Annotated in this window: 35 protein-coding genes (1 of these 35 cut by a window edge); 20 read left to right on the top strand and 15 right to left on the bottom strand. The window is 71.5% G+C overall.

What is annotated here, in order from left to right:
* A partial coding sequence (locus K7G59_RS17245) for a DEAD/DEAH box helicase (protein ID WP_374114242.1) occupies positions 1 to 2,068 on the bottom strand: 2,068 nt, incomplete at its 3' end.
* 405 nt (positions 2,069 to 2,473) lie between these two features.
* On the opposite strand from K7G59_RS17245, the gene K7G59_RS17240 reads away from it, so the two are divergent.
* Positions 2,474 to 3,214 carry a ferritin-like fold-containing protein gene (locus K7G59_RS17240; protein WP_225835092.1) on the top strand — a complete coding sequence of 247 codons (741 nt, stop codon included), beginning with the start codon at positions 2,474 to 2,476 and terminating at the stop codon, positions 3,212 to 3,214.
* Positions 3,215 to 3,234: 20 nt separating this feature from the next.
* Here the strand turns inward: K7G59_RS17240 and K7G59_RS17235 are convergent, their stop codons facing one another.
* The 4 genes from K7G59_RS17235 to K7G59_RS17220 all read right to left on the bottom strand — a co-directional run bounded on the left by K7G59_RS17235 (position 3,235) and on the right by K7G59_RS17220 (position 5,095).
* Positions 3,235 to 3,507: a hypothetical protein gene (locus K7G59_RS17235; RefSeq protein ID WP_225835091.1), complete on the bottom strand. Its 273-nt coding sequence runs from the start codon at positions 3,505 to 3,507 to the stop codon at positions 3,235 to 3,237.
* A 183-nt stretch (positions 3,508 to 3,690) separates the two neighbouring features.
* Positions 3,691 to 3,918 carry a DUF3107 domain-containing protein gene (locus K7G59_RS17230; RefSeq protein ID WP_225835090.1) on the bottom strand — a complete coding sequence of 76 codons (228 nt, stop codon included), beginning with the start codon at positions 3,916 to 3,918 and terminating at the stop codon, positions 3,691 to 3,693.
* A gap of 134 nt (positions 3,919 to 4,052) precedes the next feature.
* Positions 4,053 to 4,694: a TetR/AcrR family transcriptional regulator gene (locus tag K7G59_RS17225; RefSeq protein ID WP_225835085.1), complete on the bottom strand. Its 642-nt coding sequence runs from the start codon at positions 4,692 to 4,694 to the stop codon at positions 4,053 to 4,055.
* 176 nt (positions 4,695 to 4,870) lie between these two features.
* Positions 4,871 to 5,095 (bottom strand): hypothetical protein, encoded by a 225-nt coding sequence (locus K7G59_RS17220; RefSeq protein ID WP_225835083.1) that lies wholly within the window; start codon positions 5,093 to 5,095, stop codon positions 4,871 to 4,873.
* Between the two features lie 249 nt (positions 5,096 to 5,344).
* Between K7G59_RS17220 and K7G59_RS17215 the strand changes: the two genes are divergently transcribed.
* From K7G59_RS17215 to moeZ, 7 genes are all read left to right on the top strand, one after another.
* On the top strand, positions 5,345 to 6,391 hold the full coding sequence (locus K7G59_RS17215) for an alpha/beta fold hydrolase (protein ID WP_225835081.1): 1,047 nt from the start codon (positions 5,345 to 5,347) through the stop codon (positions 6,389 to 6,391).
* 8 nt (positions 6,392 to 6,399) lie between these two features.
* The gene (locus K7G59_RS17210) at positions 6,400 to 7,986 is read left to right on the top strand and encodes a DUF3152 domain-containing protein (protein WP_225835079.1); all 1,587 of its coding nucleotides are present in this window, start codon (positions 6,400 to 6,402) and stop codon (positions 7,984 to 7,986) included.
* Positions 7,987 to 8,216: 230 nt separating this feature from the next.
* Entirely contained in the window at positions 8,217 to 9,896 is a 1,680-nt protein-coding gene (locus K7G59_RS17205) for a DUF3492 domain-containing protein (RefSeq protein WP_225835077.1), read from the top strand.
* A complete protein-coding gene (locus K7G59_RS17200; RefSeq protein WP_225835075.1) occupies positions 9,893 to 11,461 on the top strand; it encodes a hypothetical protein in 1,569 nt (522 codons plus the stop codon). Before K7G59_RS17205 ends, K7G59_RS17200 begins: the two co-directional genes overlap by 4 nt.
* A 237-nt stretch (positions 11,462 to 11,698) precedes the next feature.
* Positions 11,699 to 12,658: an NAD(P)-dependent oxidoreductase gene (locus K7G59_RS17195; protein ID WP_225835074.1), complete on the top strand. Its 960-nt coding sequence runs from the start codon at positions 11,699 to 11,701 to the stop codon at positions 12,656 to 12,658.
* Positions 12,646 to 13,398: a spherulation-specific family 4 protein gene (locus K7G59_RS17190; RefSeq protein WP_225835072.1), complete on the top strand. Its 753-nt coding sequence runs from the start codon at positions 12,646 to 12,648 to the stop codon at positions 13,396 to 13,398. Before K7G59_RS17195 ends, K7G59_RS17190 begins: the two co-directional genes overlap by 13 nt.
* A gap of 71 nt (positions 13,399 to 13,469) precedes the next feature.
* On the top strand, positions 13,470 to 14,648 hold the full coding sequence (gene moeZ, locus K7G59_RS17185; protein ID WP_225835070.1) for an adenylyltransferase/sulfurtransferase MoeZ: 1,179 nt from the start codon (positions 13,470 to 13,472) through the stop codon (positions 14,646 to 14,648).
* 133 nt (positions 14,649 to 14,781) lie between these two features.
* Here moeZ and K7G59_RS17180 read toward each other — a convergent pair whose 3' ends face one another.
* The 4 genes from K7G59_RS17180 to K7G59_RS35065 form a co-directional block, all read right to left on the bottom strand.
* On the bottom strand, positions 14,782 to 15,384 hold the full coding sequence (locus K7G59_RS17180; RefSeq protein WP_225835068.1) for a recombinase family protein: 603 nt from the start codon (positions 15,382 to 15,384) through the stop codon (positions 14,782 to 14,784).
* A 155-nt stretch (positions 15,385 to 15,539) separates the two neighbouring features.
* Complete coding sequence (locus K7G59_RS17175) at positions 15,540 to 16,913, bottom strand: FAD-dependent oxidoreductase (protein WP_225835065.1); 1,374 nt, start codon at positions 16,911 to 16,913, stop codon at positions 15,540 to 15,542.
* Between the two features lie 40 nt (positions 16,914 to 16,953).
* Positions 16,954 to 19,935 (bottom strand): Tn3 family transposase, encoded by a 2,982-nt coding sequence (locus tag K7G59_RS17170; RefSeq protein ID WP_225835063.1) that lies wholly within the window; start codon positions 19,933 to 19,935, stop codon positions 16,954 to 16,956.
* Between the two features lie 555 nt (positions 19,936 to 20,490).
* A complete protein-coding gene (locus K7G59_RS35065) occupies positions 20,491 to 20,979 on the bottom strand; it encodes a PH domain-containing protein (protein ID WP_225835061.1) in 489 nt (162 codons plus the stop codon).
* Between the two features lie 190 nt (positions 20,980 to 21,169).
* On the opposite strand from K7G59_RS35065, the gene K7G59_RS17160 reads away from it, so the two are divergent.
* Together K7G59_RS17160 and K7G59_RS17155 are read left to right on the top strand one after the other, a co-directional pair.
* Positions 21,170 to 21,391, top strand: coding sequence for a tyrosine-type recombinase/integrase (locus tag K7G59_RS17160; RefSeq protein WP_374114241.1), 222 nt, complete (start codon positions 21,170 to 21,172; stop codon positions 21,389 to 21,391).
* Positions 21,392 to 21,596: 205 nt separating this feature from the next.
* Positions 21,597 to 21,968: a hypothetical protein gene (locus K7G59_RS17155; protein WP_225835058.1), complete on the top strand. Its 372-nt coding sequence runs from the start codon at positions 21,597 to 21,599 to the stop codon at positions 21,966 to 21,968.
* 22 nt (positions 21,969 to 21,990) lie between these two features.
* On the opposite strand, the gene K7G59_RS17150 is transcribed toward K7G59_RS17155, so the two are convergent.
* From K7G59_RS17150 to K7G59_RS17140, 3 genes are all read right to left on the bottom strand, one after another.
* The gene (locus K7G59_RS17150; protein WP_225835056.1) at positions 21,991 to 23,541 is read right to left on the bottom strand and encodes an alpha/beta hydrolase; all 1,551 of its coding nucleotides are present in this window, start codon (positions 23,539 to 23,541) and stop codon (positions 21,991 to 21,993) included.
* A gap of 179 nt (positions 23,542 to 23,720) precedes the next feature.
* Complete coding sequence (locus K7G59_RS17145) at positions 23,721 to 25,265, bottom strand: alpha/beta hydrolase (protein ID WP_225835053.1); 1,545 nt, start codon at positions 25,263 to 25,265, stop codon at positions 23,721 to 23,723.
* A gap of 100 nt (positions 25,266 to 25,365) precedes the next feature.
* A complete protein-coding gene (locus K7G59_RS17140) occupies positions 25,366 to 28,251 on the bottom strand; it encodes a lysylphosphatidylglycerol synthase domain-containing protein (RefSeq protein ID WP_225835051.1) in 2,886 nt (961 codons plus the stop codon).
* A 185-nt stretch (positions 28,252 to 28,436) separates the two neighbouring features.
* On the opposite strand from K7G59_RS17140, the gene K7G59_RS17135 reads away from it, so the two are divergent.
* The 5 genes from K7G59_RS17135 to nudC all read left to right on the top strand — a co-directional run bounded on the left by K7G59_RS17135 (position 28,437) and on the right by nudC (position 38,887).
* Positions 28,437 to 28,823 (top strand): MGMT family protein, encoded by a 387-nt coding sequence (locus K7G59_RS17135; RefSeq protein ID WP_308295053.1) that lies wholly within the window; start codon positions 28,437 to 28,439, stop codon positions 28,821 to 28,823.
* 257 nt (positions 28,824 to 29,080) lie between these two features.
* Positions 29,081 to 32,620: an ATP-dependent DNA helicase gene (locus K7G59_RS17130; protein WP_225835050.1), complete on the top strand. Its 3,540-nt coding sequence runs from the start codon at positions 29,081 to 29,083 to the stop codon at positions 32,618 to 32,620.
* Between the two features lie 115 nt (positions 32,621 to 32,735).
* Entirely contained in the window at positions 32,736 to 36,335 is a 3,600-nt protein-coding gene (locus K7G59_RS17125) for an ATP-dependent DNA helicase (RefSeq protein WP_225835049.1), read from the top strand.
* 47 nt (positions 36,336 to 36,382) lie between these two features.
* Positions 36,383 to 37,786: a dipeptidase gene (locus K7G59_RS17120; RefSeq protein ID WP_225835048.1), complete on the top strand. Its 1,404-nt coding sequence runs from the start codon at positions 36,383 to 36,385 to the stop codon at positions 37,784 to 37,786.
* A 156-nt stretch (positions 37,787 to 37,942) separates the two neighbouring features.
* Positions 37,943 to 38,887, top strand: coding sequence for an NAD(+) diphosphatase (gene nudC, locus K7G59_RS17115; RefSeq protein ID WP_225835046.1), 945 nt, complete (start codon positions 37,943 to 37,945; stop codon positions 38,885 to 38,887).
* Between the two features lie 146 nt (positions 38,888 to 39,033).
* On the opposite strand, the gene K7G59_RS17110 is transcribed toward nudC, so the two are convergent.
* Positions 39,034 to 39,276 (bottom strand): mycoredoxin, encoded by a 243-nt coding sequence (locus tag K7G59_RS17110; RefSeq protein WP_225835045.1) that lies wholly within the window; start codon positions 39,274 to 39,276, stop codon positions 39,034 to 39,036.
* Between the two features lie 251 nt (positions 39,277 to 39,527).
* Between K7G59_RS17110 and K7G59_RS17105 the strand changes: the two genes are divergently transcribed.
* From K7G59_RS17105 to K7G59_RS35060, 5 genes are all read left to right on the top strand, one after another.
* On the top strand, positions 39,528 to 41,807 hold the full coding sequence (locus tag K7G59_RS17105) for an ATP-dependent DNA helicase UvrD2 (protein WP_225835043.1): 2,280 nt from the start codon (positions 39,528 to 39,530) through the stop codon (positions 41,805 to 41,807).
* Positions 41,808 to 41,971: 164 nt separating this feature from the next.
* Positions 41,972 to 42,295, top strand: a complete 324-nt coding sequence (locus K7G59_RS17100; RefSeq protein WP_225835041.1) for a hypothetical protein — start codon at positions 41,972 to 41,974, stop codon at positions 42,293 to 42,295.
* 172 nt (positions 42,296 to 42,467) lie between these two features.
* Complete coding sequence (locus K7G59_RS17095) at positions 42,468 to 42,836, top strand: WhiB family transcriptional regulator (protein WP_023546912.1); 369 nt, start codon at positions 42,468 to 42,470, stop codon at positions 42,834 to 42,836.
* Positions 42,833 to 43,156 carry a hypothetical protein gene (locus K7G59_RS17090; protein ID WP_225835039.1) on the top strand — a complete coding sequence of 108 codons (324 nt, stop codon included), beginning with the start codon at positions 42,833 to 42,835 and terminating at the stop codon, positions 43,154 to 43,156. Before K7G59_RS17095 ends, K7G59_RS17090 begins: the two co-directional genes overlap by 4 nt.
* A gap of 136 nt (positions 43,157 to 43,292) precedes the next feature.
* Entirely contained in the window at positions 43,293 to 43,505 is a 213-nt protein-coding gene (locus K7G59_RS35060; protein ID WP_225835037.1) for a hypothetical protein, read from the top strand.
* Positions 43,506 to 43,638: 133 nt separating this feature from the next.
* On the opposite strand, the gene K7G59_RS17080 is transcribed toward K7G59_RS35060, so the two are convergent.
* Together K7G59_RS17080 and K7G59_RS17075 are read right to left on the bottom strand one after the other, a co-directional pair.
* Positions 43,639 to 45,036: an AarF/ABC1/UbiB kinase family protein gene (locus K7G59_RS17080; protein ID WP_225835035.1), complete on the bottom strand. Its 1,398-nt coding sequence runs from the start codon at positions 45,034 to 45,036 to the stop codon at positions 43,639 to 43,641.
* Positions 45,029 to 45,521: the 3' portion of a TOMM precursor leader peptide-binding protein gene (locus tag K7G59_RS17075; RefSeq protein ID WP_225835033.1), read on the bottom strand. 722 nt of this gene lie beyond the right edge of the window; only the last 493 of its 1,215 coding nucleotides appear in the window; the start codon falls outside the window, past its right edge; it ends in the stop codon at positions 45,029 to 45,031. The genes K7G59_RS17080 and K7G59_RS17075 overlap by 8 nt, the downstream gene beginning before the upstream one ends.

The raw sequence follows: 45,521 nt of genomic DNA, 5'->3' as shown, positions 1-45,521 counted from the left end.
CGGCTTCGGCGGCTGCCTCGGTCTTCGCGGCAGCCGTCTTGCGGGTGCGGCGGGGCTTGGCCGCCGGGGCGGCTTCCGCCGTGGCCTCGGACACCGGGCCCACGGCCGTCGTGCCCTCGGCGGTTGTCACCGCGGCCTCCGCGGCCTCCGCGGTCTCCGCGGCGCCCACGGCCGCCTTGCGGGTGCGCCGGCGCGGCTTGGCCTCCGTGGTCTCCACGGTGTCCACCGCGGCCTCCACCTCGATGGCCTCCGGCGCCGTGGTGGCCGTCTTGCGCGTGCGGCGGCGCGGCTTCGTCTCCGGTGCCGGGCCGGCCTCGGCGGCCGGCTCGGTCACCGGGCTCTCGGCGGGCGCAGCCTCGGTCGCCTGCGGTTCGGCCGACTTGCGCGTGCGGCGGCGGCGCGGCACTTCCGGCGTGTCCGCAGCGGCCGGCCCCTCCGCCGTGTCCACCGTGTCGACGGCGGCCTCGGGAGTCACCGGTGCCGTCGACGTGACCGTCGCCGCGGTGGCCGTCACCGGCTCGGCGGACGCTCCGCCGCGCGTACGGCGACGGCGGCGCGGGGTGCGCCTGGCGGCGGACTCCTCCGTGGCGGACTCGTCGGCCGGCACCGGTGCCGTCGCGGTCGTAGCCGGCGTGGCGGACGGGTCCACCGGGGCCCCGCCGCGCGTACGACGGCGGCGGCGCGGCGTACGGTTCGTCCGCTCGCGCTCGGCGGTCACGGCCTCCGGACGGTCACCGCGACCGCTCCGGCCTCCGCGACCGCGCGCACCGCGGCCACCGGTCTCGCCCAGGTCCTCCAGCTCCTCGGCCGCCAGCCCGGCACGGGTCCGCTCCGAGCGCGGCAGGATGCCCTTCGTGCCCTCGGGGATGTTCAGGTCGGCGAAGAGGTGCGGGGACGTCGAGTACGTCTCCACCGGGTCGTTGAAGTCCAGCTCCAGCGCCTTGTTGATCAGCTGCCAGCGCGGGATGTCGTCCCAGTCGATGAACGTGACCGCCGTACCCTTCGCCCCCGCGCGGCCGGTGCGGCCGATGCGGTGCAGGTACGTCTTCTCGTCCTCCGGGGACTGGTAGTTGATGACGTGCGTCACGCCCTCGACGTCGATTCCGCGAGCGGCGACGTCGGTGCAGACGAGGACGTCGACCTTGCCGTTGCGGAAGGCCCGCAGAGCCTGCTCACGGGCGCCCTGGCCGAGGTCGCCGTGGACCGCGCCGGAGGCGAACCCGCGGCGCTGCAGCTGCTCGGCGATGTCGGCGGCCGTCCGCTTCGTACGGCAGAAGATCATCGCGAGTCCGCGGCCCTCGGCCTGCAGGATGCGCGCGACCATCTCCGGCTTGTCCATGGAGTGCGCGCGGTAGACGAACTGCTTGATGTTCGCCTGCGTCACGCCCTCGTCGGCGGGATCGGTGGCGCGGATGTGCGTCGGCTGCGACATGTAGCGGCGGGCGAGGCCGATGACCGCGCCCGGCATGGTCGCCGAGAACAGCATGGTCTGGCGCTTCGCCGGCAGCATGTCCATGATCTTCTCGACGTCGGGCAGGAAGCCCAGGTCGAGCATCTCGTCGGCCTCGTCGAGGACCAGGCACTTGACGTGCTTCAGGCTCAGCTTCTTCTGGCCCGCGAGGTCGAGCAGGCGGCCCGGGGTGCCGACGATCACGTCGACGCCCTTCTTCAGGGTCTCGACCTGCGGCTCGTAGGCCCGGCCGCCGTAGATCGCGGTGACGCGTACGTTGCGCACCTTGCCCGCGGTCAGCAGGTCGTTGGTGACCTGCGTGCACAGCTCGCGCGTCGGTACGACGACGAGCGCCTGCGGGGCGTCGGTGAGTGCCTCGGGGGCGGCGCGGCCGGCCTCGACGTCGGCGGGGACGACGACCCGCTCGAGCAGCGGAAGACCGAAGCCCAGCGTCTTGCCGGTGCCGGTCTTGGCCTGGCCGATGACGTCGGTGCCCGACAGGGCGACGGGGAGCGTCATCTCCTGGATGGGGAAGGGGGTGATGATGCCGACGGCCTCCAGGGCCTCGGCGGTCTCGGGGAGAATCCCAAGCTCTCGGAACGTCGTAGTCAGGATCATGCCTCTTCTGTGTGCGCGGCCCGAGGCGAGCGCGGGGGTCATGTCTGACCGTGCCGGGGACGTCGGCTGCCGTACGGGCGAACCACTGGGGCAAGCCGTATGACACGGGACCTCTGCCGACGCTCGAGCGCTCGTGCCGCTGAGGGTGTCCCTCCGGTCGTCGTACGCACAGTGCCGTACGGGTGGGGAGGGCTGTCGGGTCGGAGCCGATCGGGCCACCGACCGGGCATCCTCATGCGTGCTGACCCTGTCGAGGCCGTCGTACATCGTCGACGCACTCAGCAGGGCGCATTACCACCATACCCCGGATTCGCGCACATGCGATGGCCGATTTGGTCACGTAGTCGTGGTCACAGTGGTCGGCAGAGGCTTCCGAGGTGCGGCAGGCGGGCTATTGTGCGCCTCATGACTAGCTCTGACAAGCCTGAGAACGCCTCCGCCGCCGGCCACACCGGGGTCGCCGCCCAGGACTGGGCGCAGGCCTCCGCCGACCCGCAGTACCGCGCCGCGGTCGTGGACCTGCTCGGCGCGCTCGCGTACGGGGAGCTGGCGGCGTTCGAGCGGCTCGCGGAGGACGCCAAGCTGGCACCGGGCCTGACGGACAAGGCGGAGCTGGCGAAGATGGCATCGGCGGAGTTCCACCACTTCGAGCGGTTGCGGGACCGGCTCACCGAGATCGGCGAGGAGCCGACCGCGGCGATGGAGCCGTTCGTCGCGGCCCTGGACGGCTTCCACCGGCAGACGGCACCCTCGGACTGGCTGGAGGGTCTGGTCAAGGCGTACGTCGGTGACTCGATCGCCAGCGACTTCTACCGGGAGGTCGCGGCCCGCCTGGACTCCGACACCCGCGAACTCGTGCTCGCCGTCCTGGACGACACCGGGCACGCCGGTTTCGCGGTGGAGAAGGTGCGCGCGGCCATCGACGCCGACCCGCGTGTGGGCGGAAGGCTGGCGCTGTGGGCGCGGCGGCTGATGGGCGAGGCGCTGTCGCAGTCCCAGCGGGTGGTCGCCGACCGGGATGCGCTGTCGACCATGCTCGTGGGCGGTGTCGCCGACGGGTTCGATCTCGCGGAGGTCGGCAGGATGTTCTCGCGGATCACGGAGGCGCACACGAAGCGGATGGCCGCGCTGGGCCTGGCCGCGTAGCGCTCTGCGGGTGCGAACCGCTACGCCGTCGCTGATCGTCGGCGGAGGCGGCTGCCTGACGGGCGCAGCAGCAGGGACAGGGACGCCACCGCCACGACGGCCGCGCCGAGGATGCTCAGCGGGAGGCTTCCCGGGCCCAGGACGCTGTGGGTGACGAAGGCGCCGAAGACGGCTCCGGCGACGCCCGTCGAGTACACCAGCGGGCGGGCCGGCAGCCGGTGCGAGAGGCGGTGTGCCGCCGCCCAGGCGAGCACCAGGCCGAGCACAGCGGATCCGAGCACTTCCAGGATCATCCGACGTCCTCCCAGGGGGGCGGCCTGCCCTTGACGTTCGTACCCCGTCATACCCGTGACCTGCGGATTCCAATCCTCCGCTGGGGGAGGACTTGCGCTGCCGCCCGTGTGCCGGCAGGCGCAAAGAGGGCCCGGCGGCATGTGCCACCGGGCCCTGGTCCCGACCTGGAGCGCTGCGTGGACCTACAGCGTCCCGAAGCCCACCTTGCGCACCGTCGGCTCGCCGATCTCCACGTACGCCAGGCGGTCCGCCGGGACCAGGACCTTGCGGCCCTTCTCATCCACGAGGCTCAGCAGCGCCGACTTGCCGGCCAGTGCCTCGGCCACCACGCGCTCGACCTCCTCGACGCTCTGACCGCTCTCCAGAACGATCTCGCGGGGCGCGTGCTGCACGCCGATCTTGACCTCCACGGCTATGTCCCTCCGACGGTCAGTGATGTGCGCGATCTTCCGCGCCGTACGCAGCACACATTAGCCCGGTGAGGGGACGTACACGCTGCGGGACGGAACGCCAGGAGCGAACACCGCGCGGGAACAAACGGGGGTCAGCGGGACTCGGTGCCGTGCAGCGGGAAGCCGGCGATGCCCCGCCACGCCAGCGAGGCCAGCAGATGTACCGCCTGTTCGCGCGGGACGCTCCGGTCGCTGTGCAGCCAGGAACGGGCCACCACCTGGGCGAGGCCGCCCAGTCCGGACGCCAGCAGCATCGACTCCGCGCGGGAGAGGCCGGTGTCCTCGGCGATGACCTCGGAGATGGCCTCGGCACAGTCGTTGGTGACCTTGTCGACGCGCTCGCGCACGGCGGGCTCGTTCGTCAGGTCGGACTCGAAGACCAGGCGGAAGGCGCCGCCGTCGTCCTCCACATACGCGAAGTAGGCGTCCATGGTCGCCCGCACGCGCTGCTTGTTGTCCGTCGTCGACGCCAGCGCGCCGCGCACGGCCTGGATCAGCGACTCGCAGTGCTGGTCCAGCAGAGCGAGGTAGAGGTCCAGCTTGCCGGGGAAGTGCTGGTACAGCACCGGCTTGCTGACGCCGGCCCGCTCGGCGATGTCGTCCATCGCCGCCGCGTGGTAGCCCTGCGCGACGAAAACCTCCTGAGCGGCGCCCAGCAGCTGATTCCGTCGGGCTCGGCGCGGCAGACGGGTACCCCGTGGGCGCGCCGCCTCAGTTTGCTCGATGGCTGTCACGCCGCCTCCCAAAGTCGTCCACATGCGGTGTCGCCGCGCCGCCATCGTACTTTTCGGTAATCGTGGTGTGCGCGGTGCGAGCGCAGAATTTCATGTACCGGACGGCGGCGAAAGCCACGGAGCGGGGCCGATGCGGCCTGACAGGGGCCGGTGCGGCCGGGACGGGGCGTTCGACGTCAGCGGTAGTCGTCCTCGTCGAGGGCCACCACGCGTGCCTGCTCGGCGAGATCGGCCTCGTTCGCGCGGTCCGGAACGATCTTCGTCAGCGGTTCGTCGCGGTCCGGCGCGATGTCGGCGTGCTGCTCGGCAGCGTCTCCCTCGGCGGCCTCGAAGTCGAGCTCCGCGCTCTCCTCGTCCTCCAGGTCCTCGATCGTGTCGGGCTCGATGGGGTCATAGGCCATGATCGGGCTCCCTTCCTACGAACGTCCCTGGAAGCAGCAGGGCGGGTCCACACGCGGGTGCCCTGTGTACGAGCCTAGGAGACACCTGATGCGGGCGCCATGCCATGAGCGCCCGTTCGCCACACGAGCCGTGCGGACGGGCGCGGGCGCTGCGGGCGGGTGCGGGCGGTGCGGGTACCGGTGGCGAGGAATGAACGCTGTGACGGCGAACACGTGAATCGCGAAGTGATCGTCTCGTAACATTGCGACATGTCTTCGACCGAGTCACCCTCCGTGCCGGCCGCCAGTGTGCTTCCGCGGGTTGCACCCGTCCGGGTCGGCGAGGGCGAGCGGATGAGGTCGGTCAGGCTGCCAGGGGTCACCCTGTCGCTCCGGTCCCGCCGGCCCGCGCGCGCGGGTCTGCCGCCCGCGCTGTACGTCCACGGGCTCGGCGGCTCCTCGCAGAACTGGTCGCAGCTGATGGTGCGGCTGGACGGCGTCGTCGACAGCGAGGCGGTCGACCTGCCCGGCTTCGGCGACTCCCCGCCCCCGGACGACGGCGACTACTCGGTCACCGGGCACGCGCGCGCGGTGATCCGCTACCTCGACGCCGCCGGCCGCGGCCCGGTGCACCTCTTCGGCAACTCGCTCGGCGGCGCGGTCGCCACGCGCGTGTCCGCCGTACGCCCCGATCTCGTCCGTACGCTCACCCTCGTCTCGCCCGCCCTGCCGGAGCTGCGCGTCCAGCGGACCGCGGTACCGACGGCCCTGCTGGGCGTCCCGGGAGTGGCCGCACTGTTCACCCGCCTCACCAAGGAGTGGACGGCCGAGCAGCGGGTGAGCGGTGTCATGGCGCTCTGCTACGGCGACCCCGCGCGGGTTTCGCCGGAGGCGTTTCGGTATGCCGTGGAGGAGCTGGAGCGACGGCAGCAACTGCCGTACTTCTGGGATGCGATGGCACGCTCCGCGCGCGGTGTGGTCAACGCCTACACCCTGGGCGGTCAGCATGGGCTGTGGCGCCAGGCCGAGCGTGTGCTCGCGCCGACGCTGCTGATCTACGGCGGCCGGGACCAACTGGTCGGCTATCGCATGGCGCAGAAGGCCGCCCGCTCCTTCCGTGACTCCCGCCTGCTGTCCCTGCCGGACGCCGGGCACGTGGCGATGATGGAGTACCCGGACGTGGTGGCCGGGGCGTTCCGGGAGCTTCTGACACAGGCCGGTTCGGCCGCGTCTGCGGATGCGGTGGTTCCGGTGGGTTCCGTCGACTCCGGTGAGGCCGCCGGGGGCGACGTCACGGCCACGAGTACGGGGAGCTGAGGGCCGAGGTGGGACGTCACAGCCGTAGGGGACCGGCGCCGAAGGACGGCCCCGCGGACATAGCCGCAAGGCGAGGGGGACGGGTTCCGGGCTCCGCGAAACGCCAGGACGATCGAGGCACGGAGGACGCGCAGGGTCCGCATGATGTGCAGGATGCCCGGGGCGGAGCCGTCGGCCCGGAAGCCGCGCGAACGACGCCGCCGGGCGCTCCGCCCCTGACGCCGCCCGGCCTGCCCGGGCAGCGGCGCGCTCCGGGGCAGGACGTGCCGCGTCTGCCTGACGGCACGCCCGCGCATGGTGTGCCGCGTCCCCCCGATGGGACCCCCGCGCACGGCACCCCCCGAGTCCGTGGTGGCCACCCCGAGCAGCGTGAAGCCGGGGGCGGCTGGGGTGAGTTCGCCGGGCCTGCCGGTGTGCGGCCCGGCACCGGCGGGCCCGCTGTCGTCGGACCTGCTGTCGTCGGACCTGCTGTCGTCGGACCTGCTGTCGTCGGACCCGGTGCCGGTGCGCCCGGTGCCGGTGTGCCCGCTGCCGGGCTGCCAAGACAGCGGCAGGCGGGGGGCGAAGGACACCGCCCTGTTCCCGGGCGTGCTCCAGGCCCGGGTCCTGGACGTGGAACCGGACCCCGGCAGGACTATCTCGACGCCTTCGACAAGGAACCCGACGTCCCCGCGCCCCGCGCGGGCGAGCCGCCGACCGCGACTTCGGAGTCGTACGCCACCGAGGCGGGCCCCGAGGCCGACCGGGGCGACGACGCGCCGCCCACCGGCGTGCCGGCGCAGCGGGGCGCCGGCAAGGGGCGGGCCTTCACGGGGATCGCAGCCGCCGCCGTCACCACCGTGCTGGCGGTCGTCGTCGCCGGGCACGTGACCGCGCGGCGCGAGGACGGCGCCGCACGGTCGAGTTCCGCCACCGACCAGGCGCGCGACGCCCACGACTCCGCCTCCCGCGGTGACGACCGTACGAGCCCCTCCGCCACGCCGAGCGCGGCGGCACTGACGTACGAGCAGAAGATGGACCGGAAGTACCCGCTGGGCGCCACGCTGAAGGGCCCGGGGAAGTTCGACACGGTGCCCGGCTTCGCCAGGGCGCCGGGCACGGGGCGGAAGTACACGTACCGCGTGGACGTCGAGCAGGGGCTGGGCCTGGACGGCGCGCTGTTCGCCGAGGCCGTGCAGAAGACCCTCAACGACGAACGGAGTTGGTCCCACGGCGGCGCCCGCACCTTCGAGCGCGTCTCCTCGGGCAAGCCCGACTTCGTGATCACCCTGGCCAGCCCCGGCACGACCGCCAAGTGGTGTGCGAAGTCCGGGCTGGACACCACGCAGGACAACGTCTCCTGCGACTCGGCCGCGACCGAACGCGTGATGATCAACGCCTACCGGTGGGCCCAGGGCAGCAAGACGTACGGGAACAAGATCCATGCGTACCGGCAGATGCTCATCAATCACGAGGTCGGGCACCGGCTCGGTCACGGTCACGTCAGCTGCCGACGGGACGGCGAGCTGGCGCCGGTCATGCAGCAGCAGACCAAGTTCCTCGACCACGACGGCATCCACTGCCTGCCCAACCCCTGGCCCTTCCCGGAGAGCTGACGGTCCGGCGTGAGGCTGCCGTGGCATGACGTCGGGCAGCCGGACAGTCACCTCCTGATCTCCTAGCGCGGCAAAACGCGTCCTGCACGCGAAAGTTACGACCGTTCACCCCTTTTGGTGGCGCGATGGACAACCGTCCGTCGCGCCACCGCCTTGTCCGCATACGTTCGTCCCGCTGCGAGCCGCCGGAGCGACGGCGGCTCCCCAAACAGGAGATCGGGGGTGCACACGTGCGCATCGGACTGCTTACGGAGGGTGGCTATCCGTATGTGAGCGGTGACGCCAGACTCTGGTGCGACCGGCTCGTGCGCGGGCTCGCACAGCACGAGTTCGACGTCTACGCGCTCAGCCGCAGCCGGCAGCAGGAGGCCGAGGGCTGGGTTCCGCTCCCACCCCAGGTCAGCCGGGTTCGTACGGCGCCGCTGTGGACGGCCGAGGACGACGGGGTCGCCTACGGACGGCGCGCGCGCCGGCGCTTCGCCGAGTGCTACGAGGAACTGGTCGCGGCGGTCTGTGCCGACTCCGACGGTCTGGCGGACCGTTTCGCCACTGCGCTGTACGGACTCGCCGAACTCGCCCGGGACGAGGGCGGACTGACCGGAGCGCTCCGGTCGGACACCGCCGTACGCGCCCTGGAACGCGCCTGCCGCGCCCCCGGCGCGCTGCGCACGGCGCACGAGGCGCGCGTACCCGACCTGCTCACCATCACCGCTCACCTCGAACGCGCCCTGCGCCCCCTCGCCCTCGACTGGTACGGCGACGACGGCCTCGGCGCCGCCGACCTCTGCCACGCCACCGCCGGCGGTCCCGCCGCCGTGCCCGGCCTGCTCGCCCGGCACTTCTGCGGCGTCCCGCTGCTGGTCACCGAGTACGGCGTACAACTGCGCTCGCACTACCTGACCCTCGGCCCGGACGACGCCGCCCCCGCCGTACGCGCCCTGCTCGCCGCCTTCCACGGCCGGCTCGCCACCGAGGTCTACCGACGCGCCGAGATCCTCACCCCCGGCAACGCGCACGCGCGCCGCTGGCAGGAACGGTGTGGCGCCGACCGGGCCAGGATCCGCACGGTGTACCCCGGCATGGAGTCCGCCCACTTCACGGAGGTCGGCGAGTCACCCGACCGAGGCGACCCGGACACACTGGTCTGGGTCGGCCGCGTGGAACCCGCCAAGGACCTGGTCTCGCTGCTGCATGCCTTCGCGGAGGTCCGCAGGGAGGAGCCCAGGGCCCGCCTTCGGGTCGTCGGCACCCCCGCGGGTCCCGAGGGCCCGGCCTACCTCGGCCACTGCCGGGCCCTGGCCGCGCAGCTCTTCCCGGACGAGGCCGAGGGCGTGCACGCGGTCGGCGACAACCCGGTCTCCTTCGAGGAGATCGGCGGTCCGGAGGCGCCGACGCTCGCCGACGCCTACGCGTCCGGCGCCGTGATCGTCCTGTCCAGCGTCGTCGAGGGCTTCCCGATCAGTCTTGTCGAGGCCATGTTCTGCGGCCGGGCCACGGTGTCGACGGACGTCGGTGCCGTGGTCGAGGCGATCGGCGGTACCGGCCTGGTGGTCCCGCCGCGCAATCCACGGGCGCTCGCCGAGGCGTGCGTGGCGCTGCTGCGCGACCCCGAGCGCCGTGTGCGCCTCGGTGCCGCAGCGCGTGCCCGGGCGCTCGAACTGTTCACCGTCGAGCAGAACATCGAGGCGTTCCACGGCCTCTACCTGGAGATCGTCTCGCACTGCCCGGTGCGCCGGGTCCTCCTGGACGAGGCCGGTGAACCCCTGCCGTTCGCCACCCCGGCCGAGTCCCATGTTCCTGGCCGCCTGCCCGGTCCCACGGCCCACGCCCTCACCTGCGGCATCCCCGCCTGGGCCGTCATGGCACCGGTCCGGGCGACACAGGTCGCGGCTGCGGAGGGAGCGCGATGAGCGGTAGAGCAGAGGGCGCGCGTGCGCAAGGGGAAGACGCGCGCCGGGGGGAGGAGCCGGGTGACCCGAGCGAGCTGAGCGAACGGGACCGGCCGGGGATGCCGAGCGGCGCCGACGCGTGGGACGAGCGGTCGGGGGAGTGGCTGGCAGAGGGCGGGGAGACGGAGAAATCCGGTGGTGAGGCGCCCTCGCCCGCTGCGGGCCGGATGGCCTCCGCGGCCTCCGCCGCTGCCGACTTCCCGGGCTCCGAGGCGGCAGAGACCGCGCCGGCTGCGGGACCTGCGGGCGGTCCTGCCGTGGGCCTCCTGGGCGCTACAAGCCCTCTGGCCTCCAAGGACGCCTCCGAGGAGCGGCAGCGGACGCCGGTGCCGCCCCCACCGCCCGTCCCGGGCACTGGCCCCACCCCTGCCGACGCGCGCGGCGCCGTGGCCGCCGTGGCCGACAAGGTCCGTCGCACGGCCTTGCGACGCGGTGCCGTCGACCCCGTCAAGGCGCTGCTGCACCGGCACCGTGAGCTGTGCGAGCGGGCCGTGGACCCCCTGGAGATCGCGGCCGGGCTGGAGGCACACGGCGTCACCGACCGCACCGCGGCCCGCTTCCGCCACCGGGACGTCTTCTCGCTCGCCGAGGAGCTCTACGCGCGCGTGCCCCGCGACAACGAACCGCGCCCGGCGCCCGACCCTCCCCAGGCGCCCCGCGTCCGCGCCGACTGGGTGCTGCTCACCCTGCTGCCCGGCGCCCTCGGCACAGCCACCGTGACCGGCGTGCGCCTCACCCAGGGGCAACCCCGCTTCCTGGTGGCCCTCGGCGGTGTCCTCGCCGTAGCCCTCGCGCTCCGCGTGGCACTGGGCCGCGGCCCTCTCGCCGCCCCGCCCGGCACCCCGGCGCGGCCCGCGGCACCCGGCACGCGCGCATGCACGCTCTGGCTGCTCGGCTACGCCCTCTTCGGCGACGGACTCCTCCAGGCCGTCATGACCGGCGGCCCGGACGCCCTGCCCACCGGCGCCCCGGACGGCCCCTGGCCGACGGCCACCGCGCCCGTCCTGGCCCTCACCCTGGCCTGCGCCCCGGCGGCATGGTGCGCCCACCTGCTCGCGGCGGGCGCCCGCCGAAGGCTCGCCGGCAGCCGGGGCCTGCACGACTTCACGGCCGCCGTGCAGCCTCTGCTGCTCGGCACGTTCACGCTGTTCCTGGGCGCTGTCACCGCGCTGCTCCTGCTGTGCAGCACCCTCCTGCACGAGCCCGCCGCCTACCCGCAGGCGCTCACCCTGGGCGCCCTGCTGCTGCTCGCCCGGCTGCTCGGCGTGCACCACCACCGGCGCGCCCCCGGTCTCGTCCTCGGCGTGACGGCGGCCGTCGAGGTGGCGGCACCCGCGCTGCTGCTGGGCGGCCGACTGCCCGGCTGCGCTTTCCTGGCGAGCCCCGTCCAGGCACTCGTGGACGCCTGTGGAACGGCCGGCGTGCCCGCCCTCGCCTGCGGCGCGGGGGCCCTTGCCCTGCTGGTCCACGCCACCCACGCCCTCACCCGGGCCTCGGCGCACGCGCCCGCGGGGGCACCCGAGTGAACCCTCCGCCACCGGTCCGGCACGCCGCCGGAGGCAACCGCACCACCCCTACGAAGGAGAACACCAGATGACCACCTCCCGCCCCGGAGCGTCCGGAGCCGCCGTAACCAACGGAACTCCCGTAACCGCCGGAACTGCCGCAACAGCCGGAACTGCCGCAGCGTCCGCAGCCGCCGTTGCCATCGGGGTCGCCGCTGCCTTCGCAGCCGCCGGTGCCCACATCCCAGGAGGCGCCCGATGAGGGTCCTGCTGATCGGAGCCAACGGATACCTCGGCCGTTTCGTCGCCGACCGGCTGCTCGCCGACCCGGCCGTCCAGCTCACCGCGCTCGGCCGGGGCGACGACGCCGACGTCCGCTTCGACCTCGCCACCGGCAGCCCCGGCGCGCTCACCCGCTTCCTCAACGCCGTCCACCCCGGTGTCGTCATCAACTGCGCCGGCGCCACCCGCGGCGGCGCGCGGGAGCTCACCCGGCACAACACCGTCGCCGTCGCCACCGTCTGCGAGGCGTTGCGCCGCAGCGGCTGCGGGGCACGTCTGGTGCAGATCGGGTGCGGCTCCGAGTACGGGCCCAGCCAGCCCGGCTCCTCCACGGCCGAGGACGCCGTCCCGCGCCCCGGCGGCCCGTACGGCGTCAGCAAGCTCGCCGCGACCGAACTGGTCCTGGGCTCCGGACTCGACGCCGTCGTGCTGCGCGTCTTCTCGCCCGCCGGACCCGGCACCCCGGCCGGCTCCCCGCTCGGCCGCCTCGCCGAGGCCATGCGCCGCGCCATGCAGTCCGGCGACGGGGAACTGAAGTTGGGCGGCCTCGGCGTGCAGCGCGACTTCGTGGACGTACGCGACGTCGCCCGCGCCGTGCACGCCGCCTCGCTCTCCGCGGCGCAGGGCGTCATCAACATCGGCTCCGGCCGTGCCGTTCGCCTCAAGGACGCCGCCGCCGTCCTTGCCCGCGTGGCCGGATACGGCGGCGCCCTGCACGAACTCGACGCCCCGCCCGGCCCTCTGCGCAGCTCCATCGTCCACCCCCGGGCCGACTCCGACCACGCGCCCCTGGCCGCGTTCCCGTACCCGGACGGCTGCGGCAGCTGGCAGCAGGCCGATGTGCGCACCGCCCGCGACCGGCTCGGCTGGAGGCCGCGCATCAACCTCGAAGAATCCCTGGCCGACATCTGGATGGAGGCGGCATGCCGCATCTGACCAGCACCGCGGCGGGCGCCACCGGCACCGGGGTCCGCACCGCCCTCGGCATCCCCGGCTTCGCCCACCCCCTGCTGGCCCCCGCCCAGTGGGCCGAACTCGCCCGGCCCGGCACCCCCTTGGACTGGGTGGTCCTCGACGTCGCCGCCGGGCCGGGCAGCCGGCCCGACCCGTACTGCCTCCAGGCGGCCGGGCGGCTGCGCGCCGCCGGTGTCCGCGTCCTCGGCCGCCTGGACGCGGCGCACGGCGCCCGAGCCCTCGGCGACCTGCTCTCCGACGCACGCCGCTATCTGGACTGGTACCGGGTCGAAGGCTTCCTGCTGCACCGCTGTCCCACCGAACGCACCGCGCTCGCCGAGGTCCGCCGTACGGTCAGCACCCTGCGGGCGATCAGTGACACCGCTCACATCGTGCTCGGCCACGGCCGCCAGCCGCACCACCCCGGGTACGCGGAGTGCGCCGACCAGCTCGTGACCTTTCACGGACCCTGGTCCGACTACCGTTTCTCGCAGGTCGCCGAGTGGACCGCCGACTATCCGCCCGACCGCTTCTGCCACTTCGTGCACGGCGTGCCCCGCGGTCACCTGGAGGAGGCGCTGCGCATGGCGCGCTGGCAGGGCGCGGCGACGATCTACTTCACCGACCGTACGGATCATGGTGGCCGGGCCGACCCCTGGGAGACCATGCCCGGTTACTGGGACGAAATCGTCTCGCGTGTCGGGACACGTGTCTCGGAATGAAAATCGTCATGGCAGTGTTACGGGAGAACAACCGTCATGACCGTCATGACTGACCGACCAACGGAGTCCCCGTGTCGCTGCCACCCCTGGTTGAGCCGGCTGCCGAGCTCACCGTAGATGAGGTTCGCAGGTACTCCCGCCACCTGATCATCCCCGATGTGGGGATGGACGGGCAGAAGCGGCTGAAGAACGCCAAGGTGCTCTGTGTGGGCGCCGGCGGCCTGGGCTCGCCGGCGCTGATGTACCTCGCCGCCGCGGGCGTCGGCACCCTCGGTGTCGTTGAGTTCGACGAGGTCGACGAGTCGAACCTGCAGCGCCAGATCATCCACAGCCAGTCCGACATCGGCCGCTCCAAGGCCGAGTCCGCGCGTGACAGCGTCAAGGGCATCAACCCGTACGTGAACGTGATCCTTCACGAGGAGCGGCTGGAAGCCGACAACGTGATGGACATCTTCAGCCAGTACGACCTGATCGTCGACGGCACCGACAACTTCGCGACCCGCTACCTGGTCAACGACGCCTGCGTGCTGCTGAACAAGCCGTACGTGTGGGGCTCGATCTACCGCTTCGACGGTCAGGCCTCCGTCTTCTGGTCCGAGCACGGTCCCTGCTACCGCTGCCTCTACCCGGAGCCCCCGCCGCCCGGCATGGTCCCGTCCTGCGCCGAGGGCGGCGTCCTGGGCGTGCTGTGCGCGTCCATCGGCTCCATCCAGGTCAACGAGGCCATCAAGCTCCTCGCGGGCATCGGCGAGCCGCTCGTCGGCCGCCTGATGATCTACGACGCCCTCGAGATGCAGTACCGTCAGGTCAAGGTCCGCAAGGACCCGAACTGCGCGGTCTGCGGCGAGAACCCGACCGTCACCGAACTCATCGACTACGAGGCCTTCTGCGGCGTCGTGTCCGAGGAGGCCCAGCAGGCCGCCGCCGGTTCGACGATCACTCCCAAGCAGCTGAAGGAGTGGATCGACGGCGGCGAGAACATCGAGATCATCGACGTCCGAGAGCCGAACGAGTACGAGATCGTCTCCATCCCCGGCGCCAGGCTGATCCCCAAGAACGAGTTCCTCATGGGCGCGGCCCTGGAGTCCCTCCCGCAGGACAAGAAGATCGTCTTGCACTGCAAGACGGGTGTCCGCAGTGCGGAAGTCCTCGCGGTCCTGAAGTCCGCGGGCTTCGCCGACGCCGTCCACGTGGGCGGCGGCGTCATCGGCTGGATCAACCAGATCGAACCGCACAAGCCGGTCTACTGATCACCGGTCTCGCTCACCAGCGAGGCTGAGGAAGCCCACGGCTCTGACCAGCTCAGACGCCGTGGGCTTCTGTCGTTGTCGGCCCAGGAGTCCTAGCTCAGACACCGGGGAGCAAGTAACCCGCCGGTAGCTTTCAGGGCTTCGCGGCCGTGGTCTTCTTGGGCTGGCGGGGCACGGTCTTCGTCTTGTCGAGGTGGCCATACACCGTCGACCGGGGCACGGCGAACATGTCGGCGATCTGCTGGACGGTCTTCTCCCGCTCGTCGTAGAGCTGTTGGGCGAGCGCGGCCTGGTCCGCGGTGAGCTTCGGCCGACGCCCGCCGACCCGGCCGCGAGCACGAGCAGCGGCGAGCCCGTCGTTGGTGTTCGCCACGATCAGCTCGCGCTGGAGCTCGGCGAGCACGGACAGCATCCCGAACATCGCCCGGCCCTCCATCGTGGCGGTGTTGATGCCTTGCTCGATGACGTGCAGCCCGATGCCGCGCTCGCGCAGGTCGGCGCCGAGGGTCACCAGGTGCAGCACGGACCGGGAGAGCCGGTCGAGCCGGGTGACCTTCAGCGTGTCGCCCTCGCGCAGCAGCTGGAGGACGAGATCGAGCTTCGGCCGGGACGCCTTCGCGCCGCTCGCGGTGTCGACGTGGATGTTGTCGCGGTCGACGCCGGCCCGTAGCAGGGCGTCGATCTGATGATCGGGGTTTTGATCGGCGGTCGAGACCCGCGCGTAGCCGATGAACATGTGTCGGAATCTATCGGGCGGACCGTTCACCGACGTTGATTCTCGGCACGAGTTGTCGACACTGCCCGCCTGCGGGCTCTTGATCGCCGGGGCGAGTGTCGACAGACGGTCATTTGCCGACACTCAGCGTCGAAGGTGAGGTACCAGGCAAGCGCTCAGCCTGGAATGAGTGCGTCCCACTGATCGCGAGTCGGGCCGTCGTGCGTGGGCGAGAAGTCTGGGTGGTCGGCCAGCCAGTCGATAACGGCTCGGTTCACTTCGTCGGTGGCGTAGGCATCGTCGGCCGGTTGCAGGAGATGGCGTACCTGGGCGCGGGCTCGCATGACGACGGGATCGTCAAAGGCGCAGGCGGCCAGCGCAGCAGCCCGTCGATCCGAGGGCGGTGAGCTCTCTCCGAGGCGTTGCTCGTTGGCGCGGTCGGCCGTCACCTGCGCGTCGAACAACGGGCGGAGGGCCTGTGCCGTCCAGGCGTGGTAGCCGATGGGGTCCGCGGCGATCTGGTCGACATGGGCGGCGAGGTGCTGGGCGGCGCGCAGGCCGAGGGCCACGCCATGGCCCGAGGTGGGGTTGGTGTGGATGAGGCTGTCTCCGGCGTTGACCAGGCCAGTGACGATAGGTCCGTCATCGTCGGCGAGGGCGGTCCAGCGGTTGTCCAGGCCGGCCATCGCCAGGACGGCTGTCTGTGGTTCGGGGGCCAGGTCGAGCCAGGCGGCGGTGGCGGGGAAGAGGCGGGCGACGGCCTCGAACACGGCAGGGTCGGTGAGGGCGCCTCGGGTCGGATCACTCGTGGAGAGCACCAGGTGCGCCGCGAAGATGTCGTTGTCGGAAGGGAAGACGCCGGCGAGGGCGAACGGTGCGGCCGAGCCGGTCTTTACCCGTCCGGGGTCATGCGGGCCGTCGGCGCGCAGGCGGTACCAGCGGCACAGATAAGCGATCCCGGTGCGGTGGCTGTCGATCACGGGCGGGCGGCAGCCGGCCGCGGTCAGCCAGGAGGGGACCGACGAGCGACGGCCGGCCGCGTCGACGACGAGGTCCGCCTGGTGCATTTCCGCGCCCACCTGTACGCCGGTGACCCGGGGAGGGCGGCCCTCCTCGAAGGTGAGGGCGCGCACCCGGCAGCCTTGCCGCACTTCGACGGTGGGTTCCCGCCGCACGGCCGCGGTCAGGGCGGCCTCCAACACGATGCGGCGGGTGCGCAGGGTTACCAAGTCCTCATCGCCAGCCCGGTGCGGCGGATGCTCGTCGAACCAGTCGAAGTCGTGGTATTCCCGGGCTCCGCGTGCCAGCAGGTCCCTGTAGACATCAGGGGTCTCGGTGCGCAACATGGTGCGGACGGGCGCGAGAAACGAGTGGGGATGGTTGGCCTGCGGGACTCGGGGCCTGTCCCAGTGGAAGAAGTCCCGGTCGAGGTCGTCTCCGGCCTGCCGTGCAGCCTGCTCGAACAGCGTGACCGTATGGCCCCGGCGGCCAAGCATGAGCGCCGTCCCCAGCCCGCTGATTCCCCCACCGATCACCGCAACCCGCGCCACCGATCTCCCCTTCGCGTCGTGTTGCGGAATGAGCCTACCGTTAGACGATCTTCAGTTCGAAATCAGCGTCGTCCGTCGCGGTGCGGGGGCGGGGCATGGCGGCGACCGGTGCCAGGTCGAGCCGCTTGTCCATGTCCAGGCGGAAGGTGCCGTACGGGTTGACGTTGGACCAGAACAAAGCGGTCAGCCCGCGCCGGTCCTCGTCGGTGAGCTTCTTTACCCATGCCGGTTCGGCCAGCACCTGCTGGAGCAGCAGGGTGTTGACGTGCACGAGTGCGGACTGCAGCAGGTGCAGCGCGAGCATCGACGTCTCCGCGTGCTCCTTGTCAGGGCCGGTCAAGGCGCCGTCCTTGCCGTAGTGCAGCACGGTGTTCGCGCTGTTCCAGTTCTCCACGACTTGGAGCCCGCTGTGGATCTCGCGGCGCAGGCCAGGACTGGCGAGGTAGTCGCACGCGAAGATCGTGCGCACCGCGCGGCCGAGTTCTTCGAGGGCTTGGTAGGTGGGGTGCTTGGGACCGCCACGGGTGAAGCGCCGCAGGACCTGCTCGGCCTCCGCAGTGCCCAGGCGCAGGGCGGTGGCGTACTTGACCATCTGGTCGTACTGCTGGGCGATCAGGTCCCAGCGGATCGACCTGGTCAGTGAGCCGCCGAGCGCCGGCCACCCCGGCGGGTCGTCGTCGGGCCGGTACAGGCGGATGCTGCCGATGTTCTTCAGCCGGGGCAGCAGACGGAAGTTCAGCAGCTCGGTGAACGCGAACCCGACCACGCTCGCGCCGTGCGTGTCCACGTAGTTGGACTCGATCTCGGCGTCCGTGCAGTGCCGCAAAAGTCCCTCGATCATCGCCGCGACCTCAGACGACGAACAGGACTTCAGCTGGGAGTAGATACAGACGTTCTTCCGCTCCACGTGCCAGTAGATCATCACGCCGTTGCCGCCGTAGCGGGCGTGGTACTCGGTCATGAAGTTCGAGGACCAGGACCCGAACTTCTTCGAATCCGACGCGCACGCCGTCCCCTGCCCCCACCACGCGGTGTCACGGGCCGCGAAGGTGGCGTTCACCAGCTTCGTCACGGCGGCCCGCAGGTTGTCGACGGTGATGAAGTGCCGGCGCACGTGCCGCAGGGCGGCCTCGGTTTCGCCGTGCTCGCCGGTCGCCACGATCGCTCGGATGCCCATGTTCGTGCCCAGGGCGAACAGCGCGAGCAACAGGCGGCGCTGGAGGACGGCCCGGTCAATGCGCTCGTACGCGGCGACCGAGGAGAACTCATCAGTGAAGCCGGTGGCGAAGTCGGCGTTCTTCAGCACGTCCAGGAGATCGAGGACGCCCCACCGGCGTACGACCTCGTCCTTGAGTGCCTGGAGGCCGGTGGGCTCGTCCAGCTTCTCCAGCTTGGGCATGGTGATCCACGGCTCACCGTGCCGGGCGGTGACCTTCACCCCGCCCGCTGAGCCGTCCGCCAGAGCTGCCGAGAGCCGGTCCAGGCCGTCGGTCATGCGCCGCTTCAGGTCCGTGATGAACGCCTGCGGGTCCATCGGCTGGCGGATAGCGGCGTAGTGCACCGTGCGGGTGGCCTCGAAGTCGCCGGGCAGGTCGTTCTCCGGGTTGCGCCAGCGCAACCCGCCCTCGATGTAGATCTCGCGGCGGCGGATCGCGTCCCGCAGCCCGACCAGGACGCACAGCTCGTAGGGGATGCGCTCGACCTTGCCCTTGTCATCGATGACCGCCTCGCGCCAGTCCTTGCGTACGACGCCGTCCATCGGCACCTCGTCGGCACCGTCGTAGAAGCGGGTCTTGCCGTCGATGTCGGCGTACTTGGCCAGCAGCTTCAGCGCGTCCATCACCGGCCGGTAGGCGGTGTTGTTGCACCTGAAGCCCAGCGTGTTCAGCAGCGGCGGCAGCATCTGCCGGTAGTAGTGGCTGTACGACGAGCGCAGCGTGGTGCGGACCTTGGCCTTGAAGACCTTCTCGTTCGCCTTCGCCTCGGCCACCAGGTCACGCAGCGTCTTCTCCCCGACCACCGGGTACAGCGCCGTGCGCACGATCTCGTCCGGCTTGCCGATCGCGGCGTCGGCGAGCTTGAAGAGGATGCCCTCCTTGCCGCGGACCTTCTTCAGCTCCGCCGTCAGCTGCCTCTCTACCCGGCGCTCGGCACGGGCGTTGATCTTCTGCACCAGGGCAACCAGCAGATCCACCAGGGCATCGGTAATCTCCGCCTGCCGAGAGGAGCACAGCGCCGCGAGCAGCGTGATCCGTACGTCCTCGGCGGTGTCGCGGAAGTCCGAGGGGTACATCTTGATCGCCCGCGCACGCCAGGCGGCCAGCAGCTTCTCCGAGCAGTCTGCGAACAGCCCGTCGGGCAGACCGAGTCTGCGCACGTCGTTCAGCTTGGTGATCTCCGTCAGCAGGGAGTCCAAGCCGACCGCGCCCGGGTCGCGCTTGAGCGCGGCCAGCAACGCGGTGCCGTCCTCGTTGTCCTCCCCGACCAGCGCCAGCAGCCGTGCCGTGCCCGCGTCGCCCAGGCGCTCGATGGTCCGGGTGCAGAACGCCTTCTCCCACCGGCCCCGCGCGGCAACCAGAACCTTCTCGACCCTGGTCCGGCCGGGAGGCTCGATCTTCCTCTCCCGACACTCGACCAGCAGGGCCTCGCGCTGCCGGTCCTCCACCAGCTCGACCGGGCACACCTCGCTGGCCAGCCACGCCGTCAGCTGTTCCTCGTCCGCGAGGGTCGCCGGGCGGAAGCCCAGCGCCTCGCGGATTTGCTTACGGTGCCGCTTCGCGCCCGCCAGGTCGTACTTCGCAAGCTCGGCCACCGGCACCTTCACCAGCTCGGCAACGTACTCCACTGCGGGCTGCGGGAACTCCTCGACGACATCCGGGAACCGGGCCTCGATCTCGAAGAACTTGAGCATCAGGCAGAAGCCGAGCCGGGTCGGGCCAGACTTATTCGCCACCAAGTCCCAGTCACCATCTACCAGCGTCCAGCACGCCACCACGTCTTCCGGCGACCACTCCTGTCGCACGCCCGCCCCTTTGCCGTCGACTCTCCGGGCGTTCACCCGATCGGCTCAACGAGGTGCCTGGCGTGGGGAAACGGTGGATCTGAACCGCTGAAACCTACCGGCGGGTTACTTGCTCCCCGGTGTCTGGGCTAGGACTCCGGGGCCTTGTCGGTTGGTGTCGGCTGACCTCGGACGGCCCCAGGACGGCCCAGCCCCACGGTCCTGCAGAGGCGCGGACTTGCCCAGCTAGTGGCCCAAGGCTTGATCATCCGGCCTAGGCGTGTGTGGGCTTCGTCAGGCAAGACCGGGTTGGACGCATCGGCAGCAAGGTGCTCGCCGACTGGCCACAACACCTCGTACGGATCTTCAGCGCTGTCGCGGTCCAGGCGAAGAACGGCGTCATCGGTCATGGCGGCAAGCCAACCCGCTGCCGTTGACGGCGACGCCGTCTGACCCTGCTGCGTGCTGAAACTCGCGGTCGGGGGCGGATTCCGGTTCGCCCTCAGACGTTCCGGTCCGCTGTTGACTGCCAACGCTGATGTCAGGTGCCGTGCCGACAGCCGATCTCCGATGGGCTCAGGGAGTGATGAGTATCTTCTCGGTGCGTCCGGTCGCCTGCTGCCAGTAGTTCAGCAGGGTGCGTACTTGCTCCTGAAACTCGGCCTCCGACAGGCCCGACCCGGCCTCGACGAGGCCAGGAAGCGGCAGTGGACGCGCATCGGTACGGTGGATTCGGGCTATCCGCCAGTACTGCCCAAAGCGGCCGGTGCGACCGAGGACCTCAATGCGGGTGACCTGATCCCATGGCACGGACTTCCGACCGAACACGGTGGTCAGCACCACACTTGAAGGGGTCAGCAACGTCGCGCCGGAGCCGTACCGCAGCATTGTGAGGACGCCGGTAATAAGGGCGACCACGAGCACGGCGAGGGCGGTCCAGTTGGTCCCGTGCGACTTGGTCACCACCAGCACCGCTACGAGGCCGACCAGCACCACAAGGCCAAATGCGCGCATCCGAATATTGCGCTGCTCGCGCGGGCCAAAGCCAATTCGTCTCTCCTCCACGCGAGGATGCTAGGGGTCAGCGTTCTCACATGGAACCTGGAACGAGCAACGGCCGGAAGATCTCAAGTCCGTGATCCTGCCGGACACTCCGAGGAGCTGGAGAGAGCCGAGGACATCGGTCAACGCGTCGCCATGCCCGTAGGAACTCTGCAGGAGCGTGGCGCGGGACCCTCGCGGTCGAGCGAGCGGAATGCACGCGCTGAGGCACTTCTATGCGTCCGTCCTGCTGGATGCGGGGGAGAGCGTCAAGGCTCTGTCCGAGTACCTGGGACACCACGATCCGGGCTTCACACTGCGGACGTATACGCATCTGATGCCCAGCAGCGAGAAGCGGACCCGGACGGCGGTGAACCGGGCCTTCGCGGACGGCCCTGACACCGTTGACGGCCCCACGACGGCCCCGGATGGGTGAGAACGAGGGAGATCCGCAGGTCAGGCCACACGTGCCCTGACTTGCCGGTCTGCTGATCGGCACTCCGGCTGACCAGCACGACTGAGGAGCCCACGACTCTGACCAGTTCAGACGCCATGGGCTTGTGTCGTTGCCCGTTGGCCGGCTCTCCCCGGTGCGCTATAGATGCCCCATGGTGTGGGTGTTGGTGACAGCAGGAGTACTCGTGGCATCGCTCGTCACCATGGCGCGCGAACTACGGAACAATGTGACGCTCCGGCAGATTCGGCCGACGGCGCTCGAGCTGTCGGCCGAGGTGATCGACAACCGCGCCACCGAGAGCGGAAAGCCGGGCGCGTACCTCCTCACGCCGGTCGTCCGTTACCACATCGACGGGAAGCGCTACGAGGCCGAGATCGCCAACGCGAGCTTCGGCCGACCCGCCGACCTCGGCTCCTCGATGACCGTCCTCGTCTCCCTGGACAGTCCCTACAGCCCGATGGATCCCTACGGCGGCCTGGGCGCCACGCTCCGCGGTGCCATCTTCACCGCGGTGCTGAGCACGCTGCTCCTCGTCTGGCAGATCGCCTTGCTGTGAAGCTGCGTGTGCCCCGTCGCGTTCAGGAACAGACCTTGCCGTCCGCCGGCACCGTGCCGTCCAACAGGTACGCGTTCACCGTCGAGTCGACGCAGTCGCTGCCGCTGCCGTACGCCCCGTGTCCCTCGCCCTTCCAGGTGAGTTCGATACCGACGCCCTTGCCCAGCTCGTCGGCCATCCTGCGGGCGCCCTCGTAGGGGGTGGCCGGGTCCCCGGTGTTGCCGACCAGCAGGATCGGCGCCGCACCGGGGGCGCTGACCTCGGGGGTGTCGTACTGGCCCGGTACCGGCCAGTCGTGGCACCAGCCGGCCGTGTCCCAGCCCAGGAAGTTCCCGAAGACCGGCGAGATCTGTCTGATCTGCGGCAGCAGCTTCTTCGTCTCCGTCAGGGTGGGCCGCTGCCGGTCGTCCAGGCACGATATGACCCGTTGGGCGTGGCTCGTGGTGCCGTAGTGCCCCGCGGAGTCCCGCTCGTTGTACTGGTCCGCGAGTGCCAGCAGCCGTGAACCGTCGCCCTGCTGTGCCGACTTCAGCGCGCTCGTCAGCGTAGGCCAGCTCGACTCGCTGTACAGCGGCAGCACGATCCCGGTGACCGCGAGCGTCTCGGTCAGCTTCCGCCCGGACGACGTCGGCAGCGGCCGGGCATCGATCCGCCGCAGCAGGTCCGCGATCTTCCGCGAGCCCTGCTCCGGGTCCTGGCCCGTGGACTTCAGATAGTCGTTCAGGGCCCGCTGGAAGCCGCGGGCCTGGTTCTCGGCGTGACCCACCGCGTCCGCCGTCGGGTCGACCACGGCGTCGAGGACGGCCCGCCCGACGTGCCTGGGGAACAGGTGGGCGTAGACGCCGCCGAGTTCGGTGCCGTAGGAGATGCCGAAGTAGTGCAGCTTGCCGTCACCGAGGACCTGGCGCATCAGGTCCATGTCGCGTGCGGTGTCGGCGGTCGACACGTGGGCCAGCAGTGGCCCGGCGGCCTTCTGACAACCCTTGCCGAAGTCGGCGGAGTCCTGGAAGTACGCCTGCTCCTCGGCCGGGGTGTCCGGGGTGGCGTCCACGTCCTCCCTGGCCGCGATCTCCCGGTCGCTCCGGCAGCGGACGCCCTCGCTGGCGCCGACCCCGCGCGGGTCCCAGCTCACCAGGTCGTAGCGCTCCTGGAGCTTGGCGGTGGTGGCCGCGTAGTACGGCATCATCGACACGCCCGAGGCGCCGGGGCCACCGAAGTCGAACATGAGCGAGCCGATCCGGTCGCCGCCGGTCGCCCGGGCGCGGATGAGGGCGAGCCCGATCGTCTTGCCGTCCGGCCTCGACCAGTCCAGCGGCACCTTCAGCGTCGCGCACCGCCAGTCGTCGCCCGGCGCGTCCGAGTCCGCCGTGGCCTTGCAGCGGTGCCAGTCGAGGCGCTGCCCGGTGAGTGAGGAGGGGAGGGCTCGCATGGCGGACGCTGCGGCCGACGGGGAAGTGGACCGGTCACCGGCCGCCTTGTTCTCGCCGCTGCCCCCACCGGACGAGCCACCGCCGCACCCGGCCACCAGCAGCGCCGTCGTCGCGGCAGCCAACCACCGCGGGAATCGAGACATGCGCACCCCCTCACGGGCCCCCCGCATCTCGTCCGCGGCGAGCGATGAGGCCATCGTAGGCCGCCGGAACACAGCCCGTGACAGCCTGTGGATAACGCTGTGACCTGGGGATTCGCTGGGCTCTTGGGATGGTTCGGCGGAATTCCTCAGACGGGGGGAATTGTGTGCGAATGCGGGGATCAGGAGCAGACCGTACCGGCCCTCGGCACCTTCCCCTCCAGCAGATAGCCGTCCACCACGCCCCGCACGCACGTGTTCTTGCTGTCGTACGCGCCGTGCCCCTGTCCCTTGTAGGTCAGCTCGACGGCGACGCCCTTGCCGAGCGCGTCCACCATCTTCTGCGCGCCCTCGTACGGGGTGGCGGGGTCGCCGGTGTTTCCGACGACGAGGATGGGCGCCGCCCCTGGTGCGCTGACGTCGGGGTGGTCCGCGGCGCCCGGCACGGCCCAGTCGGTGCAGCTGACCATGCCCCAGGCCAGGAAGTCCCCGAACAGCGGGGAGGCGGCACGGAACTCGGGCAGCTTCTGCTGCACGAAGTCCGCCGTGTAGCGCTGTTTCTCGTCGGCGCAATTGATCGCGATGTTCGCCGCGGTGATGTTGCTGTACTCGCCGTTCTCACTGCGGCCGTTCATCGCGTCGGACAGCAGCATCAGGATCTTGCCGTCACCGTTGTACGCCTCTTCAAGCCCCTCGGTGAGGTACTCCCAGAAGTCCTTCGAGTACAGGGACTGCGCAATCCCGTTGGTCGCGGCCGTCTGGGTCAGCTCGCGCGGGGGGAGGCCGGGGATCGGTTTCTTCTCCAGGTCGGCCAGCAGTTTGGCGATGCGGTTCTTCACGTCCTGGGCGGTGTCACCGACCGGGCATTCGGTGACCTTCGACGTGCAGTCCCGGGCGAAGTTGTCGAGCGCGAGCTGGAAACCCTTGGCCTGTCCGAGCGCGCTCTGCTCCGGGTTCTGCGTGGGATCGACCACGGCGTCGAGGACGGCCCGCCCGACGTGCCTGGGGAACAGGTGGGCGTAGACGCCGCCGAGTTCGGTGCCGTAGGAGATGCCGAAGTAGTGCAGCTTGTCGTCGCCGAGGACCTGGCGCATCAGATCCATGTCTCGGGCCGCATCGGTGGTGCGCACATGCGACAGGACCCTCTTGGAGTGCTTCTTGCAGGCAGCGTTGAACTGCTTGGTGCGGTTGAGCAGCTGAGTGCGCTCGGCGCTGTCGTCGGGCGTCCCGTCCTGCTGGAAGTACGCGTCCAGCTGGCTGTCGCTCTCGCACTTCACCGGCGCGCTGCGCCCGACTCCGCGCGGGTCGAAGCTGACCAGGTCGTAGCGGGTGCGCAGGGTGGCGTAGTCGGCGGCGAACGCGGGCAGCGCGGTGATGCCGCTGCCGCCCGGGCCGCCGAAGTTGAACACGAGGGAGCCGATCCGCTTGCCCGCCTCACCGCTGGCCCTGGCGCGGATGAGGGCGATGCCGATGGTGTCGCCCTTGGGCCTGCTCCAGTCGAGAGGCGCCTTCATGGTGGCGCACTGCCACTTGGTGCCGTTCGGCAGCGGGGACGGGGCGCTGCCGCTGCCCTCCGCCTCGGAGGGGGCCGGGCAGTCCTTCCAGTCCAGCTTCTGCGCGGCCAGGTCACTGTCCTTGGCGTCGTCGCTGCATCCGGCGAGCAGCGCGGACAGCAGCACGGCGGCGGTGGTCAGCGCTGCGGCCCGCAGCCGGGAGGGGTTCGCCATGCTCCCATCCTGGAGCCGCGCACGCCGGGACGCGCGGGGCGCGGGCCGTACGAGGTACGTCCGCCGCCACGCGGCCGGAGGCGGTTCTCGCGGCGGGCTGCTACAGGGCTCCCTTGCGGGTGAGGTGGTTGAAGGCCAGCCATCCCGGCAGCACCGGCAGCCACAGGGTCAGCAGCCGGTACAGGAGGACGGCCGGGGCGGCGACCTCCTTGGGGAGGCCGACGGCGATCAGACCGAGGGTCAGGCTCGCCTCCACGGCACCCACGCCGCCCGGCGTCGGGGCCGCGGAACCGAGGGCGTTTCCGGCGAGGAAGACCACGGCCACACTGGCGATGCTCAGCGTGGCCGTGCCGTCGCCGAAGGCCCGGATGGAGGCGTCCAGGCACATCACGAAGCAGGCGGTCAGCAGGAGCATCCCGCCGATACCGGTGATCAGCTTCTGCGGTCGCTGCAGCACGTCGAGCATGCGCGGTACGACACCCGCGAACAGCGATCGCACGCGCGTGACGAGGAATTTCCGCAGGAACGGCACCGAGGTGATGACGAGCACCAGGACCGCCACGGTCAGCAGACCTGCGATGACCGTCCGGGACGGCGACAGCGACGGCGTCTTCTCGGTGCCGGTCAGGTAGCCGAAGGACAACAGCATCAGGATGTGGGCGCCGAGCCCGAACAGCTGTGACGCGCCGACGCTCGCCACCGCGAGCCCAGGGCGTACGCCCGCGCGCTGCAGGAACCGCGTGTTGAGGGCCACACCGCCGACGGCGGCCGGCGCCACGATCTTCACGAACGATCCGGCGACCTGCGCGGCCACCGTCCTCGGGAACGGCACCCGCTCGGGCACGAACCCCAGCAGTGCCATCGCGGCAGCGACGTAACTGAGCGCGGAGAACAGCACCGCCGCCACCACCCAGCCCCACTGGGCCTGCGCGAACAGCGTGCCGAACTCGATGTGGGTGAGCTGGGTCAGCAGGAAGTACGCGCCGATCGCGCCGGCGATGAAGCTGATCAGCGTGCGCGGGCGCACCCGCTCCAGGCGGGCCGGCTCCACGGGGGCCTGGGGCCTGATCCGCAGCACCTGGTGCCGGATCTGCGTGAGCAGGTCCTCCTCGCGGGCCTCTTCGATGGCTTCGTCGATGGCCCGCTTCTCCGCGCGCTGCTCCGCGCGGATCGTCTTCTTGTCGGGTTTCTCGAGCGCGGTCCGGGTCGCCTCGGGCGCTTCCTCCAGGCGGGCCAGCCTGGCCTGCCGGGACGCTTCCAGCACCGCCTCCCGCTCGCGCTGGGCGCGTTCCCGGGCCAGTCGGCGCAGCGTCGCGCGCGTGGAGCGCGTCAACGCGATCGGCTGGAGCATCGGCAGGCAGTTCGCGACCGCGTCCGGGCCGAGCACCCCGACCGCCGAGGCCACGGCCCGCTCCGCCCCCACCCGCAGGCCGAGCGTGGTGACCAACTGGGCCACGTCCATGCGCAGCAGCAGGTCACCGGCCGCGATCTCGCCGCCGCGCAGCTCGGTGAGGATCACATTGCCGGAACGATCCACCAGGATTGCGTCACCGGCCAGCCGGCGGTGCGCGATGCGCCGCGACTGGAGCGCCCGCACCTGGTGCCAGGTGTTGCGCAGCAACTCGTCGGTGATCTCGTCGTCGGCCAGTGAGTCCAGCGTGCGCCCGCCGGTGTGCTCGTAGACGAGCATCACCGCGTCGGGACCGAGTTCGGAGGTCGCGATCAACTTGGGTGCGTTGGCGCCCGCGGCGATCGCCGCATACGCCAGCAGCGCCTCCTGCTCCAGCGCCTGGCGCAGCGACTGGAGGCTGGAGCGGGTGGCGAAGCCCCGCAGGGTCAGGTTGCGCCACGCGCGGTAGAAGAAGCCCTGGGCCTGCTGCTCCCGGTCGACGACCGTGACGTCCAGCGGCGGGCCGTCCTCCAGGGTGACGAAGTAGCGCCTGCCGCGGTCGCCGTTCTCCGCGTCCGTGACCTCCTCGCGGGGGGCACCGACCGGACGGAAGCCGACATGCCTCAAACCCGCCAGCAGCGTCTGCCCCGTGGGCCGCGCATTGGGGGAGCCGACCGCGTACAGCGTGCCGTAGGCGACGGTCCAGCCGATCAGCACCGTCAGGATGATCGAGAAGGGGGTCGTGTAGCCCGTGACCAGCATCGAGAACGCGTCGAGCAGCAGCACGATCCACAGCACCGCGCGCCACCTGGGTCTGCGGGACATGCCGACGGCCGTCATGTAGGCGATCACGGGCGCCAGGTAGCCGTGCACGGGGTCGGTGAGTGCATGGACGTCGCCCGGGGAGGGCTGGGTGAGCGCCTCCTGGATGGAGCCGGGCGCGGCACGCGCGACCCAGAGATCGGTGGCGAGGGTGACCCCGTGGGCCAGCACGGCCGCGAGGACTCCGTCGGCGATGCGCAGCCCGTCCCGTTTGATCAGCCGTTCGATCGCGAAGGCCACCGGCACCAGGAGGATCGCGATGCTGGACGCCAGTCCGGCGATCTTGATGAGCAGATCGGGGGCCTGACCGGTGCCCTTGTTGATGTCCTGTTCCAGGCCCGAGGTGGTGCCGTGCGCGAACGCGGCGATCGCGAGCAGCACGCCGATCGCCAGCACACCCACCAGGAGCCGCATGAGATCGGAGGGGCGGTGCACGCGCGCGGGGAGCAGTGGTTCGTCGCTCTCGACCTCGTCGGCGTGCGGGTCGCCGACGCCCGGACCGTGCCCAGGGCGCGGGTCGGTGCCGCCGTGCGCCGTCGCGCCGGCGTCCCCACGCGCGCGCGTGGGGACGCTGTCGCGCCCGCGCGCGCTGTCGTTCTGACACGCGGGTGCGCTGTCGTCCCCGTGTGTGCCGGTGCCGCCCTCCCGGGACGTGCCGGTGTCCTCCTGGTCCGTACCGGTGTCGTCGCCCTGGCCCGCGCGGGCGGTGCCGGGGCGCGCGGCGGCGTCAGAGGTGCCCGCCGCGCCTTCGGAGTGCACGCCCTGCTGCTTCATCGTCTCTTCTTGGTCTCGTATCACCAGTCACCGCCCGCACGATGGTGGCATGCCCCGCCGACACCTGCGGGCATCAGGGTGCAGATGCGGGGTCGGAAAGTCTGCCGCAAGCCCCGCCGAGGAGCGAGGGGCCGCCCCCGACCGCTCCCGCCTCGCCGTCGGTGAGGTACGGCAGGATGGGACGAATGAGCGAGCAGAGTCCTGCCGAGGACACCCGCGAGAGGTACGCGGACGCCCTGCCCGAGTACGCCGAGCGGGTCCTCGAGGCCGCCGAGCGGATTCCGCCCGGCCGGGTCATGACGTACGGCGACGTCAGCGAGTGGCTGGAGGAGGGAGGGCCCCGCCAGGTCGGCCGGGTGATGGCCCTCTACGGGGGCGCCGTGCCGTGGTGGCGGGTCGTGCGCGCCGACGGGGTGCTGCTCCCCGGGCACGAGCTGCGCGCGCTCGCCCACTACCGCGCCGAGGGCACGCCGCTGAAGGAACCGGGCAGGAACACCGAGGGCCATCTGCCGCGGCTCGACATGACGCGGGCGCGATGGGACGGCGGCGCGGGCGCGGAGGGTCACATCTGACAGCTTCCGCCATTGCATGCCTCCGGGGGGAGCCTGTAGCCCGTTCGGGGGACAAGGGGGATCTCCGTGGCATGGCGTACGTTCGAGGGGTGTGGGACACGCGTGGCCCGAGCGCCGCGAGGGATGAACCGGAAGCCCTGCTTCCGGCCTGAGCGGCGGCGTAGCGTCGGCGGCGCGTGTCTCCGTCACCCCGCGGCCACCGCCTCGTACGCATGACCGCCTGCCAACCAGCACGACCACCAGGACCGGCGAACCACGTGAGCACCTCTTCCTCCACCAGGCGCCTGCCGCACCCCCCGGTGCGGCAGGGGAGCCGTGGCGCTTACCGACTGGTCCGTACCCAGCCGACGCGGGTGGATCCCCCTCGTCTGGACGCCGCCCAGCGTGCCGTGGTTGATCATCGCACCGGACCGCTGCTCGTCCTCGCGGGTCCCGGCACCGGAAAGACCACAACCCTGGTCGAGTCCGTGGCCGCACGCATCGCCCGCGGCGCCGACCCGGAACGCCTCCTGGTGCTCACGTTCAGCCGCAAGGCCGCCGTCGACCTGCGCGACCGCATGGCCCTGCGCATCGGTGCCGCCCGCGCGCCCCGCGCCACCACCTTCCATTCCTACGCCTATGCCCTGCTCCGCGCCCACCAGGACAGCCGCCTGTTCGCCGAGCCGCTGCGCCTGCTCTCCGGCCCCGAACAGGACGTCACCGTCCGTGGCCTGCTCGCCGGACAGCCCGAGCTGGAGCGGCTCGGCCTCACGCACGTGCGCTGGCCGGACGAACTGCGGGCCTGCCTGACCACGCGCGGCTTCGCCGACGAGGTACGCGCCGTCCTCGCCCGCAGCCGGGAGCTGGGCCTCGGCCCCGACGCCCTGGACGCCTTCGCCCGCCGTATCGGCCGCCCCGACTGGCGCGCAGCCGCCGCATTCCTCGCCGAATACCTCGACGTCCTCGACCTGCAGGGAGTGATCGACTACGCGGAACTCGTCCACCGCGCCGTCCTGCTCGCCCGCCGGCCCGACACGGCCGCCCGGCTCGCCGCCCAGTACGACGCCGTGTACGTCGACGAGTACCAGGACACCGACCCGGCCCAGGTGCGGCTGCTGCACACGCTGGCCGGCGGCGGGCGCACCCTCGTCGCCTTCGGCGACCCCGACCAGTCGATCTACACCTTCCGGGGCGCCGACGTGAACGGCATCCTCGACTTCCCGGCGGCCTTCCCGCGCGCGGACGGCCGTCCGGCCCCCGTCGAGGTGCTGCGCGTCTCCCGCCGCTCCGGCGCCGCCCTGCTCGCCGCGACCCGCCTGATCACCCAGCGCATGCCGCTGCCCCGGCTGCCCGCCGCCAAGGTACGCGCCCACCGCGAACCCGCCCCGGTACAGGACGGCGGTCGCGTCGAGGTCTACACGTACCCGACGTCCGGTACGGAACTGGACAACATCGCGGACATCCTGCGCCGGGCACACCTGGAGGACGGTGTTCCCTGGAGCGACATGGCCGTCCTCGTACGCGCGGGATCCCGCACGATCCCGACCCTGCGCCGCGCCCTCACTGCGGCCGGCGTCCCACTGGACATCGACGGCGACGACCTTCCCCTCCGCCACGAGCCCGCGGTGGCCCCGCTCCTGACGGCACTCCGCGCGGTGGCGACCGCCGAGGCACGCCGCTTTGAAGAGACGGCACAGGCGGAGGAGACGGCGCAGGCGGAGGAGAAGGGGCAGGCGGAGGAGAAGGGGCAGGCGGAGGAGAAGGCACAGGGGGAGGAGACGACGCCGACAGACGGGACGACGCCGGCGGAGGAAGGCACGCGGACGACGGACACGGGCGAGGCGCCGCAGGCGCCGGGCACCGAGGAGACGCCTCAGACACCCGGCGTCGCCAAGGCCGCGCAGGCGCCCGGCGTCGTCGAGGATGCACCCGTCACCGACACCGCCTGGCTCGACGCCGAGACCGCTCTCAGCCTGCTCGCCTCCCCCCTCGCCTGCATGGACACCGCCGATCTGCGTCGCCTCGGCCGCGCCCTGCGCGAGGAGGAGCGGGCCGCCGGGAACCCGTTCCCGCCGCCGTCCGACGAACTGCTCGCGCGGGCGCTGGCCGAGCCCGAACGCCTGGCAGTGCACGACCCGTCGTACGCGCGCGGGGCGCAACGGCTCGGCGCGCTGCTGCGCACCGCCCGGGAACGCCTGGCGCGCGGTGGCACAGCCGAGGAGGCGCTGTGGGACCTGTGGGCGGGCACACCGTGGCCCGCGCGCCTGGAGCGGGCCGCCCGGCGCGGCGGCGCGGCCGGCCGCAACGCCGACCGTGACCTCGATGCCGTGTGCGCACTGTTCGCTACCGCCGCGCGGGCGGAGGAGCGCATCGGAGGCCGCGGAGCCCTGAACTTCCTGGAGGAGATCGCGGCCGAGGACATAGCCGCCGACACACTGACCCGCCGCGCGGTACGGCCCGACGCCGTCCGCCTGATGACGGTCCACCGAGCCAAGGGCCTGGAGTGGCGGCTGGTCGTCGTCGCGGGCGTCCAGGAGGGCCTGTGGCCCGACCTGCGCCGCCGAGGCTCGCTGCTGGAGGCCGACCGCATCGGGCGCGACGGACTCGCCGAACCGCTCACTCCGGGGGCGCTGCTCGCCGAGGAGCGCCGCCTGTTCTACGTCGCCGCCACCCGCGCACGTGAACGCCTCGTCGTCACCGCCGTGAAGGCACCCGCCGACGACGGCGACCAGCCCTCCCGGTTCCTGACCGAGCTGGGCGTCGAGCCCCGGGACGTCACCGGCCGCCCCCGCCGCCCGCTGTCCGTGGCCGCGCTCGTCGCCGAGCTGCGCGCCACCACCGTCGACCCGCACGCCTCCGCCGCCCTCCGGGAGGCCGCCGCCCGCCGGCTGGCCAGACTGGCCGCGCTCGCCGACGAGGACGGCCGCCCCCTGGTGCCGTCCGCGCACCCCTACCGCTGGTGGGGAATGTTCGAGCCGACCGAGAGCAGGGTGCCGCTGCGTCACCAGGACCAGCCCGTCGTGCTCTCCGGCAGCGCCCTCGACCAGCTCGCCAACACATGCGCCCTGCAGTGGTTCCTGGGCCGCGAGGTGAAGGCCGACGCGCCCGCCACCGCCGCGCAGGGCTTCGGCAACGTCGTCCATGTCCTCGCCGACGAGGTCGCCTCCGGCCGAACCGCCGCCGACCTGGACGTCCTCATGGAACGCCTGGACTCGGTGTGGAACGCGCTCGCCTTCGACGCGCCCTGGAAGTCGCAGCAGGAGAAGGACAACGCGCGTCTGGCGCTCGAACGCTTCCTCAACTGGCACGTCCTGGACCGCACCGGCCGCACACCCGTGGCGAGCGAACACGACTTCGACGTCACGCTCGAAGCGGGCGGCTACCACGTCCGCATCCGCGGCCAGATGGACCGCGTCGAGACCGACGCGGAGGGCCGCGCCTACGTCGTCGACTTCAAGACGGGCAAGCAGGCACCCAGCGCCGCCGAAGTGGGACGCCACCCGCAGCTCGCCGTCTACCAGCTCGCCGTCCGCGAGGGCGCCGTGGACAGCGTCTTCGACGGCGTACGGCCCGAACCCGGCGGTGCTGAGCTCGTGCATCTGCGGCAGGGCGCCGCCAAACGGGACGGCGGTGACGCCCTGCCCAAGGTGCAGGCGCAGGAACCGCCGTCGGGGGAGTGGGTCGGCGATCTGCTGGCCACCGCCGCGGGAAAGGTCCTCGACGAGCGGTTCACCCCCACCACGGGGCAGCACTGCACCCACTGCGCGTTCCGCGCCGCGTGCAGCGCACGGCCCGAGGGACGGCAGGTCGTCGAGTGACCGGCGCCAGCAGCCTGGGTGACGTACGGCACCCCATGCGCTGACCTGCGTTTCTTCCTCTCCGAGGGGCCGATCCGTCCTCGATTGTCAGTGCCCGCCGCTAGCCTGTGACCTCATGCCCGCCCGCATCACCGACCCCGAGCAGCTCAAGGAGCTCCTCGGCATCCCCTTCACCCCGGAGCAGACGGCCTGCATCACCGCGCCGCCCGCCCCGCAGGTGATCGTGGCCGGCGCCGGGTCGGGCAAGACGACGGTGATGGCAGCCCGCGTGGTCTGGCTGGTCGGCACCGGGCAGGTGGCCCCTGAACAGGTCCTCGGCCTGACCTTCACCAACAAGGCCGCCGGCGAACTCGCCGAGCGGGTCCGCACGGCCCTGATCAAGGCAGGCGTCACCGACCCCGACGTCAGCGACCCGGACAACCCGCCGGGCGAGCCGGTCATCTCGACCTACCACTCCTTCGCCGGCCGGCTGCTCACCGACCACGGCCTGCGCATCGGCCTGGAACCGGCCTCCCGCCTGCTGGCCGACGCCACCCGCTACCAGCTCGCCGCGCGCGTGCTGCGCGAGGCGCCCGGCCCCTATCCGGCGCTGACCCGCTCCTTCACCGACCTCGTCAGCGACCTGCTCGCCCTCGACTCCGAACTCGCCGAGCACCTCGTGGACCCCGAGGAACTGCGCGCCTGGGACACGGACCTGCTGCACACCCTGGAGGGCGCCAAGCTCACCAACGCGGACCTGCGCAAGGTCCCCGAGACGGCCGCCGCCCGCCGCGAACTCACCGAACTCGTCCGGCGCTACCGGGCCGCCAAGCGCGAGCGCGACCTGCTCGACTTCGGTGACCAGATCGCCCTGTCCGCCCGCCTCGCACGCATCCCCGAGGTCGGCCGCCTGCTGCGCGAAGAGTTCCGCGTGGTCCTCTTGGACGAGTACCAGGACACCTCGGTGGCCCAGCGCATCCTGCTGGCGGGTCTGTTCGGAGGCGGCACCGGCCACCCGGTCACCGCCGTCGGCGACCCCTGCCAGGCCATCTACGGCTGGCGCGGTGCCTCCGTGGCCAACCTGGACGACTTCCCCGAGCACTTCGCCCACGCCGACGGCCGCCCCGCCACCCGGCAGGCGCTCAGCGAGAACCGCCGCAGCGGCGGCCGCCTCCTCGACCTGGCCAACGGCCTGGCCGAGCCCCTGCGCGCCATGCACGCGGGTGTGGAGGCCCTCCGCCCGGCCCCCGGCGCCGAACGCGACGGCACGGTCCGCTGCGCCCTGCTGCGCACCCACGCCGAGGAGATCGCCTGGATCGCCGACTCCGTCGCCCACCTCGTGCGCACCGGAAAGGCCCCCGGCGAGATCGCCGTACTGTGCCGCACCGCGACGGACTTCGCCGAGATCCAGGGCGCCCTCGTCGCCCGGGACGTCCCCGTCGAGGTCGTCGGCCTCTCCGGGCTGCTGCACCTGCCCGAGGTCGCCGACCTGGTCGCCGTCTGCGAGGTCCTCCAGGACCCCGGCGCCAACGCCTCCCTGGTCCGTCTGCTCACCGGCCCGCGCTGGCGCATCGGACCACGCGACCTCGCCCTTCTGGGCCGCCGCGCCCGCCTGCTGGTCGCCCACGCGCGCGTGGACGGCGCCGACGACCCCGACCGCAGGCTCGCCGAGGCCGTCGAAGGGACCGACCCGTCAGAGGTGATATCGCTCGCGGACGCTCTGGACACTTTCCTGGAGTCCCCCCTGGGAGACGGCGACGGGGACGACGACGGGCTGCCGTTCTCCCCAGACGCGCGCGTGCGCTTCGCCCGCCTGGCGGCCGAACTGCGCGACCTGCGCCGTTCCCTGTCCGACCCGCTGATGGACGTCCTGCACCGCGTCCTCGCCGTCACCGGCCTGGAGGTGGAGCTGTCGGCGTCCCCCCACGCCCTGGCCGCTCGCCGCCGCGAGACCCTGTCGAACTTCCTCGACGTCGCCGCCTCCTTCGCCGCGAGCGACGCGGACGCCACTCTGCTCGCCTTCCTCGGTTTCCTGCGCACCGCCGCCCAGTACGAAAAAGGCCTCGACAACGCCCTGCCCGGCGGAGAGAACACCGTCAAGGTGCTCACCGCCCACAAGTCCAAAGGCCTGGAGTGGGACGTCGTCGCCGTCCCCGGACTCGTGAACGGCACCTTCCCCAGCGCCCAGGGCCGCGAGAAGTGGACCGCGCAGGCCAAGGTGCTCCCGCACGCCCTGCGCGGCGACACCGACACCCTGCCCGACATGGAGACCTGGGACTCGCGCGGTATGAAGGCCTTCCACGAGGCCATGAAGGAGCACCAGCACACCGAGGAACTCCGCCTCGGCTACGTCGCTTTCACCCGCCCCCGCTCCCTCCTGCTCGGCTCCGGCCACTGGTGGGGGCCCAGCCAGAAGAAGCCACGAGGCCCCTCCGACTTCCTCCGCGCCCTGTACGAGCACTGCGCCGCCGGACACGGCGAGATCGAGGCATGGGCCGACGAGCCCGCCGAGGACGAGCAGAACCCGGCCCTGCAGACGGCCACCGCCGACCAGGTCTGGCCGCTGCCCCTGGACGACGCGGCCCTGGGCCGCCGCCGCGCAGCCGCCCGAACGGTCCTCGCCCACCTGGACGCCATCGCCGCCCAGGCCGACGTGCCGCCCGGCCATGACCCCGACACCTACGAGGACCCCGACTGGCCGCCGCCCCCGGACGACGATGAGCCCTACGGCGACGGGCTGCCGTACGACGAGGACGCCTCGTACGGCGAGGACGCCTCGTACGGCGAGGACGCCTCGTACGGCGAGGACGCCTCGTACGGCGAGGACGCCTCGTACGGCGAACAGCCGGCCTACGGCAGCGACGGTGCCGTGCCGCCCTGTGTCGACGGCATGCCGCACCCCGAGGAGCCCGGCGACCGGGAGTCCTGGAGCACCGGCCTTCCCACCCTTCCCCACCAGGCGACCGCCCCCACCGAGCCGGCGCACACGCCCGGCACGCGCAGCACTCCCGGCACCCTGGTCACACCGGAGGAGGCCCGGGTCATCGCCTCCTGGGACCGCGACCTCGACGCGCTCACCGGCGAGCTGCTGCGCGCCCGGCAGAGCGTCACCGACGTTCCCCTGCCGGCCACGCTGACCGCCTCACAGCTGCTGCGCCTCGCAGAGGACCCCGACGGGCTCGCACAGGAACTCGCACGCCCCATGCCGCGCCCTCCGCAACCCGCCGCGCGCCGGGGCACCAGGTTCCACGCCTGGGTCGAAGCCCGCTTCGAGGAACTCACGCTGCCCCTGCTGGAACCCGACGAGCAGCCCGGCACCGACGCCGAGATCACCGACGAACACGATCTGGAAGCCCTCAAGGAGGCCTTCGAACGCACCGAGTACGCCCAGCGCACGCCCCACCGGGTCGAGGCGCCCTTCCAGCTCACCCTCGCCGGCCGCGTCGTACGAGGCCGCATCGACGCCGTCTACAAGAACGGCGACGGCGACACGGCGACGTACGAGATCGTGGACTGGAAGACCGGCCGCGACCACACCGCCGACCCGCTCCAGCTCGCCGTCTACCGGCTGGCCTGGGCCGAACAACAGGGCATTCCGCCCGAATCGGTCTCCGCGGCCTTCCTCTATGTACGCAGCGGCGAGGTCGTACGCCCCGTGGACCTGCCGGACCGGGCCGCCCTCGAACGGCTCCTCACGGAAGACGCCGAAGTGGCACACCAGGCAACCGCAATGTGACGAACCGCCCGCCGAGGATGCCCGTGCGGGCCGATAGGCTCGGGAGCATGAGCCAGACCCCGGACAGCGCTGTCCGCACGTACATCGAGCAGCACCGCGCCGCCTTCCTCGACGACCTCGCCGCATGGCTGCGCATCCCGTCCGTGTCGGCCCAGCCCGACCACGCGCCCGACGTGCGGCGCAGCGCCGACTGGCTCGCCGCCAAGCTCAAGGAGACCGGCTTCGAGACCACCGAGGTCTGGGAGACCCCGGGCGCCCCGGCCGTCTTCGCCGAGTGGCCCTCCGGCGACCCCGAGGCACCCACCATCCTCGTCTACGGCCACCACGACGTGCAGCCCGCCGCCCGCGAGGACGGCTGGGACAGCGAGCCCTTCGAACCGGTCGTCCGCGGAAACCGCCTCTACGCGCGCGGGGCAGCCGACGACAAGGGCCAGGTGTTCTTCCACACACTCGGCGTCCGCGCCCACCTCGCCGCCACCGGCCGCACCGCCCCCGCCGTCAACCTGAAGCTGCTGATCGAGGGCGAGGAGGAATCCGGCTCCCCGCACTTCCGGACCCTCGTGGAGCAGCACGCCGCCCGGCTCACGGCCGACGCCGTGATCGTCTCCGACACCGGCATGTGGTCCGAGGACACCCCGACCGTCTGCACCGGCATGCGCGGTCTCGCCGAGTGCGAGATCCGGCTGTACGGCCCCGACCAGGACATCCACTCAGGCTCCTTCGGCGGAGCCGTCCCCAACCCGGCCACCGCCGCGGCCCGCCTGGTCGCCGCCCTGCACGACGAGCACGCGCGCGTGGCCGTCCCCGGCTTCTACGACGGCGTGATCGAGCTGAGTGACCGCGAGCGCGCCCTGTTCGCCGAACTGCCCTTCGACGAGGAGGAGTGGCTGCGCACCGCCAAGTCGTACGCCACCCACGGCGAGGCCGGACTCACCACCCTGGAGCGCATCTGGGCCCGCCCGACCGCCGAGGTCAACGGCATGGGCGGCGGCTACCAGGGCCCCGGCAGCAAGACGATCATCCCGTCCTCGGCCATGGTGAAGCTGTCGTTCCGGCTGGTCGCCGGCCAGGACCCCGACCACATCGAAAAGGCCGTCCGCGCCTGGGCCGCCGAACAGATCCCCGCCGGGATCCGGCACGAGATCACCTTCGGGTCCGCCACGCGGCCGTGCCTGACCCCGCTCGACCACCCCGCTCTGCAGTCCGTGGCCCGCGCCATGGGCCGAGCCTTCCAGAGCCCCGTCCGCTTCACCCGCGAGGGTGGATCCGGACCCGCCGCCGACCTCCAGGAGGTCCTCGGCGTCCCCGTCCTCTTCCTGGGCATCTCCGTGCCCTCCGACGGCTGGCACGCCCCGAACGAGAAGGTCGAGCTGGACCTCCTTGTGAAGGGCGTGGAGACCAGCGCCTACCTGTGGGGAGACCTGGCCGAGAACTGGCACCCCGCGCCCTAGACCGGCAGGCGCCGTACGGAACGGCGGCGCGTGCCGGGCACACTGGAGACACCGCCCCGCACGCTCCGCCCGCACCCGGCCCGGTGTCCGCCCGCCCACGTCCCGCCGAACCGCCCGCCGAAACGAACCTTTCCACCGGGGGAGTTGGAAGCACCCGTGACCACCTGGACCGACCACACCGCCGACCGACCCATCTCGCTGACCGCCCCGAGCGGCATCGACCGCGCCGCCCACCACCGGCTGGACGAGGCCTGGCTCGCGGCGGCGTGGAGCCACCCCACGACCCGCTGCTTCGTGGTCTCCGGCGGCCAGGTGCTGATCGACGAGACACCGGACGGCCGGACCGAACTCGTCATGACTCCCTCCTTCGAGGCCCCCCTCACCGAGGCCCACCGCTACTTCCTCGGCATCGACGAGGACGGCGTCAGCTACTTCGCCCTCCAGAAGGACTCGCTGCCCGGCCGCATCGACCAGTCCGCGCGCCCGGCCGGCCTGCGCGAGGCGGGCCTGCTGCTCTCCCCGCGCGACGCGGGCCTCATGGTGCACGCCGTCGGCCTGGAGAACTGGCAGCGCACCCACCGCTTCTGCTCCCGCTGCGGCGAGCGCACCGTCATCGCCGCCGCCGGCCACATCCGCCGCTGCCCCGCCTGCGGCGCCGAGCACTACCCGCGCACCGACCCCGCCGTGATCATGGCCGTCACCGACGAGGACGACCGCATCCTGCTCGGCCGACAGGTCCACTGGCCCGAGGGCCGCTTCTCCACCCTCGCCGGCTTCGTCGAGCCCGGCGAATCCATCGAGCAGTCGGTGCGCCGGGAGGTCTACGAGGAGGTAGGCGTCACCGTCGGCGCCGTCGAGTACGTGGCCAGCCAGCCCTGGCCCTTCCCGTCCAGCCTGATGCTGGGCTTCATGGCCCACGCCACCTCCATGGAGATCGACGTCGACGGCGACGAGATCCACGAGGCCCGCTGGTTCTCCCGCGAGGAACTCCACGCCGCCTTCGAGTCCGGCGAAGTGCTGCCGCCCTACGGCATCTCCATCGCCGCCCGGCTGATCGAGACGTGGTACGGCAAGCCCCTGCCCACCAGAAGCACCGTCTGAGCGAACCCGACAGCGCCGTCCGAGCACCCGACAGCGCCTGGTGGACCAGAGAAACACAGCAGGGTGGCCCCTGAACGTCAGGGGCCACCCTGCTGCACGTCACCGCTGGGCCTCACCGCGGAAGCCCGCGGAGCCTCACCAGGGCATCACGCGGTGAGCTTCTGCTTCACCTGCGCCAGCGACGGGTTCGTCAGCGTGGTGCCGTCCGCGAAGAGCACGGTCGGAACCGTCTGGTTGCCGCCGTTCGCCTTCTCCACGAAAGCGGCGGACTCCGGGTCCTGCTCGATGTTGATCTCGGTGAAAGCGATGCCCTCCCGGCTCAGCTGGCTCTTCAGCCGCTGGCAGTAGCCGCACCAAGTCGTGCTGTACATCGTCACAGTGCCCTGCATGTCTCTCGTGCTCCTCGGCAGCTCGGGGAAGGTCGTCCAGGAGTGGAACGCAAGCGATCGGCACACCATTCCCGGCCGGGGTATCAGCGAGTCCAAGCGCCTGGATCCGATGCATCCAGGCGTCCGGGCCCTCCCCGCCGTCCGGGCCCTCCCCGCCGTCCGGGCCCTCCCCGCCGTCCGGGCCGTCGACAGGGAGGCTGGAGCCGGCGCATCCGGATGACCGTGCGCCCGATGCACACGGCGACGCTGTGATGCCCGCCGCATTAGTACGACTGCGTAGCCCTGCCTGTGGACAACCGGCACAGCAGCCCCGAGCGACCTGGCAGCATGGCCGTGTGACACCAGCAACGCACTCCTCCCTCTTCCCGCAGGCACCGGAATCGGCCGACGCGGTGCTCGAAGGGCTCGACCCCGAGCAGCGCGAGGTCGCCACCGCCCTGCACGGCCCGGTGTGCGTTCTGGCCGGAGCGGGCACGGGCAAGACCCGCGCGATCACCCACCGCATCGCCTACGGCGTGCGCGCCGGCATCCTCCAGCCGTCCAGCGTCCTCGCCGTCACCTTCACCAACCGTGCCGCCGGAGAGATGCGCGGACGGCTCCGTCAGCTCGGCGCCCAAGGTGTCCAGGCCCGCACCTTCCACTCCGCGGCGCTGCGCCAGCTCCAGTACTTCTGGCCGAAAGCGATCGGTGGCAGCATGCCCCGGCTGGTGGACCGCAAGGTCCAGCTCGTCGCCGACGCCGCCGCAGCCTGCGGCATCCGTCTCGACCGGGGCGAGCTGCGAGACACCACCGCCGAGATCGAATGGTCCAAGGTCACCCAGACCGTCCCCGCCGAGTATCCGTACGCGGCTGCGAAGGCCGGCCGCGAGACGTCACGCGACCCCGCCGAGATCGCCCACCTCTACGCCGCCTACGAGGACCTCAAACGCGACCGCTCCGTCATCGACTTCGAGGACGTCCTCCTCCTGACCGTCGCCATCCTCCAGGACCGGAACGACATCGCCGAACAGGTCCGCTCCCAGTACCAGCACTTCGTCGTCGACGAATACCAGGACGTCAGCCCCCTCCAGCAGCGGCTGCTGGAACTGTGGCTCGGCGACCGGGACAGCCTGTGCGTCGTCGGTGACGCCAGCCAGACCATCTACTCCTTCACCGGAGCAACCCCGGACCACCTCCTCGACTTCCGAAGCCGCCACCCCGGCGCCACCGTCGTCAAACTCGTCCGCGACTACCGCTCCACCCCGCAAGTGGTCCGCCTTGCCAACGGCCTGCTCGCCCAGGCGAGTGGACGCGCCGCGGACCATCGGCTGGAACTCGTCTCCCAGCGCCCCGCCGGCCCCGAACCCGTCTACACCGAGTACACCGACGAACCAGCCGAGGCTGAGGGCACCGCCCGCCGCATCCGCGAACTGATCGACTCCGGCGTCCCCGCCGCCGAGATCGCCATCCTGTTCCGCACCAATTCCCAGTCCGAGACGTACGAGCAGGCCCTCGCCGACGCCGGAGTGCCCTACCAGTTGCGTGGCGCCGAGCGCTTCTTCGACCGGCCCGAAGTACGCAAGGCGGGCATCGCCCTGCGGGGCGCCGCCCGCTTCGGCGGCAACGACTCCCTGCTGGACGACGCCGTGGACCTCCCCTCACAGGTGCGCGCCGTACTGTCCTCGGAAGGCTGGACCACCGAGCCCCCGGCCGGCTCCGGCGCTGTCAGAGAACGCTGGGAATCCCTGGCCGCACTGGTCAACCTCGCCCAGGACTTCACCGCCGCCCGGCCCACAGCCGTCCTCGCCGACTTCGTGGCCGAACTGGACGAGCGGGCCAACGCCCAGCACGCCCCGACCGTCCAGGGCGTCACCCTGGCATCCCTGCACGCCGCCAAGGGCCTCGAATGGGACGTCGTCTTCCTGGTCGGCATCGCCGAGGGCATGATGCCGATCACCTACGCGAAGACCGACGAGCAGATCGAAGAGGAACGACGTCTGCTCTACGTCGGCGTCACCCGCGCCAGAGAACGGCTCAACGTCTCCTGGGCGCTCTCCCGCGCACCCGGCGGCCGACCCCACCGCAGGCCCAGCCACTTCCTCGACGGCCTGCGCCCCGGCACGACCGCCACTGTCGGCCGCTCCGGCGCCGGCGCCACCGGAGGCATCGAACGCGGCATCCTCGCCGACCCCTCCGCCAGACCCCGCCGCACCACACGCACTCCCGCCCGCTGCCGGGTCTGTGGCCGCACTCTCGCCGACGCCGGCGAGATGAAGCTGATGCGCTGCGCCGACTGCCCCACCGACATGGACGAAGGCCTCTACGAGCGGCTGCGGGAGTGGCGAGCGGTCCAAGCCGCGCGCAGCGGCCAGCCGGACTTCTGCGTGTTCACCGACCGGACCCTGATGGCCATCGCCGAGAACCGGCCCGAAAACAGTGCCGAACTGTCCCGTATCCCGGGCGTCCTCAACCGCAAGCTGCGCAGCTACGGAACCGACGTACTGGCCATCTGCGCAGGCCGGAAGGTCGGGGAAGACGACGAGGACGACTGATACGAACTCGTCGAAAAAATAGTTTGCGCATGCCCCAGCGATCCCCATAGGTTCTAGGCACGGAAGCAGCGGCCTTCTCCAAGGCCCTGATTCCGTGTTCTACTTGCATATCCGAGCGGACTGGTTCACCCCGGTCCCCAAGACGCCGAGAGGAGGCGAGTCCAGTGATCAGCATCAACATCAGCACCATCAGCACGGCCAAACTGACCGATCGCTCGACCGTCTCCGCGTGCATGCTCGGCGCCTTGAACCAGGGCACCGGTCTGTCCGGCATCCCTGCCGTGCGTCCGGCGTCCTCCCTGTCTCTCGCGGGTCTTCCCATCCGTGAGGGCAATGAGCGACCGACCAAGGCACTGGAAGCGGTGATGGCACAGGCACATGCCTATGCCTTTGCGGCAGCCGGTGCCGGATTCCGGAAGCAGACGACGCAGCACGACCACCTGATGTGGGCCTTCCGTGGGCCAGAACCCTGGAGTGATCCAGCCTGATTCGATCAGGCCGGCGCCTTCAGGGCCGCGGAACCCCACCCGGGATCCGCGGCCCTTCTGTTTTCCCCGAACGGGGCGACGGAGCGAGGGGGCCTCGGGACAAGAAAAGAACCCGGTACCCAAGCCGACACCCGGTCAACCGGCCGGACCGACCAGACGAGGAAGACCAATCGTGCAACTCGAAGCGCACGCCCCGTCCGTACCGCCTTCGCAAACGATTCCCCCGCCCGGCCTCACGGAGGACTCCACCTTGACCCCCCTCACCGCGCTCACCGCGCTCGACGACGCCATCGAGAACCTCGGCGTGCCCGTCCCCTGCCGCTCCTACGACCCGGAGGTCTTCTTCGCCGAGTCGCCGGCGGACGTCGAGTACGCCAAGTCCCTGTGCCGCACCTGCCCGCTGATCGAGGCCTGCCTCGCCGGCGCCAAGGAACGGCGCGAGCCCTGGGGCGTCTGGGGTGGCGAGCTGTTCGTGCAGGGTGTCGTCGTCGCCCGGAAGCGGCCCCGTGGCCGCCCGCGCAAGAACCCGGTCACGGCATGAACACCGCAGGAACGATCGACCGCCCCCTCACGCACGACCCCAAGAAGCAGGCCCCGATGAAGCCGTCCACCAGCGAGCCCACAGGCTCCGCGACTCCAGAGTTCAGCACCCATGGCGCGACCGTCTCGCGTCAGAACAGGACCCGAGAAATGCAACTCATCCCAGAAGCCTTGGCTCGTGCGCATATGCACGAGCGCCTGCATGACGCCGAGCGGGAACGCCGGGCTGTGCGCCTGGCGACCGCCCGGCGGATGCAGCGCCGGGCGGAGCGCGCTTCGCTGCGCGCCCGCCGTGCGCTCGCCATGGCGGTCATGCAGTAACCGAACACACCCGAAGCGGTGGCCTCCCTGCCCAGGGAGGCGAAACCTTCCCACCGGGGGCCAGTCCGACCGAACGGACCGGCCCCCGCGGTGCGTTGCACACGGGATCTGCCGGTCACCGAGTTATCGTCACCAGGTGACGAGTCTTCCCGGAAGCAGTGATCAGGGCGGCTCCAACAGGGAGCCCCGGCCCCTGCGATGCGCCCGCTGCGGCACCCCCGCCGACGGCCCCCCACCCCCCACGTGGACCTGCTCCGTGGAGAACGGCACCCGCCAGTACTTCTGCGACCGCTGCTCCCGGGAAAACCTGCGGGCGATCGAGGGGCGACTGGACTCGGCTTGGTGGTGAGGAGCGCTTACGGGGGGGCTTCCCCCTCCCCTCCCCACCCCACCCCACCCCACCCCTCGCGCCCGCCCTGCAGATGTGGCAGCCCGATGTGGCAGCCCGGAGTCGGATCCGGCGCCCTCCTCGTGCGTGGCTGTCAGGCCTCCGCCACTGCTTCCTCTTCGTCCAGATCGTCAAGGCCGCCCAGATCGTCCCCCAAGTCGTCGGGGATGAAGCCCGGCAGCCACTCCTCCAGTTCGTCCCGTAGCCGTACCGGGGCTCCCAGCTGGCACAGCACGCCGATCGTGCTCAGCGTCACCCGGTGTATCAGCAGGTAGGCCGGCGGCAGGTTGAGCTGCTTGCCCAGCTGATGGGCGGGGGAGCGCGGGTCGCCGATGCGGGCGGCCTGGCTGCGCATCCAGGAGCGGGTGAAGGTGAACTCCTCGACGCCTGCCGGTTCGATGATCGGCAGCAGGTAGTCGAGGACCGCGTCGGGGTCCAGTTCTATGGACTCCTTGACGAACCCCTCCTCGCACATGAGTGCGTAGACCGGCTCGGCCTCGCCGTCCAGGGCCATCCGCAGCGAGATGCCGATCGGTGTCGGCAGGCCGTCGGGCAGCCGGTCGACCGTGCCGAAGTCCAGGACGCCCAGCCGCCAGTCGTCCTCGCCGTCCGGGCCGCCGGGCAGCAGACGGAAGTTGCCCGGATGCGGGTCGGCGTGCAGGAGACCGGTGCGGGCCGGGCCCGAGAACAGGAAGCGTGCCAGGAGCTGGCCCGCTCGGCGTCGCTGGTCCGGGGTGCCGTCCGCGATCACCTCCGACAGCGGGATCCCGTCGATCCACTCGGTCACCAGGATCTGGTCGCACTGGTGGACCACTGCCGGGACCATCACGTCCGGGTCGTCCGCGAACTCCTCGGCGTGCACGGCCTGGGCCTGCGCCTCCAGCGCGTAGTCCAGTTCCTCGGAGATGCGGTCCTTCAACTCCGCGATCAGTGGCTTGATGTCCATGCCGGGGATGAGCGGCCCCAGCAGCCTGGCGAAGCGGCTCAGTTGGGTGAGGTCGGACAGCAGGGCGTCGCCCGCGCCCGGGTACTGCACCTTGACCGCCACCTCACGGCCGTCATGCCACACCGCCCGGTGAACCTGCCCGATCGAGGCCGCGGCGGCCGGCTTGTCCTCGAACTCCAGGAACAGCTCCCGCCAGTCCGCTCCCAGCCGCTCCGCCAGCACCGTGTGCACCGTGCGGGTCGGCATCGGGGGTGCCGCCTCCTGGAGCTTGGTCAGCGCCACGCGGTAAGGGCCCGCTATCTCCTCGGGGAGGGCGGACTCGAAGACGGACAGGGCCTGCCCGAACTTCATCGCACCGCCCTTCAGCTCTCCGAGCACCTTGAACAACTGTTCCGCCGTGCGCTGTTGCAGCTCGCGGCCGACGATCTCCGCGGACTCGCCGACGATCCGCTTGCCCAGCCCCCAGGTCGCCCGGCCTGCGAAGCCGAGCGGGAGTGCGGCGAGCTTGGCGGTCCGGGTGACCGCCTTCCGGGGAAGATCAGACATGCGCCCTCCAAGTCCCTGTCCGCCGCGCCGAGCCTGTCCCGCGTCGTCGCTCCGTCGACGGCTGTTGCACCGCCATTGTCTCGCGTGGCTCCCCCTCGGCTGAGGTGTATTTCTCATTACCTTTCTCCGCTGCGCCGCACGCGCACGCCGGATGCGGCCACACCGGTCGGGGCCGCCAGTCCAGAGCGGGCAGGGACACCTCCCAGCGGACCCCTGCGGCGGTCGGCGACTCCCCGTCGAGGAAGGTCAGGGCATGGGCCGCGGCCAGCCCGGCGACCGTCGTGGCCAGCGCCAGGTCGCAGGCTCCCACCTGGCGGGCCTTTCCGGAGCGCCACTGCGCGACGAGACGGGGCCAGGCCGGGTCCCGGTCGGTGCGGTTACGGTGCAGGCAGCCCGCGCAGCCCGACTGGCCGGGCAGGACGAGCGGTCCGACGACACCGGTCCCCTCCACGACTCCCGCGTACAGATGGGGTGTGCCCGAGGCC

It is taken from the genome of Streptomyces sp. NK08204 (assembly GCF_020400585.1).
Classification (GTDB): domain Bacteria; phylum Actinomycetota; class Actinomycetes; order Streptomycetales; family Streptomycetaceae; genus Streptomyces.
This window is presented reverse-complemented; position numbering and strand designations above follow the sequence as displayed.

Coding starts and splice junctions, on each gene's coding strand:
- K7G59_RS17240 (WP_225835092.1), top strand. CDS start 2,474: ATGACTAGCTCTGACAAGCCTGAGAACGCCTCCGCCGCCGGCCACACC.
- K7G59_RS17235 (WP_225835091.1), bottom strand. CDS start 3,507: ATGATCCTGGAAGTGCTCGGATCCGCTGTGCTCGGCCTGGTGCTCGCC.
- K7G59_RS17220 (WP_225835083.1), bottom strand. CDS start 5,095: ATGGCCTATGACCCCATCGAGCCCGACACGATCGAGGACCTGGAGGAC.
- K7G59_RS17215 (WP_225835081.1), top strand. CDS start 5,345: ATGTCTTCGACCGAGTCACCCTCCGTGCCGGCCGCCAGTGTGCTTCCG.
- K7G59_RS17200 (WP_225835075.1), top strand. CDS start 9,893: ATGAGCGGTAGAGCAGAGGGCGCGCGTGCGCAAGGGGAAGACGCGCGC.
- K7G59_RS17195 (WP_225835074.1), top strand. CDS start 11,699: ATGAGGGTCCTGCTGATCGGAGCCAACGGATACCTCGGCCGTTTCGTC.
- K7G59_RS17190 (WP_225835072.1), top strand. CDS start 12,646: ATGCCGCATCTGACCAGCACCGCGGCGGGCGCCACCGGCACCGGGGTC.
- K7G59_RS17180 (WP_225835068.1), bottom strand. CDS start 15,384: ATGTTCATCGGCTACGCGCGGGTCTCGACCGCCGATCAAAACCCCGAT.
- K7G59_RS17160 (WP_374114241.1), top strand. CDS start 21,170: ATGCACGCGCTGAGGCACTTCTATGCGTCCGTCCTGCTGGATGCGGGG.
- K7G59_RS17150 (WP_225835056.1), bottom strand. CDS start 23,541: ATGTCTCGATTCCCGCGGTGGTTGGCTGCCGCGACGACGGCGCTGCTG.
- K7G59_RS17145 (WP_225835053.1), bottom strand. CDS start 25,265: ATGGCGAACCCCTCCCGGCTGCGGGCCGCAGCGCTGACCACCGCCGCC.
- K7G59_RS17140 (WP_225835051.1), bottom strand. CDS start 28,251: ATGAAGCAGCAGGGCGTGCACTCCGAAGGCGCGGCGGGCACCTCTGAC.
- K7G59_RS17135 (WP_308295053.1), top strand. CDS start 28,437: ATGAGCGAGCAGAGTCCTGCCGAGGACACCCGCGAGAGGTACGCGGAC.
- K7G59_RS17125 (WP_225835049.1), top strand. CDS start 32,736: ATGCCCGCCCGCATCACCGACCCCGAGCAGCTCAAGGAGCTCCTCGGC.
- K7G59_RS17120 (WP_225835048.1), top strand. CDS start 36,383: ATGAGCCAGACCCCGGACAGCGCTGTCCGCACGTACATCGAGCAGCAC.
- K7G59_RS17110 (WP_225835045.1), bottom strand. CDS start 39,276: ATGCAGGGCACTGTGACGATGTACAGCACGACTTGGTGCGGCTACTGC.
- K7G59_RS17105 (WP_225835043.1), top strand. CDS start 39,528: ATGCCCGCCGCATTAGTACGACTGCGTAGCCCTGCCTGTGGACAACCG.
- K7G59_RS17090 (WP_225835039.1), top strand. CDS start 42,833: ATGAACACCGCAGGAACGATCGACCGCCCCCTCACGCACGACCCCAAG.
- K7G59_RS17080 (WP_225835035.1), bottom strand. CDS start 45,036: ATGTCTGATCTTCCCCGGAAGGCGGTCACCCGGACCGCCAAGCTCGCC.